This is a genomic window from Bacteroidota bacterium (assembly GCA_016714535.1).
Lineage (GTDB): Bacteria > Bacteroidota > Bacteroidia > AKYH767-A > OLB10 > JADKFV01.
Map to the genome: position 1 here is coordinate 57672 of JADKDR010000015.1, position 53161 is coordinate 110832.

Sequence of the window (53161 nt, forward strand, 5' to 3'; positions counted from 1 at the left end):
ATATTTGCCGGTATATTCATAAAATAATCGATTGAATTACAACTGTATACAAATCAAGACACTCAGAAATAACTTTTCGGTATAATTTTTAGTATTGTTTTTGGCGAATTGTAACGCAATTCATTCTATTGAGTTAATAGGTGCAACTCAATAGTCCCATTTTTAATAACTAAACTTTCTCTTAATGGAAAGACCAAAACTAAACCAATTAATTGGGTTGTTAAGGCATGCCTTGTGCTTTGTAAGCGCAATTTGCCTCTCAACCACGCAAGTAAAAAGTGCTACCATTACCGATCCTATTGGTGCTGCATTAACTACAAATCACATGTGGAACACATGGCAAATGCAGGTGATGTATCCCGCATCCATTCCAACTAGTAATGCTGGCTCATTACCGGGGAATCAATGGTCAGTTTATGCTTCGGGCTGTGTGGCCCCTGGTGCATATACGCCTGCCAATTACCTTCAATATAATAGTGTAAACAACCTATGTACCGGAGGCATTGATACCAGTTGTGCATACATTTCATCTGCCCCACTTGATTTTTCAGGCAGAGGGGGCGCAGCAGCTACCGTAAATTTCTGGCTCTATCATGAAACATTTCAAAATACACGCTTTGGAATTCCGGCAGCATTTCAAAACAGACAGTCAGACACGGTGCAAGTATACGTTAGTAACTCAACATCGGTTGCCGGTGCTACGTTAATAGGAACTACCTGGGTTGATACCATTGGCTGGGGTGCAGGCAATGCATGGAGGCAACATTCTTACTCAATACCACCTCTTGCACAGTTTAATGGTTGCGCGCCTGTTTATATTATTATCATGGCCAAAACGTGGGATTCGCGAAGAAATATATATATGGATCAAATATCATTTGATCATTTTCCTACAAGGATGGCGATTACCAGTGCTAACATACATTCACAAAACACCTTAACGGTGAGCCCTGGCAGTACCAATAATCTGGTAATTGGTGTAAAGGTTACAACCTGTGGTTCGCTTCCTTCTAATTGTGGCGGGATAGCACGACTCGACTCTATGTATTTTCTTGCTACAGGAACCAACATTCCAAATGATGTTGCTAATGCCAAATTATTTTTCACAGGAACAAGTCCCATATTCAGTTCAGCAATGCCAGTGTTTGGAGCTCCTATAACAACGCTTGCTAATGCCGGTCCATACCTTGCTTTTGGCACTACCCCAATTGGTGGCCCGGGTGCAGTAAATCTAGTAATGGGAGACAATTACTTTTGGCTGACTTATGACATAAAAACTAGTCCACCATCTACACCAGGAAATATTGTAGATGCCGATTTTATAAAAATTGTAGGCGATACCTGTGGCACGGTATTTTTTAATAATGGCACTGCAGGAAGTTTGCCGGGTGGTTCTATCATAGGGGTAAGCTATTGTACGGGCTCTTACACTGTAGGAACAGCTTTTGCTAACTATACAGTTAATGACTATATAGGGAGTGTTTATGTCTCCAGTATCGGTGGTGGCGACCCTTTGCTTAGCCAATATCATGACAATACCATTCCTTACAATACCAATGGCAGCAATCCTATTTGTTCGGGTGTAGGTGGTGCCGGAGGTCAATGGTGCGATCGCCATGCTCCTCACAACCCTGATTATACCTTGTTTCCACCAACAAATTCAGGATCAGGTAAAGACAGAACATTAATACTTAAAGCAGGTCAGGGAATACGCACAGGTAGTGCATCCGAAGAGATTTGTGTTGCTCCGGGCACCTGGTTTTCGGCAAATACGATTAAGATGTGGATTGATTGGAATGGCGATGGTGACTTTAATGATAGTATAAACGGTGTAGGAGGATGGATTAGTGAAACCATTGGTTTCACCGGCAATTTATCGGCAAATTCTCAAATGAGCGTAATTGGATATCCTGCTAAAGGTGCAGGACGCCCATTCAACCCTGCGTATCAAGGTGTGCAATGGTATGCCCTACCGCTAAACGTGCCAAACATTGGTGATGTTGTTACAGGTGGTGTTGGCCCATTTGCAAATTTTACTTCCAAAACGGTACGTTTGCGTGTACGTGAAGTATTTGCCGGTTCAAGCGGATTCATAACCCCATGTTCTATTCATACATTTGGTGAAACCGAAGATTATGATGTTACCATTGTAGAAGATTGCCCATTGCCAGGCAGCAAACTGTGTAAATGGTTGGGCGGTACACCCGGTAATCCTGCCGATTGGTTCACTGCAACCAATTGGTGTCCTGGTATTCCTACTGCAAATGATACAGCATTAATTACGCCCGTTACATTAATTAATGGCTTGGCTAATTATCCTATTATTACTACAAATCAAAATCCGGTATGTGCTACGTTGAAAATTTATAATCCGGCAACTGTTACCATTGATGCGCCTCAGCAGTTTGTGGCAGGCAACCCTAATGCTACATCGCCTCAAAGCGGAACATTTCATATGTTTCATAATGTCTTAATTGGTGATCAGCCATTGCAAACCAATCCCAAGTTAATAGTTAATTCTGCATATAATAAGACTGTTGTTTCAGGAGTACCTTCGGCTGTGGGCCAAACACTTATTTCGCCTTTCAGGCCTGATAGAACTGATAATAAATTTCAATACACCTATACTCCATCTGAACTACAGGTGATGGGACTTGAAAGTGGCGATCAATTAATGAATATGGCATTTACGTTAAGAAATTCGGTAGCCATGCTCAGCGCTCCAAATGGTAAAACAACAATCAGAATGTGGCAAACCGATGCAACGTCAGCATTCCCACTAATTGCACCTTTGGGAGTAGAAGTGGCAGTGAATAATACAGCACTCACCAATATTCCTGCAGCTGGAGTTATTAATAATCCAGTTACTGTATTAAACAATACATCGATACAATTGCCTGCGTTACCTGCTAATACGAATGTAAACTTTACCATTAATTTCTCATCACCTTATGTGCTTGATGTTACCAAATTTTTAACCGTAGAAATTACCAAGGACAGTAGTTTTGTTGGGGGAGGTACTCCCGCATTTCCGGTTCTATATGAGGCCACAATCGGGCGTTCATCTGTTTCAATAATTCCAACTGTGAACGCAGCTTCAGCTTTAGCAGCACTTACAATTGGAGGAGCTGCCGGAGGGTTAAATACCAATGGCACACTTGTTACTGGAACAAATGCCCCGGCATTTGGTGGTGGCGTTCTTTCTGCCACAACCTTCTCGTTTAGGCCTACCACCACATTTGGTGTTACAAGATCATTTGATGATTACACCATTGAGGTTAATCATAACTGGATAAATAACGGGCTTCCCGGAGGAACAAATTTTGTTCGTGGTAATTCGCTGGTTAAGTTTTTGAACACTACTGCACCGGGCTTTGGCAATGGTGACAGCATTATGGGTACACAAGTTACTACCTTTAATAAACTTGAAATGAGTGATGCCGTTGGAATTATAATGAATGTTACCGGCAATATAGTAGGTGGCGGTGCTTATCCTTTCAACAATTCAGGAATAATTATCGATTCAAATTTAATATGCACCAATGGATCATTTAATTTAAGTCAGCATTTAATGACTGTAAATAATTCGTTAACCAATGCCATAACGCGTACCGGTGGCCATATACTAAGTGAACGTTCTGATAATTATAATCGTGTTAAGTGGAAGATTGGTACCAATAATCAACTTCACACATTTCCATTTGGAACCCCTACAGGATATATTCCTTTTTCTTTTCAACTTAAGAGCAATACATTTGGCGATGTTGTGGCATCCACTTATGGTACTGCTTCAAACAATCTTCCCTGGCCTTCTACCCCAACGTTCGTAAACAATCTTTATAATCAGAAGTATTGCATTGCAGATAATTCGCCTAGCACTGTTGACCGCTTTTGGCAATTAGATGTTTCTAATCCCGGAGGTGGTGGTGTTGCTAAAATGGAATTTACATACCTGCCCTCAGAACTAACCGGAAATCTAAATATGGCAAGTGTACCTATGTTGCGTGCTTCAAGATACGAGGCTTCTACTCCAAGGGCTGCTTCATGTTTCGGAGTTATTCCGGGTGGTTTTGGAGTTTGGGGTACACCCCAAAACGGCTATTCCATAGCTTCGCTAACAAACCCAAACCAAACAACGGGGCCAGCCTGGTTGGGTAATTCATTCTCAGTACAAGTAGATTCTGTAACTCAGTTTTCGCCATGGACCTTATCAAGTATGCATTCACCGCTTCCACTTAACCTTTTAAGTTTCAATGCTAAAGCCATCGAAGAAAAAGTTAAAGTGTATTGGTCTGCTACCGGTGACGAAAAGTTACAACAATATATAGTTGAAAAATCTACTGATCAGGATGTGTTTAATTTTATGAATGCAAAACCTGCGTTGTTAATTGGCACTATTCATAACTATGAAACGTTTGATATTAGCCCTATTGAAGGCATTAACTATTATCGCTTGAAAATGATTGATTACTCTGGCGACTTTGGTTATAGCGAAGTTATTCCGGTTATGTTCGGCAAATCCGATTTCGCCATTGTTGGTGTTGCCCCTCAGCAAGAGCATGCTTTAATTGTAGCATTTAATTACAATTCCGAATTGCCATATAATTATACAATGATGGATTTGATGGGACGCATTATTAGTAAGGGCGAGCATATGCTAGCTACAAAAGGCAGAAACGAAATCAGATTGCCATTTGATGCAGCCAGGGGAGTTTACCTTATCTCCATTTATAATGAAAAGGAAGCAGACACACGAAAGTTTAATTACTAAAGAAACACCTTATCGTTCTTGTAAAAAGTCACCTGCGGGGGTGACTTTTTCGTTTCTATGAAGTTGGTCATATAAAATTTTTCTTCTTTTTTTAAAAAAACTCTTTCCACCATCTCAAGTTAGTCTTAACAAAGTCTGTATGAAAATGTTTCGGCATTAAGTAAAAAGCAAAATCAACATATATAGGTACAGTTAAGCATTTTTAAGTACCTCTAGCCCAATTGAATTTTATTTGAAAAAAATATTATATGTTTTTTGTGCAGTTTTCAAATCTCAAACTCCCTAAAATTTGCAATACTTGAGTTACATTATGCTTTTGAAGCATGCTGTAAGTTATCAAATTTTATTTTGAGTTTGAATTCCTATTGACGTCTATATCTAAAAGTAAAGCCTTTAACTTTTATGATTTGAACAAGATTCGATGACAATGAAATAATATTTATCACATCAAGAAAACAATTTACCTTTGCACAGGTTATTCTACAGTTACACTAACAAATATAGATAAATGACATTTAAAAGCCTTGCTGATTTTGTTACATTACTCGAAAGCGAAAATCAATTAATCAGAATTAAGGAATATGTAAACCCGCATTTGGAAATTACTGAAATAATTGACCGATTGTCGAAACACGATGGCCCTGCTGTATTATTTGAAAATACAGGAACTGAATTTCCACTACTAATAAATTCGATGGGAACTGAGCAGCGCATGTGCATGGCTCTTGGGGTTAATCACCTAGATGATATAGCCAATGACTTGGAACAAATGTTTAAGACCATTACGGCTCCCAAAAATAGTTTTTTAGACAAACTGAAATTATTACCACAGCTGGGGCAGATAGGTTCGTGGATGCCTAAACAAATAAGTGGTCGTGGTGCATGTCAGGAGGTGGTAATGAGCAATCCTGATATTACTAAACTTCCGGTAATGACTTGCTGGCCCGAAGATGGAGGTCCTTTTATTACTTTGCCTGTTATACAAACGTTAGATCCACATACCGGCATTCGCAATATAGGAATGTATCGTATGCAAGTATTTGAAAAAACCATGACGGGTATGCATTGGCACCGTCACAAAGTAAGTGCACGCCATTTTAATGAGTACAAAAAAATGGGAAAGCGTATGCCGTTGTCGGTCATTCTTGGTGGCGACCCTTGTTATACTTATTGCGCTACCGCTCCCCTACCCGATGGTGTTGACGAGTTCATTCTTGCCGGCTTCTTGCGCAAGCGCAAGGTTGAATTAGTAAAATGCATAACAAATGATTTATATGTCCCATCCGATGCTGATTTTGTAATAGAAGGTTACGTAGATCCTGAAGAAGAATTTATTTTGGAGGGCCCATTTGGAGACCATACCGGCTATTATTCTTTAGCCGATTATTATCCGCGATTTCATATAACCTGCATCACCCATCGCAAAAATGCTATCTATCCATCTACCATTGTTGGTGTGCCTCCGCAAGAAGATGCGTGGATTGGCAAAGCAACCGAACGCATTTTTATTGCACCAATTAAGATGACCATGCTGCCAGAAATAGTTGACATGGTGCTTCCGGTTGAAGGTGTATTTCATAACTTGGTAATAGTAAAAATTAAAAAAGAATATCCGGGTCATGCTTTAAAGGTAATGAATAGCTTGTGGGGTGCCGGACAAATGATGTTTACTAAAATGATGATTGTAACAGATGGTGATGTTAACATACACGATATACCATCCATAGCCAGACATATTGCAGCCAATGTAGCTGTAGCAAATGATTTGTACTTTACACAAGGTCCTACGGATGTGCTCGATCATAGTTGTTCGCGCATGTCGTTTGGTGGCAAACTTGGAATAGATGCTACTATTAAATGGGAAGAAGAGATGCCCCTAAACAGTAGGAATGATAAGAAGGTTACTCGAATTAATACGGAACTCATACAAAAAAAATTTCCCGAAATAAAAGCTATAAATGCATCGCTATGCAATACCGGAATCCCACTCCTATTCATAACAGTGGAGAAAAATCGCAAATCGCATTTACACGAGTTAAGCGCGCAGTTAATAAACGAAGCACTTGTTGGTTCGGCAACGGTCATTTTATTTTTAGAAGGTAATTGCAATATTAGTTTTGTTACCGATGCGGTGTGGCGGTTTACCAACAATGTTGACCCTAAGCGCGATCATTGGTTTGGTGCTGATGGAAACATTGTATTTTTTGATGGTACGCGAAAAACAAAAGAGCTGGATGGATTTGACCGCGACTGGCCAAACATTCTTATCAGTGATGATGCCACCATTGCTAAAATTGATAACCTTTGGAACAGCCTTGGCCTTGGCAAGTTTCTAGAGTCTCCTTCACTTAGGTATAAGAGTCAGGTGTATGAAGGCGGTGCAATAGCACGTTGATGTTGGAAAAAATTTAATTGAACATGTGCGGATTAACTAAGTTCATCTATTTAAAAGGAATGAGAATAAACAGCTTGCTTTGTTCTGTTAAAAAAATAATTTAATATTTTGGACAACTGTAAGTTAATCAGGTTTTATAAAGGCTGTGAAAAAGTAAAGTGCAGAAGAAATTAGAAACGATAAACAAATAGCAATAGAAAGGTGTTAGTAGCATAAAATTAAATTACATATAATTGATGCTTGAATCAAAACTGATAAATATGGAAGACGGAATAGAATTTAACGATGGATACAAAAGAACAGACCATTATAACGAAGAAGCCTTAATAGAAGGAGTTGATGCCTACAAATCGATACTTGATATGGTTGGCGAAGATACCTCACGCGAAGGATTGCTAAAGACTCCCATTCGTGCCAGTAAGGCTATGCAATTTCTTACGCATGGTTACGATATCAATCCTGAAGAAATTTTACGCAGTGCCATGTTCAATGAAGAATATAGTCAAATGGTATTAGTTAAGGACATTGAAATATACTCCCTTTGCGAACATCACTTGCTGCCCTTTTTTGGAAAAGCACATATAGCTTATATACCTAACGGTCGAATTGTTGGATTAAGTAAAATTCCGCGTGTGGTAGATGCCTTTGCACGCAGGCTTCAGGTACAAGAGCGCCTTACTAACGAAATTCGCGATTGTATACAAAACACCCTAAAGCCGCTTGGTGTAGGCATTGTAATTGAAGCACAACATTTGTGCATGCAAATGCGAGGCGTGCAAAAACAAAATTCAATAACAACAACAAGCGCTTTTACTGGTGAATTTGAAAAAGATGCAACCCGAAAAGAGTTTATTACTTTAATAGGACGACATTCGAGATAAGCGCGAACTGAGGGCTTACCTTTGTATCATAACAACCTTGTTATGATTTTAAATGACCATTCGGAAAGCTTGCAAAAGCAACTGTTGATATAGTTGGCAAAGCATTTTTTTAATTATAAGTTTGCGGTCGCTTAAGCAATTAAGTGCAAACAATTTCAAAGAAAAATTTTCACGTATGAACATTGAATTCAATATTAACGAAGATGCGATGAAGAAGCTCATCGAGGAGCTTAACTTTAAAACAGCAAAAACATACGAAGGCGGTGGAGCCAAGGCAATAGCCAAGCATAAAGAAAAAAACAAAATGACTGCTCGCGAGCGCATCGCATACTTGCTCGATGAGGATAAGCCTGTAATTGAAATAGGCACGCACACGGCTGATGGGATGTACGCAGAGTATGGCGGCTGCCCCAGCGCAGGTGTGGTAGTGCAAATGGGTTACATTAAAGGACGATTGGCAATGGTTGTAGCCAATGATGCAACCGTTAAGGCTGGTGCGTGGTTCCCCATGACAGGCAAAAAGAATTTGCGTGCTCAAGAAATAGTAATTGAAAATAAAATACCCATTGTTTACCTGGTTGATAGTGCCGGTGTTTTTTTACCAATGCAGGACGAAATATTTCCCGATAAGGAACACTTCGGACGCATATTCCGTAACAATGCGATTATGTCATCTTCGGGAATAATACAAATAGCTGCTATTATGGGCAGTTGTGTTGCCGGAGGCGCTTATCTTCCCATTATGAGTGACGAGGCAATGATTGTAGACAAAACCGGATCGGTTTTTCTTGCGGGCAGTTATTTAGTAAAAAGTGCCATTGGTGAAGATATCGATAACGAAACATTGGGTGGTGCCATCACACAATGCGAGATAAGCGGTGTTACAGATAATAAATTTGCAGATGATGCTTCGTGCCTTGATTACATAAAAAATATTTTTTCAAAATTAGGTGCTCCTACTTTTGCGGGCTTCAATCGTGATTTGCCGCAATTGCCGGCTAAAGAAATTAAGAACATGTATGGCATATTACCTGCCGACCGCGATAAGTCGTATGATATGCGTGAACTCATTGCCTGTTTAACTGATAATAGCGAGTTTCAGGAATATAAAGAGAAATACGGCCAATCTATCTTATGTGGCTATGCACGTATTGAAGGATGGAGTGTTGGCATAGTTGCCAACCAACGAAAGGTGGTAAAAAGCAAAAAAGGCGAAATGCAATTTGGTGGTGTTATCTATAGCGATTCGGCAGATAAAGCGGCACGCTTTATCATGAATTGTAATCAACGCAAAATTCCGCTTGTCTTTTTACAAGATGTTACTGGCTTTATGGTGGGCAGTCGCAGCGAGCATGGAGGCATTATTAAAGATGGAGCCAAACTAGTGAATGCCATGAGTAATAGTGTGGTGCCTAAATTTACCATCATTGTTGGTAATAGTTATGGAGCTGGCAATTACGCTATGTGCGGTAAGGCATATGATCCACGACTAATTGCAGCGTGGCCAACTGCGCGAATAGCCGTAATGGGAGGTTCGCAAGCAGCAAAAACGTTGTTGCAAATTCAGGTTAGTGCCCTCAAATCAAAAGGTCAGGAAATAACTCCTGAAGATGAAAATGAGCTTCTCAAAAAAATTACTGATAGGTATAATACACAGCTAAGTCCATATTATGCGGCTTCGCGTTTGTGGGTTGATGCTATCATTGATCCTGCAGACACACGCAAATGGATTAGTTTAGGAATCGAAGCTGCTAATCACAGCCCAATTACAAAAGCATATAATGTTGGTGTAATTCAAACCTAGAAAAGGCTTGACTTAAAAAAAATAGCATCAATAAACAACTTCAACGCCATGTGGCGGAATTTCTATTTCATTATTTAATTTACTATCCGATCTAAATAACAACTTCCTTCCATTGGTATCTACTTTCCTTTTCACTAGTTTATCTGATTTATTAAAAAAAGCAATGACCTTTTTTCCAAAGTAATTACGTTCCATTATCAAAACCGAATCGCCAGCTTCTGTAAAATTTAACTCACCATACAGAAGAGCCATTTGTTGATTTCGCAAATGCGAAATCTTGCTAAACTGATCTAATAAAAGTGATTCATTACTGTTTAAGTCATCTCCAAAACGCGCCATGCGCCTGTTGTCTGGATCACCTGCTCCTGCATCACCATATTCATCGCCATAGTAAGTACATGGAACACCGGGAAGCATCATATTCAACACATGCAGTTGCAATAATTTATGATATCCTGTTGTATCAGCCACGGTAATATTTCTTGACCATCCAGCTTCCTTAGCATCTTCGTTACTCTTAAGTGCACCACCTGCAAAACTTACAAAACGAGGCATATCGTGATTGCCACTTATATTACCCATAAGATGATGATGACCAAATGCAGATAAAGAAGAAAGCACGCTGTTCTTAAGATTTGCAAAAGACTCATCTGAAAGTAAAATCCTGCTTGCATCAAAATAAATATTGAAGTCAAATTGCCCATCGAGTTGCCCGCTTGATACATAACTGCGGATGAGTTCGCGCGAACCAAAGGTTTCGCCTATTTGATATATTTCATTTCCACTTTTACTGCTATATGCTTTAATTTTTTGGGTAAGGGTGAGCCAAAAAGGCGATGGAACATGCTTTACAGCATCGTGCCTAAATCCATCAATACCAAATTTTTTAATCCAGTACATGGCACTGTCGCTCATCAAGTTCACCACTTCGGCCTTTTCATAATTGATATCGGGCATAAAAGGTTCGAACCAGGTGGTTAAACGTTGCTCATCCCAAAGTCGCAGATTTTTTCTCCCATCAGCCAATTCGAGTTGAGTAAAATATTCGGGATGCTCCTTAAATAGTAAATTCTCTGCATGCACATGATTGCTTACAAAATCGAGCAATACATTAATGTTTCGTTTATGCGCCTCGTCAACGAGTGTTTTAAAAACTGCATCGTTACCAAATCGGAAGTCAATAATTGTTTCGTGTACAGGCCAATAGCCATGATATCCGCTAAACCATCTATTTGGAGCAGGATACTCCTGATAAGCGCCAAGCGGATTTTGTACGATTGGCGAAATCCAGATGCAGTTAATACCAAGCTTGTCAAAATATCCATCTCGCAATTTTCTAACAATGCCCTGTAAGTCGCCACCATAATAATTGGCCTTTTCCATTATGCGGGCATCATTTGTTTTTAACGTATTGCTAGTATCACCATCAACAAATCTATCCACCAAAACAAAATACATGTTGTTAAGGTGTTTATCCGACCGCTTAAGAAGAGCGGCATCTTCTATCACTTTCCCGTTCTGTAATGGTATCCATATATCATTGCTCGAACCCAACGCATTACAAGCAATTACCCGCAAAAAACTGCGCTCAAGTTTAGTGGCCTCTTGCGGAATCAATATCTCTATGCTTTCAGAAGAAGAACTTGTTGCCACTTCCTGATTTTGCCATAATGCAATTACTGTTGCAGCGTTTGCTGTCTTTCCGATTATCACCTTTCCATCCTTAATAGCCAGAGTGTGTAAACGGGGTAATGCGCTTTCATCAGCTTTGGGAACAATCAACAAATTATTCCATCCGCCCATGCCGTTGCTAACTGAATCAGCATTTCCAACATGAGACGATTCCTTGCCATCAAGCATTAACTTATACTGATAGCTGCCCGGAGGAGCCGTAATGCGAGCTTTGTAAACACCATTACTTAAATCCAAAATAGTTGCATCGGCATTCCAACTATTAAATTCCCCTTTTACTTTAACCTCCTTATAAATGTTGTTGGCAGGATTAAAAGTTAATTCAACGGTTTTAAGTTCTGATTTTTTGCAAAGCAGTGCTCTGCTTGTATACTGCGTTTTTATCTTCAATAAAAATATATAAGGTATACTATCATTGTCATATTTCATAGTAAACCGGTTGCCCACTACTTTAAAGGAACATGGCGCATTACAATCAACGGTAAGTGACTGACCGATTAACGAATCGATGAGAAACTCACCAATATTTATAACAGTGCTGTCGGGCATAAGCGTAATAACGCTATATGGCAAACCGGTATCATTAAGGTCAAGTAAATTTTGTTTTGCATCTTTGTTGCATGCCAAAATGTAGATGGAAATTACAAGCACACTAAGGCTGCGATAAAAAATTTTATTGGATGGAATTGCGAAAATCATTTAACACTAAATTTAGTAAAGAAACACTTAAACAAGTAATACATTGGATTGGCAATGATAAAGAAAAGTTTGACCAACTAATGCAATGTTTTTTTGATAGCAATGTAAATATTGCCTTTCGGGCAGGTTGGACGGCCAGTGATATCATGCTAAAGAATCCGGATATGGCAAAGCCATATCTTGTTAAGCTTATTAATGCATTAAAGCGACCGTTGCCTGACAGCGTTAGACGAAACATTTTGAGGACGCTTCAAAAAGTAAAAACTCCGGAAAACCGAATGAGTTTAGTATATCATCATGCCATGTGTTCTATCACAAATCCAAAAGATGCAATTGCCATTCGTTGCTATGCGCTTACAACCGCTGCGCAGATATGCAAAAAATTTCCTGAACTAATTCCTGAATTACAACAAGCCATAACACTATATATGTTGCCAAATGCGACCCCGGCTATAAAATCGCGAATAAAGAGCATCTTAAAGGAATTAAAGGGAAAACAAATTACCTCTTTTTTGCTATAAGCATGCAATGGTCACTGCCTATACCAGGGACTATGTACGTTAAAACGCTATCGCAATAGACCAGGAAATTAAATAACCACTTTCTTTTTTCGAACCATGCTGAAAGATAAGAAGGTGGAGAAACAATACCAACCGGTTTTGACTTTACGATAAAATATTCCGCTTGCAATAGCTCTTGAACTTTGAATGTGGAGTGGTAATAGATGTATTCTTTGCCAGCAAATTGTTCTTTATGCTTCAATCTTCTGATAGCCTTTTTCCAACGGCCTTTTAGAAGATAATACAGAAATTCGGGAAGATATACCTTGCCAAAAAAAACCAGAATTAAATACCCATTAGTCACTAGGTGTGCTGGTACTCTAGTTAGGAATTTTCTCAACGCCTCTTCATCCAACATATTAATTCCAGAAAAATTAGAAAACACCACATCGAACTTCTGATTTTGTGTTAACTTTATTTCTTCTATTCTGCATTGTTCAAAAATAAGCGTATCAGAATTAACATGCTTTTTTTTACATACCTCAATCATTTCGTTAGATGCATCGGTTGCAAAAACTTTGTGTCCAAGTTGATTAAAAAATGAAGCGTCTTCACCTGTTCCGCAGTTTAATTCAAGAATTTGGAGTGCATTCTTACCACTTAGCAACTGTTTTACTTCTTGCTGTATCAAATTGCGCTGATATTGCCCCACAATCGAATGTGTAAAATCTTTATCGTATTCAGAAGCAACCGTATCAAAATAAGACATGACTAGTATTGTTTTAGCTTCAGCGAATAATACTCCTGAAGCAAGCGGTGATATGGCCATGCTAATGCATTTGCAGCAAAACTGTTATGTTTGCTGTAACCGCCTTGGTTGCTCACAAATGTTTTGCTTTGCAATGCTCTGAATCTGCGGTGCAGATATCGCTGCAGGGTTTTATAAAATTCTTTCGGATAGGTATTGGCAAACATCAAGGCAAGATCATCGCTATCGGTCCAGTTTGCTTTGCTGTTCAATTCCGCTTTTACCCTTTCGTAAAATGGTGTGCCTGGCAATGGATAACTTACAGACACTCCAATATCCGCAGGTTGCAGTTGATGCACCATGTCAATTGTTTTATTTATGTCCTCTCTTGTTTCGCCAGGATATCCAAACTGAATAAAAAAGCAAGGCTTAATACCATGTTTTTTTAGTAGATATGTTGCTTGCGCAATTTGAGCAAGTGTAATCCCCTTGTCCATAGCATCCAGCACCTGTTGCGAACCACTCTCGGCCCCTATCCAAACCTCATCGCAACCGGCACGTGCCAGGTGGGCTATGGTATCTCCCTGCAATAGTAAATCAGCTCGGCATTGAATTTTAAATTTGATTTTCAAATTTGAATCAGTCAACGCATCAGCAAACTGGCTAATCCATCCGGGTTTTAATCCAAATATATCATCACAAAACCAAATATGGGTTACACCAAATTGTTGTGTCACCAACTTAATTTGTTCAATAATAAAATCAACGCTGTGCGAGTTATAACGGTTACCATATATGGGCTTGGCACACCAATTACATTTAAATGGGCACCCGCGTGTAGTGGCCAGATTAATTGAAATATAACCCGCTGATTTTTCCCAGGCTTTTTTATAAAGAGTAAAGTCCAGCAATTGCCATGCAGGAGCAGCAAGTGTATCAAGATTTTTAAGAACCGTACGTGCTGCATTTTTTATGGCTACTTCATTTTTTAAATAGATTATACCTTCTAGTTCACTGGCATCTTTGTTAGCCTTTATATAATCTAACAAAACACAAAGGGTTTGCTCTCCTTCGCCATGCAAGATGTAATCAGCACCTGCCTGCAGGTAATATTCGGGATGATCTGTACTATCGCTACTACTCACTATGATCTTACATCCCGCTCGTTTTGCCATTTTAATCATCTCCATACAGGCTTGTCTCATATTGGTAAGACACATTTTGGTAAGGTAATTAAAGCCATCATCGTATATGACTACCGTGTTGGGGGCAAATGATTTTATGTAACTTCCAATTTCCTGAGGTTGATGGGCAAATTGAATATCTGCAAACTGAATTTCATAATTTTCACGCATCAAGGCAGCTGCTGCATAAAGCGTTGCCAATGGTGGATAAGGCTGCTGCTGTTTCCATTGTTTGGCATCGAGGCGAATAAAATAGGAGTGCGTTATAAGTACGCGCATAGTGTTAGTGTGTGATTACAAAGATAGTTTTTCAAGGCACGATTGTAAAATTTGTTCGTGTGCTTCCATTACTTTTACTTGAAAACCGTTAGGATGATGCTTTGAAACTCCGGCCTTATTTCGCATTTGTGCCTGATGCCATTCTGGTGTACGCTTGCCAAATTTAATGCGCCAAAAGAGTACTGTAACCTTTCTTAATGTGACTTCAAAAATATTGCAAAGCCAGGTGCTGCATATTTTTTCGGCAAAAGTTGAAATCCATGGTTTGGCAATTTGCTTAGCTGACACATCAATTTTTGCTGATGGATAAAAATTAAATATCCACTCATTTGCTTTAAAAAATGAATTCATCGCCTCGGGACCATACATGGTTTTTAAAAAAACTATTTCGGTTGCTGTAAAAATATTTTGATCAGGTATGGCCAAATTGTTTTCATCAACAAAATAATTAAGACAAAAAAATTTACGAGAATTGAGCAGTATGATCTTCTTATAAAGAATAAGTAACGTTCTGCAAATCCATAGTTTGCCGGGGGCGGTAATAATAAAATAATCTACATCAGAATCTGCATCCATATACCCCTTTGATATACTGCCACTAAGTGCCACACCCTTAACAAAAGGAAACTGAGAAATGATTTCGGAAAATTTTTCGGCCTTCTGCATGGCTTGGTGGGCATTCTCCTCACCTATTGTTCTTCGCAAAATTTCACTTTTGTCGCCAAGTATATAATAGCTGCCGCTTTGTTTTATAACATTACTGCCAATTGCAATCTGTAATACCTGATTGAGTTGATTTTTACTAAGCACATCAAAATGGGAATGGCTTTGCAATTCATCATAGCGAAGCGGATGCTTGAACACAGAAAAATAAGCAAGCGTGCTTAGTACAGCCTTTACCGCATACGGTTCAATGGGTGCCATGGGCATCTGCATATTTTGTTTCCGTGCCTCGCTTGTCATTCTGCTAACATAACTTAAAATTGGCATTACCACTACTACAAAAATCTCAATGGTATAATAAACTGCCTGAACGAAAGAAATAAATCATTCAAAAAGAAAAACAATAATACAAAACTAAAAAATTTCATTTGCCTAACTAATTAGCGCATTACTCATCATAAGATACTCCAAAATCAAGAAATTCTATTTAAGTCTTATTAATGGGTGCTTAAGTCCGTTAATTTCATTTTTAATTACCGTGTACTTAGGAATTTTTTCAAAAAGCTGTGTTAATGTATTAAAGCCATACGTTCGTGGATCAAAGCTGGGATCTATTTTTCGTAATGATATTCCTACTTTGCTAATGTATGCTTCCTCATCATCGTTAATTGAAATTTCGAAAGCTTTATCAATTAAACCGAAATCAATTCTTGGAAAAGACTTTTTTACAATCGGTTTCTTTATTTGACTGCCAGCCGTTTTTGGCTTGTGAGTAATTTTGGTTTCTCCCTTAATTACTTCCACTTCTTCCTCTTTAATTATTTCGTTTTTTAGATTTTCGCTAAAAGTAAAAAGCTCGCAGGAATTAACAAAAGCTATCGGTGTGGTTTTACTCCCTATTCCCATTACAAACAATCCCTCTTCGCGAATACGCTTGGCTAGTCCGGTATAATCGCTGTCGCTAGATACAAGGCAAAACCCTTCTACGCTTCCACTATGAAGTATATCCATGGCATCAATGATAAGCGAACTATCGGTTGAATTCTTTCCGGTGGTGTACGAAAATTTTTGAATCGGACTGATCGAAAACTGATTGAGGCTTTCTTTCCAACTATTCATTTGTGGCTTTGTCCAGTCGCCATAAATACGCCTAATGGTAACTTTACCATACTTGGAAACTTCTTCAATTATTTCCTTTATAAACCGGGCTTGCGCATTATCTCCATCGATTAATACGGCAATGTTAAATTTTGATTCTATCATTTTAAACTTTCCTTTTTCAGCTGTAAGTTATTAAGCCTTAGTGTGAGGACAACTATATTCAATACATCAAAGGTATGCTTTACATTTGGTTAATCATATTATTGCATTTGCACGCGGAGTTTTGCAATATCAATCTATTGCAGCTATTAAATCCATTTGTAACTTAATGGATAGAAATAGTCACTTTATTGAGGTTACTAAAACTATCCTGTTACTCAGTTTGAGTTAAATATATTTATAGACGAAAATTTTTAATTAACTCATTTAGCAACAGACCGGAAATATGCATTCAGCTCTTCACCTTCCACAATTATTTCTTGTAAAAATGAAAAGCCGAGTTTTTCTAAAAGCTTTATTGAAGCATCATTATCAATGGTGCATATTGCGCTCAACTTACTTACCCCCTTTTCTCTCTGCAAATAATCAATTACACAGTTTGTTGTTTCAAATGCAAATCCTTTCTGCTGATACTGTGGCAAGAAAGCGAAGCCAATGTCAGGGCTTGACAAATAATCGCGTTTAATTAAAGTAATAAGGCCTATGGCCTCCATGTTTACAAATACAATCCAATAAGCAGCTTGGCTATTAGCCATAACTTTGTAAATGTAATTTTTAGCATCGTCTAATGAATTGATATTACGATTCCCAATGAATCTCAACCATCCATCTGAGTTTAATAGGTTGAAAATAAATTCAGCATCCTTTTCGCAAAGTGGATTTAGCTTAGCATTGGTAGTTTGAAGGGTACACTTACAATCTGCTGGATTCAACTACTTTGCTTTTATAGTTATCGAATCAAACAAATTAAAAAATTGCTTACAAAGGTTTTGCCGCGCAAATTTTTCAACGCCCTTAGGTTCTGAATTAAGCTGCTTATTTTTATATTTTTCGAATAAGGATAAAACAATTTGCTCCATACGTGGCACATCATCATAGCCACAAATATCCGCTGCACCTGATTCACGCATTAATCTTTCTGAGTCGGTGCCTGTAGTGGTAATACAAATAATAGGGCGCTTGGCACCCAGATATTCATATAGTTTGCCTGGTAATACACCTCCTACATTTGGTGTATTATTTATTGGCAGCAACAATACCTGCGATTGGCATAAACGCTGTATCACCTCGCGGTGTGGCATAAAGTGAACCTTGGTTACAAATTTATCAAGGCCATGGGAAGAAATACTTTCATTAACAGAATTATCTAAAGGCCCAAGTAGCTGTATCTGAATATGTTTTTCTAGCTCACTATTTTGTTTCAAAATATTTTGCAACGCCTTCCAAAGTACATGAGGATTGCGGTCAGCATTCATGCTGCCCACATGAGTAATGGTAAACTTACCATCCAATACTACATCGCCACTTTCAAAGTCGGCATGATCGTAGCCATTTGTAACTACTTCAATATCCTTGCGCACGTTAAGGTTTACAAAATCCTGTGCCCAACTCCAACTAACCGTAACTACTTTATCGGCATTGCGCAATACTTCAGCTTGCAGACGATGATGTTTACGTTCAGCCCATGCCGAAAGATTTAATTGACTCCAATAATCTACGTTGGTCCAAGGGTCACGAAAGTCTGCAATCCATGGCAATTGCGGCATGTGTTTTTTAATGCCAAGGGCAATCATGTGGGTACTATGAGGCGGGCCTGTACTTACGATTGCATCAATGTTATGGGTTGCCAGATATTTTTTTAGATAAGTTATTGATGGTGCTATCCAAAATTTTTTTGCATCCGGAATAAATAGGTTGCCACGCACCCAGAGCGAAAATGTTTGCATGAAACTTTTCTTTTTATTCTCCACAAGCACACCTGAGTAAACCTTCTCGTGTTGCTTCTTCCCTATTAAAAATTTATAAATGTGAAATGGCTCCCAAATGGGAGTGCGCATAACTTCGATACCCTCAGGAATTTGTTTAGCTAAACTTTCATCGTGAGCAACAATTTCCGGTTTATCGGGAGTGAATATTACCGGTTCCCATCCATTGCTACGCATATACTTGCTAAACTTTAGCCAACGCTGCACCCCACCACCACCTGCCGGTGGCCAATAGTACGTTATTATTAATGCTTTTTTTAGTGCAGGCTGCATATTTATAAATAATTCAACTTCACACTTAACAGCAAAGCCGGAAAATACTTTCCGGCTTTGTTGTTGTTACGGTTACCATATTTGTTCTATAAGAATTTCAAACGGTTTAAGAATCCCTCCCGATATGACTTTCCGATTGGAATATTTTTTTCGTTTACAATTACCGTATTTTCATCCAGTATGGTTATCTTATCTATTTGTATGATATAAGAACGGTGTACACGCACAAATTTTGATACGGGCAGTTTGGCTTCTATATCTTTCATAGTGCTATGAATAATAAACTGATCGTTGTGGGTTTGAATTATTACATAGTTATCCATCGCTTGTATCCACAAAATATTAGTAAGATAAACCTTTACTAACTGCGAACCTTTCTTTACAAAAAAGCTGTCATTAATTACAGTGTTGTCTAACGAAACCAATTTTTCAGCTAACGGTGTTTCGGCTGCGGCAGTATTCATTTGCAATATGTATGCTTTGCCAAGCAAATTATCCTTTTCAGACTTAATTTGTGAAATAGAAATAACTACATCATGCGACTCACCATTAATTGGAGTAATAACTTTGGCAGGCTTATTATTTACATATCGATCTCCGTTAAACACAAAGTCGTTGCTTGCCGGCAGGAAAAGAATTTTATCGAAAGGCATAGTACGAGCTTCTACAAGCGAAAAACCGGTAAACGATTCAGCACGTGGATTCATAAAGGTAGGATGCTCTTCTTCATCAATTATTATAACGGCCTCTTGTATACGCTCTAGTGTATTAGCAAATTGCGCACGCGCCATACGTATCTCCTTGTCTTTGGCATACTTATATAATGCCATTTCAAGTGTTGTTTGAAGGTCAACTTCATTAAACGGCTTTACTATATAACCATAAGGCTGGGTTAACTTAGCACGGTCGAGCGTAGTTTTGTCTACATAAGATGTTAGAAAAATTACCGGAATATCGTATTGCTGAAAAATCCTGTTAGCAATGTCAATTCCATCTTGCTCACCCTTAAGTTTAATATCACAAAAAACAACATCAGGTTTAAATTCTTCAATTTTTTCGAAAGCCACTGCAGCACTTGGCGCTGTTGCAGGAACTTCGTATCCCAACTTTTGCAGGGTGCGTTGAATGTCTTTGGCTACAATTACTTCATCTTCAACTACAACAATTTTTGTATTACTCATATTTGCAAGAATATTTTACTGGGTGTTAAGGCACAAATAAAGTAATTTGGTAATAACTAAATATTAATAGGCGAATTTATTTATTAACGTAGTAAATGTCAATATCTTAAATATCCTGATGGTTATTTCACACACTTGGCAAATTCAAATCAACAACCACTTTATTTTTTGTATCCAAAATTAGCTGCTTGCAACACATCTATTTCGCTTCGATTGTATCTGCTTTTTGTTCTGTTAATGCTATCCCAGTTGGTATGTACCATAATCGTCACGATTATGTTATCTGTTCGCTACTAATTCTTCAATTGACTCATTTAAAATCTATTCATCAATATTTTATATGCATATTAATGTCTTACTGTCATTACCATTCAAAAAAAAAACGTTTATAACTATTAAAATCAGTGCTTCGTTCAAGTTCATTTTACTTTAAACGCGATGATGGCTATTTTTTTTCGCTATACCATTTTTTGAAAAAAAACCTTGTTTATAACTTTACATCGCATGTTTGATATTCATTTATCAAAATGAACTAATAAATATATGTTTGCTACACCTAAGTCAAATCAAAAAAATATTAAAGATGAAAATTTTAAAAATTATCGGAATTATACTTGCATTGTATCTGGCGTATGCAATTATCATGGGACTAGTAAGAAAGGGCCCATATGAAATTACCGAGTCAAAAAGTATTAAAGGCGATGCAGGGGTAATATGGCAGAATATTAGTCGCCACCACGAGTTTGTAAAATGGAATCCATGGAGCAAAATGGATCCTGACAACAAAGTTACCTACAAAGGAGAAGATGGAGCAGTAGGTAGCAGTTATGCCTGGGTTGGCGAGAAAATGGGACAAGGTGAAATGATTACAACAAGCCTTGAGCCAGGCAAATCGCACAGTTGTGATCTTAATTTTATTAAGCCTTTTGAAAGCAAAACATTTACCACCATGTTGATGGAACCTGAAGCAGACGGTACTTACAAAGTATCATGGGTGTTTAAGGCAGAAAGCGATTTTATGGAAGCCGCCATGACCAGCGCTATGTTTATGGATATGAAAAAGGAGTTGAGCAATTCGTTTAAAGAAGGATTGGCAAATCTTGAGAAAAAAGTAGTAGAGGAAACTGCTGCCTTGCCACCTCCTGCTCCACCAGCAGCAATAGCCGATTCAGTTGCCACTATCTAGTTGAGTTGAATTACTTTCGTTTAAAGTTGGTTGTAGTTCAATAATGACCAACTTTTTTTTTGCTTAAAAAAATGATTAACATGTGTTGAAATCTATGCTGTATCCTATCTATTAGTTTTTATACCTTTGATGCCTTATTATAAAAAGGATAGCTACAGGAATATTAAATAAACAAATGTCACAAGTAGAAATGAAAATGCCCAAGATGGGCGAAAGCGTAGCAGAGGCTACCATTACTAAATGGCTGAAGAACGAAGGCGATAGAATTGAATCTGAAGAAACCGTTCTCGAAATAGCAACAGACAAGGTTGATAGCGAAGTACCATCGCCTGCAGCAGGCATATTAATTAAAAAACTTTTTAACGAAGGCGATGTTGTGCAGGTAGGCAGCGTTATAGCTATTATTTCATCTGGTGTTGAAACCAAAGCTGCACCAGAAGCTCCCAAACAAGCAACTGAAAATGCTAAACCCACTGCTGCAAACGGAGCAGTTGTAGCCGCAGTTACAACTACATTACCAAGCAATGGCATTAAAGCAACAGTTGGTAGCGAAACAAGATTTTACTCACCACTTGTGCGAAATATTGCCAGAGAAGAGAATGTTTCCGTTAGCGAATTAGAATTAATAGAAGGCTCCGGAGAAAATGGCAGAGTTACTAAAAAAGATATACTGAGTTTTATTTCTAACCGTAGCAAAGCTCCAGCGCAAATAGAAACCAAAGCCCCAAGCAGCCCTGCGATTGCCGCGCCTGCCGTATCACAAGCAACCGCTCCGGGTCAACCGGCAATGTCGTTTAGTGGTGATGTTGAAATAATTGAAATGGACCGTATGCGTAAGCTGATTGCCGAACATATGGTAATGAGTAAACATACTTCGCCACATGTTACCTCATTTGTAGAAGTGGACGTTACCAACCTGGTTATGTGGCGCGAACGCATAAAGAAAAGTTTTGAAAAAAGAGAAAATGAAAAAATAACCTTCACTCCTATTTTTATGGAAGCCGTTGTTAAGGCTATAAAAGATTTTCCAATGATAAACTCTAGTATTGATGGAACCAAAATCATTGTAAAGAAGAACATAAACATTGGAATGGCCGCTGCACTTCCTTCGGGGAATCTGATTGTGCCTGTAATTAAAAATGCTGATAGACTTAATCTTTTAGGTATTACCAAAGTTGTAAATGACTTAGCAAACCGTGCCCGCATTAATAAGCTCTTGCCTGATGAAATACAGGGTGGCACTTTCACTTTAACTAATGTCGGTACTTTTGGTAATGTAATGGGCACACCCATTATCAATCAGCCTCAGGTAGCCATTATGGCTGTTGGCGCTATTCGCAAGAAACCTGCGGTTATAGAAACTCTACAAGGCGACTTTATTGGTATAAGGCACATGATGTTCCTATCACATTCCTACGATCATCGAGTGGTGGATGGTATGTTAGGTGGAAGTTTCGTAAGACGAGTAGCTGATTATTTAGAACAATGGGATATTAATCGTGAAATATAATTATCCGCATTTACATTTTCGATTGAACTACTTTAACTTAACACCAATAATTTGCGGCTTATTTTTTTGAAGGCCAAAATCGATTTATTTAAAAAACACGTAACGAATTTTTTAGAATATGAATAAGATACTATTAATACTACTATTTGCGCTAACAGCAGCGGTAACTTACGGCCAACGTAAACCCGTTGAAAAGCCTTTGAGTAAAGAAGACATTTCGCTGGCAAAAAAAGATGCCAATGCATTTTTCCAAATGAAACGCTATGCCGAAGCCCGCGATCTTTATCAGAAGCTCGTAAAATACGAATCTCAAAATACTGACATTAATTACCGACTTGGTTTTTGCATGCTTAATAGTAATTGTGATAAATCGAAAGCCGTGGACTATCTGGAGTTTGCCGCGCAACAAAAAGACTCTCCTAAAGATACCTACCACCAATTAGGACTTGCCAATTTGCATGCCGGTGCATATGATGCAGCGGTAGAAGCATTTGAAAAATATAAAGCAGCCATGAAAGGTAAGCCTGACCCAAAATTGCAAACCGACCTTTGTACCGAATGGGCATATAATGCAAAAACAGTAACAGCAAATCCTATAACTGTAAGTTTTGAAAACCTTGGCAAACTGGTTAATAGTCCGAACAACGATTATCGCCCTGTTGCATCGGTAGATGATTCGGTTGTATTTTTTGCATCCACCCGAAAAGGAAATACAGGCAATGTGCCTGATGAATTTGGAGAAGGTGGATTTACCAGCGATGTATATTTTTTTATACAATACGACACCGCTCGCACCAAACCAAAAAACCCTGGAATGAATATAAATACAGCAGGTTATGAAGAGCCAATGTGTATGAGCAGCGATGGTGACGAGCTATACATATATGTTGAAACTGCTGAAGTACCGGGAGATATAATGCGCAGTACACAGAAAGGAAAAACCTGGCAAAAGGTTGAGTCGCTGGGCGAATTATTTACAACCAAAGATGCTGAAATGGGTGCAGCAATTAGTACTGATGGAAGCACATTGGTTTTTTCGAGCGACCGAAAAGATAAAACAGCAAAAGGCGGTAAAGACTTGTATATATGTAAGCGTCAGGAAAATGGTGCATGGTCAACTCCCGTTAATATGGGTGCGCCTGTTAATACCGCTGCTGATGATGACTTTCCTGTTTTCTTTGCTGATGGCAAAACTTTATTCTATTCTTCAAATTGCAATAAATCAATTGGAGGATATGATATTTTTATGACCTCTCGCCCTGATGATAATTCAGACTGGAGCACACCAGTTAATATTGGATATCCACTAAACACTGTTGACGATAATAAGTACATTAGTTTATTGCCCGATGGAAAAACCGGATACATCAGTGCCGTGCGCGACAGTGGATTCGGAGGACTTGATATTTATAAATTTCGTGCTGAAAAACCATTGGTACAATCAAATCTTGTGGTTGTAAAAGCATACACCATCGTAGCAGCAACAGGAGGCACTACCAAAAATGCACGCATTAGTATTACCAAAAAGGGAACAGGTAAAATGGCAGGTGAATACTTTACCAATGCAAGCACGGGTGGTTTTGTTGCAGTGCTTGCTCCTGGCGAGTATGATGTTGCCATTAGAACAGAAAAGCTTGGTAAGTTTGATGCCATTCTTGAAATTCCCGAAGGTGGTGGTAAAGTATATAAGCTTTTCACCTTACAATAAACAAATATAATTTTAACATCCATTTTTCTTTTGTAAATAATATGTTGCTAAAACTCTCCAAGCCCCTCGCATTTGTTGATTTAGAAACGACAGGTGTAAATATTGGCATCGACCGAATAGTTGAAATTTCCATTTTGAAAATTATGCCAGATGGAACACAATCGGTAAAAACCAAACGTATAAATCCTGAAATGCCAATACCGCCCGCTGCCACCAAGGTGCATGGGATAACCAATGAAGATGTTGCTAATGAGCCAAATTTTAAAACATTGGCTGGCGAGCTGGTTTCATTTATTGATAATGCGGATATAGGAGGTTATAATAGTAATAAGTTTGATGTACCCATGTTGGTAGATGAGTGCCTGCGGTCAGGCATCAATCTGGACATGAAAGGCAGAAGATTGGTAGATGTGCAGAATATATTTCATAAAATGGAACAACGCACATTGTCTGCTGCTTACAAGTTTTATTGTAACAAAGAGATTCAAAATGCTCACAGTGCCGAAGCCGATATTAAAGCTACATTTGAAGTGCTGGTTGCTCAACTTGAAAAATATGACTCCTTGCCAAGAGACTTGGAGGCATTAAGTGATTTTAGCACGGTTGGAAATTTTGTTGATTATGCGGGCCGAGTAGTTTACAATGAAAAAAACGAGGAGGTCTTTAATTTTGGAAAGCATAAAGGAAAATCAGTTGTCGAGGTTTTTAAACAAGAACCAAGCTATTACGACTGGATGATGAAAGGTGAATTTGCCTTGCAAACAAAGCAAGTAATAACTTCTATACGATTACGTGATTTAAACACAAAAAGCAATGGAAATTAAATGTACATTTGCAACCGTTTTTAAAAAATCAAAAACTAATTTAAGTACTAAATAAAAAAAACTATGATGAAAAAATTTACTTTAATGGCGTCTGTTGTTGCAATGTTAGGCTACAACACAGTAAATGCGCAGCAATTAATGCCTAATGCACCGGAAGTTTCTCCTACCATGACCAGTGTTCTTGAAGGCAAAGGTGGCTCAAATAACCAAATGGCTTTGTTTGATGTAGTATTCACCTACCGCCTCGATTCTATTTTAGGTGGTAATGGCAAAGCTGGAGTTGCTTATGTTAATAATCAGCTTTGGATAAGTAATTGGGCAACCGATTCAATGTTCACCATTGACATTCCTGCACTTACGGTAAATGCATTTACCATTCCAGGAGTAATTAATAATGGAAACAACTCAGGAGTGCGTTCATTTACATGGGATGGAACAAACCTTTGGGCCAGTGTTAACAGCACAGAAGCGTTTGGTATTGATCCGGTTACTCAAACAGCTGCATCTTCTATCGATTTTAGTGCAGTAGGATTCAGCATACGCAGTTTGGCTTATAGCCCTACAATTAATGGCGGTGCTGGTGGTTTTTGGGTTAGCAATTTCAATACAGATATAGTTGAAACCGATATGAATGGTAATGTATTAAATACAATAGCTGCTGGAACCCACAGCTTAGCTGGTATGTATGGAACTGCCATTGACTATTTAGCTAATCCACCTGTTGCATGGGTACATGATCAAACTGGTACCGCTCCTAACACAGATTTTATTATTGGCATTGATCTTACTACCGGATCTCAGACTGGTGTAAGTCATGATGTCCTTAATGACATATCTGGCGCAACGAATGCTTTGGCCGGTGGTATTTTTATTTCTAATTTCGACATACTACCTACTGGAGCTATGTTAGCTTTATCACAAGCAACACCTAGCAATACCTTGTTAATTTACGATCTTGCTCATCCGGTAGGCATTGATGAATCAGCAACCGCATTTGATAAGAGCATTTTGGTATATCCAAATCCTGCTACTGATTTTGTAAAAGTTGGTTTTAATGTTGATCCTACTACTTTCGAGAGCATACAAATTATTAATGCTCAAGGTGCTGTTGCCACTGAAATTAAAACAGGTGGTTCACGTTTAGAGACTATTGATATTTCTGAATTAAACTCAGGCATTTATACAGTTAAAGCTATTGGAGCAGGTAAAATTGTTACCCGTGTAATAACTGTTCAGTAATAATTATTACTTGATATAGAGAAGAGGCTGTCCGATTGGACAGCCTTTTTTGTTTTAAGCAAACCGTATTTACATATTTGCACTTTAATTAAAGTAAGCAGCAATTTTAACCTTATGACACAAATAAATTATAAAACTATTGGTTTCTATTTGCTGTGTGTATTACTAAGTGTGTTATTTATTTTTTCGGGCTATACGAAACTATTTCCAATAGAATATTTCGAAATCTCCCTATTGTCGTCCAAAATTAGCAATTGGGCTATGGCACCTTATATGGCCAGGCTCATGATTGGATTAGAGTTTGCCATAGGCCTAATGCTTCTAATACCCGGCAAATGGCAGCAGTATGCATTGAAGGGTAGCATTGCCTTGCTGGTAGTGTTTATTATTTATCTTTCGATTCTGATTGCCATCTATGGCAATTCAGGAAGCTGTGGTTGCTTTGGCGAAACCATCCCGATGAGTCCGTTGCAAGGCATTTTAAAAAATGTTGGTTTAATAGTAATGGCATGGGCGGCACTATTATTAAAGCCAAATTCAAGAATTGCAATACCTAATTTTGTCAACATACTTTTATGTCTTTGCTGCATTATAATAACCTTTATTGTAAATCCCATTTTGCTCAATCCCGAATTACGAAATGACAACACACAGGTTGGCAAGCCTTATAATCTTTCGGTATTATATCAGCATGCTATTTATAAACCCAAAGTTGATGTTACAAAAGGTAAATGGCTGCTCGCTTTTTTTAGCACTGCATGCGCACATTGTAAACTTGCTGCAAAAACACTTGCTATTATTCAACAACAAAACCCACAGGTAAAAACTTTTTTCATTGTAAATGGCGATACTGCTAAGGTGACTAAATTTTTAGATGAAAATAATTGTAAAAACATACCTTGGCAAAATTTTAAAGGACCAAAAGAATGGCTTCAAATAGCGGGGCCTGAGTTACCTAACATATTGCTATTACAAAATGATACGGTGGTAAAAAAACTTGAACAGTATACCTTGAATGGAGATAAAATTTCTAAGTGGTTCGATGAAAAATAGTCTTAGAATTTACTCCTGAAATAATCTCTATCAGTTCTGACTACTATGCATAATGCTTTCGGATATGGCTTTGTAAATTTTACACAGCTCTGGGTATTCTTTAATTAGTTGTAAATGCCGCTGCATGGTGGTTTTGTCCTTGCGCAATGCGGGGCCGGTTTGTAAATTTTCGGCACCATAAACAATGGCATTTTCGGCAGTTGCCCTAATAATTTGATATATAATTTCGGGTTTGATATCGTGTTGCAGTAATACTGCGTTTGCCTTATGATATATATGATTGACAAAATTGTTGACCATTACTGCTGCTAGATGCGATACCTCCCGTTGCACACTACTTTGATAAAAAGGTTTGGCACCTAACGCTTTTGCTAACGCCAATACTTCGCGTTTAGTTTTAGTATTGCTGCCCTCGTAGCTGCAATTAAATTGGGCTCCATATTTTGCATTATCATTTACAGAAACAACCGGCCACAGCACGCCACAGTTGAACGTGTAAGACTCCAGCACCACCAGTGCTTTTGTTCCACTTGTATGGATTATGGTTGTGGAGGTTTTGCCTAACATTTTTATAACCGGTAGTATAGCATCATCACTTACGGCAATAATTGCAATATCAACCTGGTTTATATTAAAATCAGAAATAGAAGATGCTGTGCATTTATATTTTCTCGACATGGATGTTGCCATGGCAACATTGCGGGCAACTATTGCTAGTAAACGATAATTTGTATGTAACCTTTGCGCCAGAAAACGCGCCATACGACCACTTCCTATAATTGCAATCGACTTCATGATATTAAGCGCGCAAGTTGCGGTTTAACCGGATGCGCTGCGCTATTGCCACCCATGTGCCAATAACAAGGAGGAGGCAACCCAGCCATAAAATATTGATGTGCGGAAAAACAATGGCTTTCATAATTATAAACTCTCGCTTGTTCGATTTTTTTTCGGACAGTTGTATATCAATTTTATTCTCCTTGGGTTTTACTCCGGTAAAAGCAAGTTGTAGCCCTAACTCTGCATTCATAACCGGTTCGGAGTATGCCATCAGGTTTTCTATTTTATAAATAGCTTCAATATTATGCCGCTTGTTGTTAATATCAAGTGCAGTAAAATGAGCGGCAATCTCCATCTGACTACCTCCATCTTTTATTGTTTTAGCACGTATGGAATCAAGAATAACAAGCGCAAAACTAGTACTAACCGTATCGCCCATACCCAGTTGAACAGTGCGCGGTTCTGTATAATCGCTCGAATTTTTTTTATCCTCCAAGTCAGCATATTGAACATAGGTATAAATATCTTTATCTATAAAGTGTTTGGTACTTGGTTCGGCCACATTGCCCATGCGCTCATTTAACTGTATAAAGGGCTTAAGCGTAAATTTCTTTTCGAGCGATCCGCTTGCGCGGTTCAATTTAAAATAATCAATATTGTAATAGATATGCTTTCCCTCTTGCTCCTTGTTGGTGTACGATACAAAGTAATCTTTCATTTGTGCTGTATCATTTTTTATAAGCATTACATTTTCATTATTCGGAAAGTCTTTTCCCAAATCTACATTCAGTTTGTTTTCTGAAATTACTGTTTTGCCTGCATTGCTAACTAATGCACCTAATAGAATAAGTGCTATACCTGCATGAGCAATGGACGCCCCTCCAAAATTAATCTTGCCCTTAGTTACCCGAATAAAGTAATCGATATTGGCAGTAAATGCAAACAGGCAGGCAAACATCATAATGCTATGCTGTATGCGCGGAAGTTGCAAATACCATTGATATAAGATGGTAAGCACAAGACTTATTGCAACGCTTAACCATATTTTTTTAAAGACCATCTTAACATCTGTTTGCTTCCATTTAAAAAATTGAGCAAATGCCATAATCAGAAGGATGAAAGAAGAAATTGGTATTTGCCACTTGTTATAGTGATCTATTACATCCACAGGAGGAGCTACATGTGAGCCAGTAATTTTATTATAAACCGGAATAGAGGTAGTGATAAAAATTTGCAAAGCCGAAACTGATAATACCATCACCCCAATAAAAATCCAAAACTCACGTGAGGATGATTTTTCTTCATCGGTATGATAAAATATTCGCTTACGATAAATAATATACATACCCAGACTAAGAACAGTAAAGAATAACATATATAGTAATAGTTGTCCTTGCATACCTAAATCAGTAAAAGCATGTACGCTACTTTCGCCTAAAATACCGCTTCGCGTGAGAAACGTAGAATAAAGAATAAGGAGAAAAGAAATAATAGCTAAGAAAATAGCTGTAGGCAATCCTGCCCCGGTGCGGTTTGTTATCATCATAACATGGCCTGCGGCCACCATGGTAATCCATGGAATAAGTGAGGCATTTTCAACCGGATCCCACGCCCAAAAGCCACCGAAACTTAACGCCTCATATGCCCAGGCAGCTCCCATTAAAATGCCCACACCAAGAATAGCGATTGAGAAATAAGTGTACGGAAGTGAGGGCTTTATCCACTCGCGCACACGACCGGTAATTAATGCGCTTAATGCAAATGCAAATGGTATAACAGTACTTGCAAACCCAAGAAATAAGGTAGGTGGATGAATAGTCATCCAATAATTTTGCAAGAGGGGATTTAAGCCGCGTCCTCCTCTTTCTATTATTCCTTCAAGATAATTGGCATTTTGCAGAAAGGGCATATTGAACATATCAGGATGTTCACGCAGTAATATAAAGGGGCTGCTTCCTATATGCAAATCGCCAATCCATATGCCTACAATCATGCTGCATAAAAAAACCTGTACCAGCATAATCACGCTCATAACATGCGACTCCCACACTTTGCTTTTCCAGATCAATACAACGGATAATACAACATGCCAAAAAATCCAGAGCAAGAAACTTCCCTCCTGCCCTTCCCATATACATGCTAATATGTATTTAGCATCCATATCAATGCTGGAATGGGTCCAAACAAAATGATATTCGAAATAATGATTGTAAATTAAATAGATCAACAATGAAAACACACCAACCACCGAAAGTCCATGTAAAACAAAAAATATACGACCGGCTTGCAACCAACTATGGTCTGTTTCCTTTTTATTAAAGGCCTGCAATAAATAGGAAATAGTGGAAAATAATGCGGCAACAAAAGAAAGGGCTACCATTGCTTTGCCCCATTCGCCTAAATATAAAGATTCGCCAATGTAATCTACTGTGTTCAAATCAATATGTAATTGTATCGGTAGTAACTGTGTTTTCGTTTACCTCGTTATACTTGCTCGGGCATTTCATCAAAATATCGCTGGCAATAAAATCGCCCGATTGCATTTTGCCAATTACTACCACCTGTTGCGACTTTTCAAAATCCTGCGGTTTTGCTTTGTTAAGCAAAACTTTCTTTTCGTTGCCTAGTGTATCATTCATATAAAATGTAAAAAGATTGGCGTTAGTTTGTGGATTATACTCCTGGGGTTTATTAAAATTCACTTTGCCTACTATATGGAATTCACGTCCTTCGTTTTGTGCTGCAGTATCAAAGGTAACATACGTACTCACATCGGCACTTAAGCTTACAATATAGCCTATAGCAACTGCTATAGCCAACAATCCAAAAATCAAATACTTATTCATTTCTGTTTTTCGTCTTCGAGTTTCTTTATTTTCTTATCCAAATTTATCAGGTAAGCAACTATACCTGCAAAGATGATAGCTATGACTCCTACTACCACCAATATTTTTCCATTGCTTCTCATTAAATCCATGTTTTCGTTTTTTATATTGATTTATATCAAGAGATACTTTTTATTTTGTTTCATCTATTTCAATCTGCCTTTTTTCGCATTCTATTATTTGAGCAAATTATCTTCTCTTTTAAATTCCACTATTTTTAACCGGTATCGTAAAGTAAATATCCATACGGACAACAAAATAAAACCTAAAACAGCAGGATAAAAAATGGTACGCATGTGATTGTCGAGATCATACGCATTAAAGCCCGGATTGCCACCATTGCCGGGATGCAGGCTAGCAGTTCTTCGCGGCAATATCATAACAAACAAAATGAGCATTACATAAGCAAAAACATTGTAGACTGCTGATAAACGGGCTCTTTTAAGTTCATCATTTACCGAAGCACGTAGGAGAAAGTATGCAAGATAAAATAACATAGCAACTGCCACTCCGTTAAGTTTGGGGTCGTTGGTCCAAGGTTTGCCCCAGGTATAGGTAGCCCACAACATGCCGGTGGTAATGCCTAATACGGACAACATCATACCTACATGTGCAGACTGACTGCTTGCTATTTCATGTTCGAATTTATTAGTCAAAAGATAGATGATACCGTAAATCATAGATATGGTCATTAGCGAAATCATTGCAAACCATACCGGAACGTGGAAATAAAGATTACGAATTGACTCTTCGAGAATGTCAAGCTTGGGAATATTTGAAAGTAAGCCAAAAAAATAATGGTGTACAACAACAATCCAACCGCCAGCCACTTCCACCAATAATCTTTTAATGTCATCTGAAATTTTTTCTATTTACTCTTTCCAGAGGAATGGGAATAAAATTAATGCGAGCACAAAGGTAATTAAATCCAAGGCACCAAGCGTTAAAATATTTTTCAAAAATACCGAAGCTGCTACGCCATCCATGCTATTTTTAGAAAGCATGACCGTGATCATAAGTACCGGAAACAATAATGGCAATGCCAACACGGTGAGCAACACCGTGCTGCTGCCCGCCCGTGCCGTTAAAGCTGCAGCCAGCGAAAAAACACACGAAAATCCCAGATTGCCAAGTACAATACAAACAACAAACAAACCCGGAGATTGCACCTTGCTGCCTAATAACAAATTAAACAGTAAAAATATGCTGAGCGATAAGGTAAGCATGAGCGCCAGGTTATACAGAATTTTTGAAATAATTACGGCTAAGGGATGATGCAACGTATACTGAAATAGTAATGCGCCTTGCGAATCCACTAAAAAACTTCTGGCAACCGCGTTTAGTGCTATAAACGAATTTAAAATCCAGAAAAGCGCATTCCACACCGGTACTGAAAGTGAATCGCTAAACACCAAGTAACATATATACACATTACTTAAAACGTAAACGATTAATCCACTAAAAGAAAACTTTTGATTTAGTTCAACAGTGAATTCTTTCCAAATTAACCATCTTACCTGTTGCAGAATATTCAAGCTATCGAGAATTTTTGCGCAAATGTATAATTATCTTCTGCTAATTGAGGTAACTCATTCGGATAACTTTATTCCTGCAAATGATTTAGAATAAGATAAACATACTTGGGTATTGCGACCAATTTTAAGTGCCACGATAAATTTAATTTGCTGTTTACTACTTTTGCGCAATAGCTCCATTCATTTAATATTTAAATAATCTCGCCATGCACTTATGATGACAATCGCAGAATTTGCTACCGAGTTTGAAACGGTTCGTTCGCCTTTAAAGTCTTATTTACTTCGAATAACTGCAAGCATTGAAGATGCTGAAGATATTATTCAGGATACTTTTATCAAAGCATCGGAAAAGTTAAACACTTTTCGTGGAGAATCTTCTTTAAAAACCTGGCTTTTCACAATATCAAGCAACATGGCCAAAGACAATCTGCGTGCGCAAAAACGCTGGCCCGAAAATGTAACTGATATATGTAAGACGGAAGCGCTTGCAAGTCCTGACTATTTTCATTCCATGACCCAGATTCAACAATCATCGCCACAAGGCAAGTTTGAATTGCGAGAGAATATTATGTTTTGTTTTACGTGTGTTGCCAAATCATTGCCACTTGAACAACAAATATGTGTGTTGTTAAAAGAAGTTTATGATTTCAAGGTTTCTGAAATATCCATTATAATGGATACCACCGAGGCGATGGTAAAATACTACCTGCATATGGGCCGGGGTAAACTGGTAAAAGTATTTGATAATCGCTGCGCGCTTATTAATAAACAAGGAGCCTGCAATCAATGCAGCGAGCTTAATGGCTTGTTTAATCCACAGCAAAATTTTGAAGTCGAAAAAAATAAAATTGAAATGGCTCGTGTTGCTGAGCGTGGCGACAAAGAGCATTTGCTTGACCTGCGGCTTCGAATTATGAGCGAAATTAATCCGTTTGACTCACCAGGAAGCCAACTGCAACTATTTCATTTACAGTTCAATAAAAAAGTAATGGAAAAAAAATGATTTTTTTTTCAAAAAATCCTATCGTTTCTTTTGCGGCAATCGTCAAAAAGGGTATAAATCAAAAAAAATAAATCAAAATGACACAAGTAAATTCAAATGGCAAGGCCTCAACTGTAAAAAGCACATTTAGCCGCGAAACTGAAGTAAGTATAAACATACATGCAGATAAGAGCATTATTTGGGCATTGTTGACCAATGCAGGCGACTTTAAAAGATGGAACTCTACCATTATTTCGATTGAAGGAGATATTAAACCTAATGGGAAAATTGTTCTTACCTCGACTCTCGATCCAAAACGAAAATTTAAATTGGCGATAAAAGAAATGGAAGTTGGTAAAAAGCTTGTTTGGGGCGATGCAATGGGCAAGAGAACGTATAGCTTGATTCAGTATGGCAAAGACCAAACACAATTTACCATGCATGAGAAAATAGGAGGACCATTTTTTCCTTTATTTGCTAAAATGATTCCATCGTTTGATAATTCGTTTGAACAATTTGCCTTCGATTTAAAAAAGGAAGCCGAAGCAATAGCTCAAACCAAATAATTGATTAATTATAAATTCTAAATCCAAAATAAAATATGAAACATAAAATCGGAACAAAAGAAAAACCAATGGTATTAAAAACACCACCACTTACAAGTGAATATACCATGCATGTAGATCAGAAAGACGGACAAGATGTACTTTGTTTGTACCGTAGGAAAAACAGTGTTGTTGTATAACATTAATTGCCTTGACGATTTGCATGCCATGCTCCAGAAGCATGGCGATTGGATGGAACTTGGCAGTACCGATGAGCAAAAACCTGCCAAAGAGGGCACTGTTGAAGCTCAGCCGTTCAGAAAAAATCCGTAAAAGGTTGGTATGGTATAAAGAAAGGACTACGCGGGCGTTTCGGTATGTATATACCACCCTTAATGGAAGCATTAGGTCTTGCAGAAGTAACTCATGATGCCAAAGGAAATAAGATGCGCGCCAAGTAAACGTTATCGTATTAAAAACAGGATGGGGTGCGGGCTTTAGCCCGCACCTTTTTTATTTTTCAAATTCGGGAGGTCTCTTCAGTTAACCGTGAAAAAAGACCATTTATTAATAGTTACATCGTTCATTACTTGGTTAATAAAATATCCTGTCAATTGGTGTTGAGTGAAATCTTGAGGGTAACTTTCAACCTTCATACTAACTATACATGAACAAGGAATATAAGCAATGGATTCGCAGGTTTTACTACTCCTTCCCTATTCAACTGGTGGTGGTACAGGTTAAAAAAAATCATTTCCAGCTATTCTATTGGCTTCTATTGTTTAGCATCGTTACCGAAATTTTTATGCAACGCAATGGCGTGCCATTTTTGTTTTTTGCTCCTGAATATAAGGGACAAGTAAGTTACCTCTCGTTTTTCATTACCGGCTTTGCTTTTGGATTGTTTGTTATTGCCTATCATATATCCAGTTATTTGCTCAACAGTCACCGCTTTCCTTTCCTTGCAAGTATATCGCGCACATTTTACAAATACTCTCTTAATAACTTTATCATTCCCATTTCTTTTATTTCGCTGTACATCGCTCGTACTTTCCACTTTCAGTTTTATGAAGAAATGCGGACCCTAACTGAAATCTTACTGCTCATCGTTTCATTTGTTGTAGGATTTATGATCATTCTGTTTTTTGCGTTTTGGTATTTTAGCATTACGGATAAAAGTATTTTTAAATTGTATGGAATTACTCCAAGCGAAGAAGAAGATGAACTGACCCCGGTTGCACAATTGTTTACACGCAAAAAAATATTGGAACAACTGCGAAGAAAAAAATATCTTGTACATGTAGATGTATACCTTGCATCTATAAATAAACTCAAGTTAGTGCGCGATACTTCGCATTACGATAAAGATAAGTTGAGAGAAGTATTACGCAAAAACCATTACAACGCAGCTACTTTTCAAATTGCAGTGTTTGTTTTGTTTTTTAGTCTTGGGTTAATGCGCGATTTTGAAATATTCCAGATACCTGCTGCTGCCAGTGTGTTCCTGTTGTTCACCTTGCTCATTATGCTTTCGGGGCTTGTTTCGTTTTGGGTGGGCTCATGGGTAACCACTGCAGTCATAGGCATTTTACTGCTCCTCAACTTTCTGTCTGGTATGGAGTTTATCAATCAGCCTAACCGTCTGTATGGAATCAATTACGATAAACCTGCTATCAACTATAATGTTGCAACCATGGATTCATTGTGCAATAAAGAAACCATAAGCAATGATACAGAACATACCCTGACTATATTAAATAATTGGAAGGCAAAGTTTACTCCCCCTATCGATAGTGTAAAACCAAAATTGGTTTTGTTAAATCTTAGCGGTGGTGGTGTACGAAGTATGGTATTTAGTTTTAAAACCATGCAGTTAATCGACAGTGTGCTTGCCGGTAAGCTGATGAATCAAACATTTATGATAAATGGTTCTTCGGGTGGAATGATTAGTGGAGCATATTATCGCGAATTGTACCGGACTAATAAAAGCACCGATACTAGCACATTACCTTATGCAAAAAATTATGATAATGTGGGTAAGGACCTGCTCAATGCTCCCATGTTTAGCCTGATTGTAAACGATATGTTTTTCACCTTTCAGCAATTTAGTGACGAAGGAAATTACTATCGTAAAGACCGTGCTTACTATTGGGAAAAGTTGGTAAACAAGAACTTTGATCAAATTTTGCAAGGCCGACTTAAAGACTATCAGGCAGAAGAAGCCAAAGCTGCTATTCCCATGCTCCTATTATCTCCAACTATTATAAATGATGGACGTTTTCTGCTGATATCGCCTCAGCCATGCAGCTACTTGCTGCATCAGGGTGATGCCATAGGAAGTAATACACCTATGGTTAGTAATGGTGTAGAATTTTCGCGATTGATGCAAAACCACGATGCCTTAAACATGCGCCTCACCAGTGCTTTACGCATCAATAGTTCATTCCCATATATAATGCCTCCGGGCACCCTTCCTACTTCGCCTCGGTTAGAGTGTATGGATAGCGGCATGCGCGACAATTTTGGACTAAACATGAGTATGCGATTTGTTTACATTTTTCGCGAATGGATTAATGAAAATACATCGGGGGTGGTGATGATACAAATTCGCGATACGAACAAAAAGAATGAGACTGTAGACAACACCTCCAAAACATTTGTACAAAGTGTTTTTGCACCAATACGAAGTATTTCGATGAATATGATTCCATTGCAGGACTATGCCAACGATGGAAATCTTGAAATGCTTAATACTATACTTGATAATAAAATTACAAGCGTTACTTTTCAATTACCTGATACGGTTTCGCGTGTTCCACTAAGCTGGCACTTAACTAACCGCGAAAAGTTGTATATCGCAGAGCAGGCCTATAATGCACAAAATACGATGGCACTGCAATACCTTGAAAGGCTTTTAAAATAAGCGCTACGCTTCGTTTGATTTATATTCTATGAACTTTGCTCTTGCACTGCCCATTGCTTTTATTTTACAATGGAAAATTAAACACTCAAAAAAGCCTCTTCTTAAGCCTCTGTTTTTTTTAAGCTAATTAAAATTATTTTCGCACAGCCTCTAGAATTAATTTCTATGACATTTCTTTTGGAAGATTAAAATGATTTGATTAGCTATTGATGCTATGCATCAGTCTTCCTAAAATTAAAAATAGATATCCCCTGCTTAAAAATTAAAATACGATTATGAAAAAAATATTTCTCATTACACTCATTGTATCGTCATGCATAATAAGTGTAAGTCAACCCTATCAACCTACATGGCAATCACTCGATAGTCGTCCGGTGCCACCGTGGTATAAGGATGCCAAGTTTGGAATATTTATACATTGGGGAGTATATGCAGTTCCGGGCTTTACGGTTAAGGGCAATTATGCCGAATGGTATCAATACAGAATGCACAGCGGTGATAGTGTGCTAGGTGCATATCATAAAACTCGGTTTGGAACTAAAACCTATTATCAACTTGCTGATGAATTTAAAGCAGAATTGTATGATCCAACTAAATGGGCACAAGTGATCGAAAAATCGGGAGCAAAATATGTGGTGCTCACTTCAAAGCATCATGATGGCTTTGCCTTGTGGCCAAGCAAGGAAGCTAGCAGAACATGGGGGTTTCCATGGAATTCCGTTGAAACAGGCCCAAAACGCGATCTGCTTGGTGAGCTATTTGTTGCCCTGCGCAAAACAACTGTACATGCAGGCATGTACTACTCACTTTATGAGTGGTTTAATCCTTTGTGGAAAAGTGATCGCAACGCCTATGTAGAGAAACATTGCTGGCCGCAGATGAAAGAATTAATAAACACTTATAAGCCCGAAGTATTCTGGACCGATGGGGATTGGGATGCAAGCGATGAACTTTGGAAATCGAAACAATTTTTAGCATGGTTGTATAACGAAAGTCCGGTTAAAGACCGTGTGGTAACTGTTGACCGCTGGGGTTCCGGAATCCGCTTTAAGCATGGCGCAGTGTTTACACCCGAGTATCAGCCTGATTTAGAGTTTGAAAACCACTATTGGGAAGAAAGCCGAGGCATGGCTTGGAGCTATGGATATAATCGTGCCGAAGATGCATGGGATTATAATTCAGCGCAAACATTAATTCTTAATTTGATAGATAAGGTTAGTCGTGGGGAATTTTTTACTTGATATTGGCCCCGATGAGCATGGGCTGATTCCACCAATTATGCAAGAGCGCTTGTTGCAAATGGGCAATTGGATGGATATAAATAATGAAGCAATTTATAATACCATTCGATGGCGCAATGCATCGCAATGGAGTGAAGGACGTGTTGATTATAAGCCAAAGTCTGGTCATGGCGATCTGCTATTAAAACTTACTGTTGACCCTGATTCCGGTTACGCTGTGAAAGAGTGTTTTTTACCTACAATCCAACATTAAATAATCTTTATGCCCTGTTACCTATTTATCCTTCTTCTAAAAAATTAGTCATAAAAGATTTTACAATTCCTGCAGAAACAAAAATCGAATTGATGGAAACTAAAGATCGTTTAAAATGGCAACAAAAAGAAAAAGACATTGAGATTCAACTTCCTGATTTTGATCCTAACCGAATTAAGAGCGAATACGCATTTGTTATTAAGCTAACTAACTGTGGAGCGTTTGCCGGTAAACCAAAATTAGAAGTGCACTACGAAGACCAGTCATTAACCCCTTTAATACATATTGACACCAGGAATATGGAGTGTAGATATACGATTGATGGAGGTACTCCTTCAGAACAATCGATGCTATACACCAAGCCATTTAGTGTTGATGGTGCGTGCACCATTAGCGCCAGATGCTTTAAAAACGGAATACTTCCGGGTGCGGTTGTCAACCAAAAAATTGATTCCTATAAATGGCATAATGCCATTGCAACATTCGTGATGCCAAAACAAGGACTCCTTTATAAAGCCTACGAACTCGAATCTGACTCAGTAAATGATCTACAACATTCGAAAGCAATTAAGACTGGAGAATGCAAAATTATTTCGCTCAATGACTCTACCCGAAGTTTAAACTTCGGGCTGGAATTTGAAGGATTTTTTAATGCAACTAAAGATGCCGTGTACACGTTCTACCTTACTTCGGACGATGGCAGTGTGCTTTGGATGGATGGAGAGGTATTGATAGATAATGATGGTTTACATGGCGATGTAGAAAAATCGAACCGCATAGCCCTTCAAAAAGGATTGCACCGCATAAAAGTAGCTTTTGCACAGGCAGGAGGAGCTGCTACATTAAAGTTACTTTACAGCACCGGCAAACAAAGCCCTAAAGAAATTGAAGCTGAAAATTTATTTCACTAGTTAATAAACTTGTTTAGATTCAACTAATTCTTTCTCAGGGATAATTTGCAGTAACACTTACAAATAATTTCTTGGGACCAACATATATGGTTACCGTTGCATATAGCTATCCTTCTTACCAAAGCATATGCTAGCCGATTGATAACGCGTCCTGTCTTACAGTTCGTAAACTTGAAAAATGAAATTATCAGACCTACTTCTTTTCAGGCATAAGTACAAAGCGTGCATAATTATCCATAGATAAATACTTATTTGCCAGTTGCTTCAGCTTTTCGCTGCTAATGCCATTTACAATGTTAGCGTAATTCTCAATTTCGATAATATCTTCTGCATTCAGATAACTTTGACTGATAGCAGCCAGCCAAAAATTATTTTCTTTTAGATCGCTTTCGCGCTCTCTCAATGCAGTTTCTTTAATTTTTTGCAAATCTTTTTCGTCACAACCATTTGCTTTTATTTTCTCTATTTCGTCTATAGCTGCTTTTATAAGTAGCTCCACATTGTCGGGTGCGCAACCAAACGATACAACAATATCATAACCTTGCTTAGGATATTTTTTGGGGCTGCCGTTTACCCCTACTCCATATACGCCACTCTTATCTTCGCGCAGCGACTCACGCAATTTTATACTTACCAACTTAATCAGCATATTAAACTCAGCCCTATTGGTGCGGTTAAATTCCATAGGTCCAAACGTTTTTAGATAAACCTGGCTCTTGGGTTCTACTCCTTTATAAACTGTTCTCTCAACTTTTCCGGTTGGCGTTATCTCATTCACATCTTTAAATTGCGTGGCAGCGCCTTGCGGCAAAGTAGCAATGTATTTTTCGATCAGCGATTTGGTTTAGCAATATCCATATTACCAACAAGTGTAAACACCATTCCATTAACTCCGGCAAAACGACTTTTGTAAAAATTAATGGCATCGTCCATGCTTATTTCTGACAGGCGTTCGGCAGTCATGGGTTGGCTGCGCTTATGATACCCCGACATTACATAGCCTATCGTATCTCTGAAATTACTTTCGGGCGAAGCACTTTTATTTTGCAACGTAGAGCGCTGTTTACTTAACATGGACAGGTACATATTTTCATCTTCGCGTATGCCGGTATAGTACATGTGCAACATTTGAAACATTAATTCGGCATCGTCTGGTGTGCAGTTACCATTAAAGCCTTCGCTTATTTCTCCTACAAACGGGCTTATATTAGCCGTGCGGCCCATCATATACTTTTCAAGTGCGGTAGCATCCATCTTTCCCAGTCCACTGGCATCAACCAAACTTGCAGCTATAAGTGCCGAGCGATGCTCATCATCCTCCTCACAATTAGAATGACCACCAAGGCGCTGCGCATTTATCAACAGTTGATCGTTTTTAAAATCGGTAGGCTTCAGCACTACCGTGGCACCATTGGCTAATTTCCATTCAGTAATATTAAATTTCTCAATTCGCTTTTCACTCACCACTTTTATAGGAGCAGGAATTATTTCCATCAAAGGCGCGTCTGTCACCATATCCATATACGGAGTAATTTCATCCATACCAATACTTTTTATTCTGGCTTCTATATCTTCCGCTACAGGCATAGTTACTTCCGCTTTATCGGGCACCATCATTATAGCTACGGCATTGTAGCCTTCGGTAATATAAACATTGGTCATAGAGTCGAGTTCTTGTTTGGTAATACCGGGCATTAATTTTTTATACAAATTATACTCAGCCGTAATACCCGGCATTGACTCGCCTTCAAGAAAATGCCGCACACACTCACTCACAAGATTCCTACTTTCGCGTTTATCACGCTCATTATAACTTACTTCCATATCCTTCATCATACTCTTTTTGGCACGTTCCAATTCGGAAGGAATAATGCCATGCCTTTTTATGCGGAGTGCTTCGGTAACTAACGCTTCAAGCGCTTTGTCGGTGCCATTGGGCGGTGCTGCAGCCATGAGCATAAATGCATTTTGAGTACGCACCAGTCCGGTATAACCACCACGTGCGAATAAAAATGGCGGTTCAGGTTCTTTGCTGCGTTCGCCAAGCCGCGAGCTTATGATGGACGAAATCAGACTCTGACACATGGAAGTGCGATAGTCTTTTTCAGTTTTCAATGAGGTAGCCGGTTGTTTATAGACTAGTTGCACCATAGAGGTAGTCAACTCCTTATCTTTTGCAATGGCCACTTCAAGCTTTGCATTATCCTGTACTTCCCATTCTTTAATGGGCATCGCGTTGCGCGATGCCTTAATTGCAGCGAACTGTTTTTTTACCAGTTGCTCCATTTTATCTACATCTATATCGCCCACAATGGCAATGGCCATTAAATCGGGCCTGTACCAGGCTTTATAAAAATCGGTGATGGCCTTATGCGAGCAGGTATCGATTACTTCTTTCTTACCAATAGGTAAGCGTTCGGCATAACGCGAATTTTTAAACAGTACAGGCCAATACTGCCTGCGGGCGCGCTCCTGAGCTCCCTGACCAAGGCGCCATTCTTCAACTACCACACCGCGTTCCTTTTCTATTTCAACACTGTCAAAAGCTACATTATGCGCCCAGTCTTCCAATATCTGCAACCCCTTGGTTAGAATTTCTTCCTTATCTGTGGGTAACTGAATCATATAAACGGTTTCGTCAAAACTTGTGTATGCATTAAGGTGCGGGCCAAACTTGGTTCCTATCGACTCCAGGTAATCAACCAATTCGCTTTTCTTAAAATTTTTGGTGCCGTTAAAACAAAGATGTTCGAGCATGTGGGCAAGACCTTGCTGATGATCGCCTTCGGCCGTGCTTCCCGCATTAACAGCTAGACGCAGCTCAACACGGTTTTCCGGTTTCTTGTTTTGCATGATGTAATACGTCATGCCATTTGGCAGTTTACCAAAGCGTACAGCATTATCCATAGGCAACATAACAACCATATTATTTTGCGCTATTGCTGCTGTGTAACATGATATTACTATCAAGGCCAGAATTATTCTGAATTTTCGATTCATATTCAATATTTTTTTAAGGGCGCAAAATAATCACAAAAAAGATGATATGGTTCAAAAGTTGTAGGGCTAGATTTTCAAACGTTATGGTGAGGTTAAGTTGTCATTATACATCAATCGAATTATTTAATTTTGATATCATCAGCAATTTGGTCAAAAAAAAAATTCGTTTTGAGATGAATAATTTTGCAGTTCCTCATTTAGGATCACTATTAAAAAAGAAAGAAAAAAACTGATGATTCGGCTTACCGCACTTTATATAATATTGTTTGCGAGTTGGTGTTTTAACCACAGTATCGGGCAATCCTTGCCTACAGGCTTTAGTCATACGCTTGTTACCAATAACCTTAATGGTCCCACCAATATGGCATTTGCCCCGGACGGCCGTATTTTTATTACCGGCAAGAGTGGTGAAATAAGAATCGTAAAAAACGGATTGCTACTACCAACACCTTTTGCAGTGCTCAATGCAAGTTATACCGGAGAGCGTGGTTTGCTCGGTATTGCCTTCGATCCCAATTTTGCCTCCAACAATTATGTATATGTTCATTATACTATACCCAATGGTAGCAATAACAGGGTGTCGCGCCTAACGGCAAATGGCGATGTGATGGTGCCTAATAGCGAGCTGATTATTTTGAATCTTGATCCGCTAAGTAATGCCACCAACCACAATGGCGGCACCATTAAATTTGGTACTGATGGCAAACTCTACATTGGTGCCGGAGAAAACAACAATGCCGCGGCATCGCAAGACTTAACAAGCTATTTGGGGAAAATACTGCGCATCAATACCGATGGCAGTGCAGCACAAGGAAATCCTTTCTATACTTCGAGCAACAGCAAAAAAAAGCGCATCTGGAGTTATGGGCTCCGCAATCCTTTCAGCTTTTCTTTTCATCCGGGCTTTGGAACCCTGTTTATACAGGATGTTGGAAGCAACCTATTTGAAGAAATAAATAACGGCACACTTGGGGGCTTAAATTTTGGTTGGCCTGCCACCGAAGGTCCCGGAACAAATTCGAGTTACTCCTATCCTCTTTTTAGTTATGCTAATGGAATGGGTGCTACCGAGGGCTGTGCCCTCTCGGGAGGAACATGGTTTGATGCGGCTATTTCAAATTTTCCGAGCACCTATGCTAATAAGTATTTCTTTATTGATTACTGCAATCAATACATCAAATATATAAATGCGAATGGAACGGGAGTAACAACCTTTGCCACCGGTTTGCCTATTGAAAGCATTATACTAGAGCAAGGGCCTGACGGCAATCTCTACTACCTCTCGCGCAGCACCAACGCGCTTTATAAAATTAGTTTTGCTGGTATAAGTGCACCTGTTATTAATGCACAACCGGTAAGCACCACTGCTATTGGCGGGCAATCAGCAACGTTTATGGTAACCGTTACCGGAACAGCACCAATTACCTATCAATGGAAAAAAAATGGTGTTAATATTTCAAACAGCAACAATTCGGTACTTACTTTAAACAATGTTACCGGTGCGAATGCCGGAACGTATACATGCAAGGTGACAAACGCTTACGGAACAGCAACCAGCAATGGCGCGGTCTTAACTGTATTGCCTTACAACGCCCCACCTGTTGCCACCATTATAAGCCCTGCTTCGGCCGCTACCTATACAGGAGGTATGACCCTGACTTTTAGCGGAGATGCAACAGATGCCGAAACAGGTACTTTGCCGGCCACTGTGTTTCAATGGGAAGTTGTTTTTCATCATGCCGCCCATACGCATCCGGGGCCTAGCATTGCGCAACAAGTAAAAACAGGAAGCATTACTATTCCCGATGCAGGCGAAGTGGCTACCGATGTGTTTTACCGCTTATATCTGTATGTTACCGATCCGGCAGGATTATCCGATACCGCATTTGTTGATATACTTCCTCAAATAGTAAACCTAAAATTTAATACCGTACCACAAGGCCTTAAACTGCGCATAGATGGGCAAGAAATAATAACACCTTCTACTATACCCAGTGTGGTGGGGCTTAAGCGACAACTTACTGCCATTACTCCACAATCTGATAATGGTGGCAATACCTTCTCTTTTGTTAACTGGAATACTGCAACTACTCCCACATTAAATATTACCACCCCTACAACCGGCAAAACGTATACAGCTACGTATACTGGCATCTACCGCCCGGCCGACAATCCGTCCAACACCGTGCAGGGTCTCGTAATGGAGCACTATTCAGGCACCTGGACCGACATTCCTGACTTTGCATCCATACTTGCTGATGATGTAGGAACTGTGGCAACCATTTCGGTTGCGACCTATTTAAATACCGACTTCTTTGCCGTTCAGTTTAGCGGCTATATCAATGTACCAAGCGATGGTATTTACACCTTTTATACCGCATCGGATGATGGAAGCAATTTATACATTGGCGATGCATTAATTGTTGATAATGACGGACTGCATGGAATGCTCGAAAAATCGGGCACCATCGGATTGCAGGCCGGATTACATAAAATATCGGTTGGTTTTCTGGAGTACAATGGTGCAGAAAATTTGATAGTAAGCTATGCCGGGCCTGGAATTAATAAACAGGTTGTTGCTGCCTCCTCATTGTTTAGAAATGCTGATGTGGTAGAAATTCCTGTAAACGGTGATGCCTATATACGCAGTGGAACCTACGCTAATACTGCCCTTGGCAACACCGACCCTCTGAAACTAGCCTGCAGGCAGGCAACTGCTGCCAACAGCAATTTTCAACAAACCATTCTAAAGTTTGATATCTCAGGATTGAATAATCCTGTTGATTCCGCTTTATTGGTGATGCATGGAGCACTTAACCAAACCACTACCTCATCCCTTAACATTGGTGCATACAAGCTTAGCTCAAATACCTGGGGACAAAATACGGTCACCTTTAACAATGCCCCAACCTTTGGCGCATTGCTCGATCAAGCAAGAGTAAAAGGAACAAATCAAAAAGACTATATGTGGGATGTAACCGCTTATGTAAACGAATATATATCGAGCGGCTTTAGTAAAATTCCAATTGGCATTAGCTGCCTCAATAAACCCGGAAATGTTACAGCTATTTTCAATTCAAGCGAAAGCAATACTGCTATTCCAAAACTGATTATTATATCCAATCAGGTAGTACCAAACATAAGTCAGAAAAACATTGCTAAGCATACCTCCCAATCGCTTCAGGATATGGTGCAGGTATTTCCAAATCCTGCAACCACAACCTTGCATGTAAAAATTAATGCACCGTACTCACAGTTGCAATTTGAACTAACCGATATGCGCGGCAGCGTGGTTAAAACAGGAAGACTTTACGATCATTCGCTATTTTCGATTGATGTAAGCGATGTAACTAAGGGTATATACTATCTGAAAATTTACAATTCAGCCTTTGTAAAAATAGAAAAGGTAGAAGTGTGTTGCGATTAACCGCACTATTCAATCACGCGCAGGCGCGCGTACTTCATAAGTAATGTTTTCGATCCCGCATCTTTAAAGTTGATGGTGCATTTATTATTGGGCGGTGTGCCCTCTATGGCAACTACGGTTCCGATACCAAATGAATCGTGCATAACCGTATTACCTACGTCAAGCGCTGTGGGCGTTGCCGCACCGGTGGCAGCGGCAGCATTCACCTTCTTAAAACGGGAGGGCAATGCCTGTGTTGCTTGCTTGGGCGCTGGTGGCCGCAGCCTGAAAGCACTTTTACCAGGCTGACTCCACTCATCAGCAGGGGGAGCAAAATCATGAATAGATGCCTTAGAAGTAACTAACTCTAAATGTGCAGGATCAATTTCTTCCAGAAAACGACTAGGCTCGCTATTTTGCAAATTGCCCCATCGGTACCTCGACATCGCATACGATAAACATAACTTGCGCTCGGCACGGGTTATAGCAACATAAAATAACCTTCGCTCTTCCTCCAAATCTTCGCGCGTGTTTAGCGACAACATACTTGGAAACAAATTCTCTTCCATACCGGCAATAAACACATGCTTAAACTCGAGTCCTTTGGCAGCATGCACCGTCATCAAGCTTATTTTATCATCGTTACCATCTTTTTTATCTGCATCCGCATCGGTTAGTAAGGCAATATCCTGCATATACAATTCCAACTTGCGCACTTCAGCAGGCTGCTCATCGGCACGCTCAGGTGCAGGTACCGCATTGCGTCCGGTATCAGTAAACTCCTTTACACCATTAAGCAACTCTTGCAAGTTTTCGTAATGGCTAACTCCTTCGTTTGTTTTATCGCTAAAGTACATTTTTAGCAACCCACTATGCTCAGCTATATAACTTGCAGCTTCGTAGGCATTATGTTGCTTTGCCACTACAGCAAAACTTTTTATCATCGATCCAAAGTCCTGAATTTGCGCACGTGTACTTGCACTTACATCCTGACAATAGTCATGTATACTAAGTACCACATCCCATAGCGAACACTGATTGGCATCCGTGGCAACTATCATCTTATCAATGCTGGTATCCCCTATTCCACGCTTAGGCAAATTAATCACACGTTTGAGCGCTTCCTCATCGTTATGATTTAATGCCAATCTAAAATATGCCAACAAATCCTTCACCACCTTACGTGCATAAAACGATACGCCTCCATAAATGCGATAGGGCAAGTTCATCCTGCGCAGGGCCTCTTCCAATGCTCGCGACTGCGCATTGGTGCGATACAATATGGCAAAGTCCTTATGCACCAACTGCTCATTCATCCTTGCCTGAAATATCTCATTTGCAATCGTGTTCCCCTCCTCATTGTCAGACATGGCACGTAGCACTTTTATCTTATCGCCCTGCGTATTATCCGTCCACACATTCTTCTTCAGCTGACTTTTATTTTTGGCAATCACCCCATTGGCAGCATCCACAATAATTTTGGTGCTACGATAATTTTGCTCCAACTTAAAAGTTTTCAAATCCGGATAGTCCTTTTCAAAATTTAGAATATTCTGAATATTCGCACCGCGAAAAGCATAAATACTTTGTGCATCATCGCCCACCACACAAATGTTTTCGTGTTGTGCAGCCAACTTTTTTACAATTTGATACTGTGCAAAATTCGTATCCTGAAACTCATCCACTAAAACAAACTTGAACTTATTCTGATACTTCAACAACACTTCAGGATACTTGGCAAGCAAGGCATAGGTGAAATACAAAATATCGTCAAAGTCCATCGCCCCCGACTTTAAACAACGCTTGCTGTATAACTCAAACAGCAAACCCATCATGGGTTTGCCCGACACCGTATCATGATTTACCTGATCCACATCCTGCTGATAATGCTGCCAGCTTTTCAAGTTATTCTTAAAACTTGATATGCGGTTAAGCACCGAATTTACAGGGTATGTTTTATCATCCAACCCCTGCTCCTTCAACAAGCTGCGCACAAGGCTTTTGCTATCATCCGTATCGTAAATTGTAAAATTAGATGGAAAACCAATCTTCTCAGCCTCTATGCGCAACACGCGGGCAAACACACTGTGATACGTGCCCATCCATAAATTGCGCGCATCATCACCTGCTATTTTTGCAATACGATCTTTCATCTCACGAGCAGCCTTGTTCGTAAATGTAAGGGCAAGAATATTAAAAGCATCAACCCCACTATTTACCAGGTGTGCTATGCGATAAGTAAGTACACGCGTTTTGCCCGAACCGGCACCCGCTATAATCATTACCGGACCCTCCAACTGCTCCACCGCTTCGCGCTGTACGCTATTCAAATCATTTAAAAAATCAACCGACATGTATGCTTCAAAAAAAAATTATATTCACTAAAAAACAGAAACGCAAAAGTAACCCCACATTCATCTATAACAAGGCTTATTAGCTTTTAGTTATCAACCAGGCAACACGCCAGCTGCTTTGTAGCCCGCAAGCCAATATCCAAAGATGAAACAGCGGGCGGCCTACTGCTAACATACACGAGTCCCGCCATCCGCTATATCTTTTATTTTTTTGTGCGTTTTAAGAATAGAAAAAATAAAAGGATGCCGCTACTGTCGGGGTTAGTGATAAGGCTGATAACTTCGTTTGATTCATTATTCCAAAAAAAAAGCTCTTCGACATGTTCCGAAGGGCTTGTCGAAGATTAGATTTTGAAACATTTTTAATGTTTCACCGCTGGCGCGAGCTTGCAGCTCGTGCCTCTAAATAATTTTTCTTTCGATAACAATTTTTCTTCCATTGCAATACCACTACAACCTAACCACCTTTACACTCCCCTCACCACTCGGCCACCTCATCCTACAAAAATAAACCCCCGCACCAAGCTCACTTATATCCACCGTCTTATACTGGCTCACTTGGCATACTCTCTCTGTACGTTTACACTCACCGTTACAATACACCCCAAACCCCTTTCTGGAGCTTACCTATTCTCGGATGGCTATTTCGTATCATTACGTTACTCGTTCTATTTGATTTATAGTTTTTTCAATTACACACAATACTTTACTTTTTACAAACAAGCAAAATTTAAATAGGAAACCTAAAGCAACTATAAACCAAAATTCCTTGTATTTAAGCCCCTTAAGGGGTTTGGGGTGTATTTTGGCTTACATGACTACTCTGTCTCGTCCTGAAATAGGTTGACTGATTGGATGTTGAAAAGTCAACAAAAATCAGGATTATGAAAAACCAATCAAATCAAAAATTCAGTGAAACCTTCAAACGAAAAGTAGTGATGGAGGTAATGCAGGGCAAATTGAGTAAAGAATCAGCCCGTAGAGTTTATGGTATTAAAGGTAAATCTGCTGTGTTGTATTGGATACGTCAATATAGTGATTGGCCAGAAACAATACCAGAATTATCTTTGGAGTCGATGAACAAAGAAGAGCAAGAGCAGTTTAATGTTTTAAAGCGCAAAATAGCGTTATTGGAGGAGCAACTTCAAAACGAAATGCATCGAACTAATGTGTATAAGACTATGATAGAAATTGCCGAAACTCAATTAAACATTCCTATCAGAAAAAAGTATGGAGCCAATCAGTTCAAACATACAAAGTCAACACCCAAAAAGTAAGCATAACTGGACTTTGTAAACTGCTTGGCTACAGCAAACAAGCTTACTATAAAAGGAATAATGAGTACGAACAAGAGCAATTGGAAAATCAAATAGTGTTAGAAATGATTAGGAAAGAGCGACACCAAATGCCACGCATTGGTGGACGAAAATTATTGCACAAATTGCAAAAGAAGTTAGCGCTTAATTTTGTTTATTCCGAAAAATTGCCCAATAAAAACCTTCAAGGTGTACATCGTTTTTTTCATAATACTATTTATTAAATCGTTTAAAATATAAATCGAAACAGCATACGCTGTATTTTTTTCTAACCCAATAAACTAAGCCTGTACCACAACAAATTATGATGAAAATTAAATCGAAATAAAATGAAACAGCTTTTGAACATTTCAAGTTGCGGTTTATTCGATGTCAAATATATTTATTATTTTGGAATAACATTGGGGTCATAAAAATAAATAATTATAACCAGAACAAAATAATCTTTACACATAGAGTCGAAACGTAATCTATAAATCCATAATTACCAATTGCTAGAAACATTATCGAAATTATTCAGGACAGAAAAACAGTACTTTCTATTTATACAAAGAGTAGTTAGATTTTCGAATGAAAACATAACGTACTCTTAGTATTTCCGAACAACTTCAATAGCTTGTTTTCCAAAACCTAAGTTGTTTCGGTAAACCATAATACAAATGTTTGAAATGTAACATTTCTTCCTTTTTCAAACGGCCGGTCCCGCTTTCCCGCTTTTATGTATGCCATTGCTTTTTTATTTTTTATTGGAATGGCATAAGATAACCGCTACAATCGGGGCTATGGGCATGTGGTTTGCAGCTTTGTGGGTTGGTTATTCAAAATTGCTAAATCACCATCCGATTTAATTTTTTATTTTTGAAAAAAAAAGAAAACTATATCATCATGAAATGGAAAGCACAAATAATTGAACACCGAAACCAATCACGGATAGCTATATATTTCGACAAAACCCTGATGCTATTGCACGGATTAAAAAACTGCCCGATGCAAAATGGAGCCAAACATGCAAGGCCTGGCACCTGCCCAATAACGAAGAAAACAGACTAATATTTAAATTAGCCGATAACCATGCAGCACCCAAACATGTAGAAAAAGAAAACGAAATAAACATGCCCATTGCCATACCACAAACTAATGTAAACCTTAATGCGCATAACTGCGATGCTGTATCACCAATAATGCAAACAGGTGTACACATACAGGTTATGGATAAAAAAATAATAATCAAGCTGCCAAAAAATGATGACGATACTAAATTTATTATTTCGTTGAGATATAGTGTGTGGCACAAAAAGTTATTGCATTGGGTAGTACCCAATTATGGCAACAATCTGCAACGTATCAAAATACATTTTGGTAATCGCATTGCTACGCTGCAAATAATAACCAACACCAATGAAAGTACAAATGATAATGCGGCTGCTACAAAAACAGACTCTAAAAATTTGCAACTGCAGTTTACAAAAGTATCGCTGAGTGAAGCGTGCATACTAAAAGTGGATAAGTACATACTTTGGTTGAAATCGAAAAGATATAGTGACAGCACAATAAAAGTATATACCGAGGCATTAACCACCTTTTTAAAATATTATAGTTATAAAGCTGTGCATGAAATAAATAACCAAGATGTAATTATGTTTAATAACGAATATATTTTGAAATACAACTTATCGGCATCGTACCAAAACCAAGTAGTAAATGCCATAAAATTGTTTTTTCGAACTATTGAAAACAGAAACCTTAACATCGATATTATTCACAGGCCAAAGAAAGCCGACAAGTTGCCCAATGTGCTGAGCAAAGATGAGGTGAAAGCAATATTGGAAGCACCCACCAATATGAAACACAAAATAATGCTCTCGCTCATATATGCATGTGGATTGCGTTGTGGTGAATTGCTCAACTTACTGCCCCAACATATCGATTCGAAACGAAATATTATTTTGATTCAAAATGCCAAAGGAAAAAAAGATAGAATTGTGCCGCTCAGTCCTAAAATTTTAATACTGCTACGCGAATATTTCAATATGTACAAACCTGTAACCTATTTATTTGAAGGCCAAATAACCGGAACTAAATATGATGCACGCAGCTTGCAACAAGTATTAAAACAATCCTTAGTGAAAGCAAATATATCCAAACCCGTTACATTGCATTGGCTGCGCCATAGTTTTGCTACACACTTGCTCGAAGGTGGCACCGACCTACGTTATATACAAGAACTACTAGGCCATAGCAGCAGCCGAACCACAGAAATATATACACATGTAAGTACCAAATCGATACAAAATACTATTTCACCCTTCGATAAATTATGATAGAAAAACATTACTATTGCCATATGAATAAAACACAAAAGTAGCGCATATCCGCAGAATAGTGTTGTATATGCGCTATGATGTAGCGGGTATGCGCAAGTTAGCTGCAACCCAAACAATTATTAGTAGGTAAACTGTTAAACTTAACGGAATTAGATATGATATAAAAACTTAATAAATGGAATAGTGAAGTTGTAATTTTGCATTAGTTTCTGTATGTAACATTATATAAATTTTACGAAAAAGAGAAATTAAAGAATTGTCAAAAATTGGACTTTTCAAAAAGTTTGACAATAGGAATTATTTTAGGTGTTTTACTACAATCATTGGACAATACTTGTTATTTATTTAAAAGGTGGTTATTCACTGGTTTCAATAAACCTCTCCTTTTTTAGTCCCACCATTTGCAATGGCTTTTACTTCTGCAATTTTCAAGAAATTTTAATGAGAGGTATAGTATTTAGAATAACAGAAGAGAAATTAGAAGTTATTTTGCATTATTTATATCCGCAATTTTATTTGGAGCTAATGCACCTTTGAAACCCTAATAGTTCATTAATAGCTGCACTTGGACTTGCAACACAAGCAGGACTTTTATTAGCATCTGCCTATATTTATTCCAGAAATTTATGGTTTCCACTGGTGCAATTCACTTTTTGTTTGGAATTTTTACACAATCTGCAATATTCGATAAAATGTTTCGGGTTTTTCAATTTAAAACATTAATTACTTCTAAAATAGAAGGAGCAGAATGGTTTACAGTGGACAATTTGGGACCAGAAGGTTCAATTCAAGCAACAGTTTTTTGTTTCATTGTGACAATAATTCTATTGATTTTGAGCCACAAAGAAGGAAAATAATAGCACCATATTGGAAAGGAAAATCATGTTCAAAAAACAACGAACCGCTAACATGGGTTTGGCAAAAGTGGGCTGAAGTGCTAAATTGAACATTTGTACTTCTATTAGCTTTTGTGCTAAATTTGGAATTTTGGTACTTTTAATCCCCACCTTCGCCAAGCCCAAAACGTTAT

At 38.6% G+C, this 53161-nt stretch carries 35 protein-coding genes and 3 pseudogenes; 21 read left to right on the top strand and 17 right to left on the bottom strand.

Going from position 1 to position 53161, the window contains the following annotated elements; translation table 11 throughout:
* The first annotated feature begins 184 nt into the window (after positions 1-184).
* From IPO27_17270 to IPO27_17285, 4 genes are all read left to right on the top strand, one after another.
* Positions 185-4771 (top strand): hypothetical protein, encoded by a 4587-nt coding sequence (locus IPO27_17270; protein MBK8848184.1) that lies wholly within the window; start codon positions 185-187, stop codon positions 4769-4771.
* Between the two features lie 508 nt (positions 4772-5279).
* Positions 5280-7166 (top strand): menaquinone biosynthesis decarboxylase, encoded by a 1887-nt coding sequence (locus IPO27_17275; protein ID MBK8848185.1) that lies wholly within the window; start codon positions 5280-5282, stop codon positions 7164-7166.
* Positions 7167-7402: 236 nt separating this feature from the next.
* Entirely contained in the window at positions 7403-8047 is a 645-nt protein-coding gene (folE, locus tag IPO27_17280; protein ID MBK8848186.1) for a GTP cyclohydrolase I FolE, read from the top strand.
* A gap of 175 nt (positions 8048-8222) precedes the next feature.
* Entirely contained in the window at positions 8223-9851 is a 1629-nt protein-coding gene (locus IPO27_17285; GenBank protein ID MBK8848187.1) for an acyl-CoA carboxylase subunit beta, read from the top strand.
* 27 nt (positions 9852-9878) lie between these two features.
* Here the strand turns inward: IPO27_17285 and IPO27_17290 are convergent, their stop codons facing one another.
* Positions 9879-12242 carry an alpha-amylase gene (locus IPO27_17290; GenBank protein MBK8848188.1) on the bottom strand — a complete coding sequence of 788 codons (2364 nt, stop codon included), beginning with the start codon at positions 12240-12242 and terminating at the stop codon, positions 9879-9881.
* Here IPO27_17290 and IPO27_17295 point away from each other — a divergent pair.
* The gene (locus IPO27_17295; protein MBK8848189.1) at positions 12224-12763 is read left to right on the top strand and encodes a hypothetical protein; all 540 of its coding nucleotides are present in this window, start codon (positions 12224-12226) and stop codon (positions 12761-12763) included. The two genes, IPO27_17290 and IPO27_17295, sit on opposite strands and share 19 nt — an antisense overlap.
* Here IPO27_17295 and IPO27_17300 read toward each other — a convergent pair.
* The 7 genes from IPO27_17300 to IPO27_17330 form a co-directional block, all read right to left on the bottom strand.
* Positions 12744-13571: a class I SAM-dependent methyltransferase gene (locus tag IPO27_17300; GenBank protein MBK8848190.1), complete on the bottom strand. Its 828-nt coding sequence runs from the start codon at positions 13569-13571 to the stop codon at positions 12744-12746. The genes IPO27_17295 and IPO27_17300 overlap by 20 nt on opposite strands.
* Positions 13514-14953: a radical SAM protein gene (locus IPO27_17305; GenBank protein ID MBK8848191.1), complete on the bottom strand. Its 1440-nt coding sequence runs from the start codon at positions 14951-14953 to the stop codon at positions 13514-13516. Before IPO27_17305 ends, IPO27_17300 begins: the two co-directional genes overlap by 58 nt.
* A 15-nt stretch (positions 14954-14968) precedes the next feature.
* On the bottom strand, positions 14969-15877 hold the full coding sequence (locus IPO27_17310; protein MBK8848192.1) for a nucleotidyltransferase domain-containing protein: 909 nt from the start codon (positions 15875-15877) through the stop codon (positions 14969-14971).
* Positions 15878-16099: 222 nt separating this feature from the next.
* Positions 16100-16879, bottom strand: coding sequence for an NYN domain-containing protein (locus IPO27_17315; GenBank protein ID MBK8848193.1), 780 nt, complete (start codon positions 16877-16879; stop codon positions 16100-16102).
* Between the two features lie 260 nt (positions 16880-17139).
* Entirely contained in the window at positions 17140-17649 is a 510-nt protein-coding gene (locus IPO27_17320) for a GNAT family N-acetyltransferase (GenBank protein ID MBK8848194.1), read from the bottom strand.
* On the bottom strand, positions 17650-18975 hold the full coding sequence (locus IPO27_17325; protein MBK8848195.1) for a glycosyltransferase family 4 protein: 1326 nt from the start codon (positions 18973-18975) through the stop codon (positions 17650-17652). It abuts the gene before it with no gap.
* A gap of 86 nt (positions 18976-19061) precedes the next feature.
* Positions 19062-20156: a response regulator gene (locus tag IPO27_17330; protein ID MBK8848196.1), complete on the bottom strand. Its 1095-nt coding sequence runs from the start codon at positions 20154-20156 to the stop codon at positions 19062-19064.
* A gap of 583 nt (positions 20157-20739) precedes the next feature.
* Between IPO27_17330 and IPO27_17335 the strand changes: the two genes are divergently transcribed.
* From IPO27_17335 to IPO27_17360, 6 genes are all read left to right on the top strand, one after another.
* Positions 20740-21342, top strand: coding sequence for an SRPBCC family protein (locus IPO27_17335; protein ID MBK8848197.1), 603 nt, complete (start codon positions 20740-20742; stop codon positions 21340-21342).
* A 175-nt stretch (positions 21343-21517) separates the two neighbouring features.
* The gene (locus tag IPO27_17340; GenBank protein ID MBK8848198.1) at positions 21518-22852 is read left to right on the top strand and encodes a 2-oxo acid dehydrogenase subunit E2; all 1335 of its coding nucleotides are present in this window, start codon (positions 21518-21520) and stop codon (positions 22850-22852) included.
* Between the two features lie 118 nt (positions 22853-22970).
* Positions 22971-24560 carry a PD40 domain-containing protein gene (locus IPO27_17345; GenBank protein MBK8848199.1) on the top strand — a complete coding sequence of 530 codons (1590 nt, stop codon included), beginning with the start codon at positions 22971-22973 and terminating at the stop codon, positions 24558-24560.
* A 41-nt stretch (positions 24561-24601) separates the two neighbouring features.
* The gene (locus IPO27_17350; GenBank protein ID MBK8848200.1) at positions 24602-25384 is read left to right on the top strand and encodes a 3'-5' exonuclease; all 783 of its coding nucleotides are present in this window, start codon (positions 24602-24604) and stop codon (positions 25382-25384) included.
* 63 nt (positions 25385-25447) lie between these two features.
* Positions 25448-26623: a T9SS type A sorting domain-containing protein gene (locus IPO27_17355; GenBank protein ID MBK8848201.1), complete on the top strand. Its 1176-nt coding sequence runs from the start codon at positions 25448-25450 to the stop codon at positions 26621-26623.
* A gap of 114 nt (positions 26624-26737) precedes the next feature.
* Positions 26738-27676: a hypothetical protein gene (locus IPO27_17360; GenBank protein MBK8848202.1), complete on the top strand. Its 939-nt coding sequence runs from the start codon at positions 26738-26740 to the stop codon at positions 27674-27676.
* A 30-nt stretch (positions 27677-27706) separates the two neighbouring features.
* Here IPO27_17360 and IPO27_17365 read toward each other — a convergent pair whose 3' ends face one another.
* The 6 genes and pseudogenes from IPO27_17365 to IPO27_17390 all read right to left on the bottom strand — a co-directional run bounded on the left by IPO27_17365 (position 27707) and on the right by IPO27_17390 (position 32876).
* Positions 27707-28471 (bottom strand): DUF2520 domain-containing protein, encoded by a 765-nt coding sequence (locus IPO27_17365; GenBank protein ID MBK8848203.1) that lies wholly within the window; start codon positions 28469-28471, stop codon positions 27707-27709.
* A 4-nt stretch (positions 28472-28475) separates the two neighbouring features.
* Positions 28476-30893, bottom strand: coding sequence for a cytochrome c biogenesis protein CcsA (ccsA, locus tag IPO27_17370; protein ID MBK8848204.1), 2418 nt, complete (start codon positions 30891-30893; stop codon positions 28476-28478).
* A gap of 1 nt (position 30894) precedes the next feature.
* Positions 30895-31302: a cytochrome c maturation protein CcmE gene (locus IPO27_17375; GenBank protein MBK8848205.1), complete on the bottom strand. Its 408-nt coding sequence runs from the start codon at positions 31300-31302 to the stop codon at positions 30895-30897.
* Complete coding sequence (locus IPO27_17380) at positions 31299-31433, bottom strand: CcmD family protein (protein ID MBK8848206.1); 135 nt, start codon at positions 31431-31433, stop codon at positions 31299-31301. The genes IPO27_17375 and IPO27_17380 overlap by 4 nt, the downstream gene beginning before the upstream one ends.
* 84 nt (positions 31434-31517) lie before the next feature.
* Positions 31518-32197: pseudogene (gene ccsA / locus IPO27_17385) on the bottom strand (cytochrome c biogenesis protein CcsA).
* Between the two features lie 16 nt (positions 32198-32213).
* Positions 32214-32876, bottom strand: a complete 663-nt coding sequence (locus tag IPO27_17390) for a heme exporter protein CcmB (GenBank protein MBK8848207.1) — start codon at positions 32874-32876, stop codon at positions 32214-32216.
* 217 nt (positions 32877-33093) lie between these two features.
* Between IPO27_17390 and IPO27_17395 the strand changes: the two genes are divergently transcribed.
* The 6 genes and pseudogenes from IPO27_17395 to IPO27_17420 all read left to right on the top strand — a co-directional run bounded on the left by IPO27_17395 (position 33094) and on the right by IPO27_17420 (position 39731).
* On the top strand, positions 33094-33879 hold the full coding sequence (locus IPO27_17395; protein ID MBK8848208.1) for an RNA polymerase sigma factor: 786 nt from the start codon (positions 33094-33096) through the stop codon (positions 33877-33879).
* Positions 33880-33956: 77 nt separating this feature from the next.
* Positions 33957-34424 (top strand): SRPBCC domain-containing protein, encoded by a 468-nt coding sequence (locus IPO27_17400; protein MBK8848209.1) that lies wholly within the window; start codon positions 33957-33959, stop codon positions 34422-34424.
* A gap of 35 nt (positions 34425-34459) precedes the next feature.
* A pseudogene (locus tag IPO27_17405) lies at positions 34460-34864 on the top strand (hypothetical protein).
* 206 nt (positions 34865-35070) lie between these two features.
* Complete coding sequence (locus IPO27_17410) at positions 35071-37326, top strand: hypothetical protein (GenBank protein MBK8848210.1); 2256 nt, start codon at positions 35071-35073, stop codon at positions 37324-37326.
* A gap of 275 nt (positions 37327-37601) precedes the next feature.
* Positions 37602-39026 (top strand): annotated as a pseudogene (locus tag IPO27_17415) (alpha-L-fucosidase).
* 141 nt (positions 39027-39167) lie between these two features.
* The gene (locus tag IPO27_17420; protein ID MBK8848211.1) at positions 39168-39731 is read left to right on the top strand and encodes a hypothetical protein; all 564 of its coding nucleotides are present in this window, start codon (positions 39168-39170) and stop codon (positions 39729-39731) included.
* 193 nt (positions 39732-39924) lie between these two features.
* Here the strand turns inward: IPO27_17420 and IPO27_17425 are convergent, their stop codons facing one another.
* A complete protein-coding gene (locus IPO27_17425) occupies positions 39925-40542 on the bottom strand; it encodes an insulinase family protein (GenBank protein MBK8848212.1) in 618 nt (205 codons plus the stop codon).
* A 20-nt stretch (positions 40543-40562) separates the two neighbouring features.
* The gene (locus IPO27_17430) at positions 40563-42731 is read right to left on the bottom strand and encodes an insulinase family protein (protein MBK8848213.1); all 2169 of its coding nucleotides are present in this window, start codon (positions 42729-42731) and stop codon (positions 40563-40565) included.
* Positions 42732-42963: 232 nt separating this feature from the next.
* On the opposite strand from IPO27_17430, the gene IPO27_17435 reads away from it, so the two are divergent.
* Positions 42964-46158, top strand: a complete 3195-nt coding sequence (locus IPO27_17435; protein MBK8848214.1) for a PQQ-dependent sugar dehydrogenase — start codon at positions 42964-42966, stop codon at positions 46156-46158.
* Between the two features lie 5 nt (positions 46159-46163).
* Here IPO27_17435 and IPO27_17440 read toward each other — a convergent pair whose 3' ends face one another.
* Positions 46164-48491: a UvrD-helicase domain-containing protein gene (locus tag IPO27_17440; GenBank protein ID MBK8848215.1), complete on the bottom strand. Its 2328-nt coding sequence runs from the start codon at positions 48489-48491 to the stop codon at positions 46164-46166.
* An 884-nt stretch (positions 48492-49375) separates the two neighbouring features.
* Here IPO27_17440 and IPO27_17445 point away from each other — a divergent pair.
* The 3 genes from IPO27_17445 (at position 49376) to IPO27_17455 (ending at position 52988) form a co-directional block, all read left to right on the top strand.
* Positions 49376-49768 carry a transposase gene (locus tag IPO27_17445; GenBank protein ID MBK8848216.1) on the top strand — a complete coding sequence of 131 codons (393 nt, stop codon included), beginning with the start codon at positions 49376-49378 and terminating at the stop codon, positions 49766-49768.
* A gap of 1247 nt (positions 49769-51015) precedes the next feature.
* Positions 51016-52128, top strand: coding sequence for a site-specific integrase (locus IPO27_17450; protein ID MBK8848217.1), 1113 nt, complete (start codon positions 51016-51018; stop codon positions 52126-52128).
* Between the two features lie 629 nt (positions 52129-52757).
* Positions 52758-52988, top strand: a complete 231-nt coding sequence (locus IPO27_17455; protein ID MBK8848218.1) for a hypothetical protein — start codon at positions 52758-52760, stop codon at positions 52986-52988.
* Positions 52989-53161 lie beyond the last annotated feature (173 nt).

Coding starts and splice junctions, on each gene's coding strand:
- IPO27_17300 (MBK8848190.1), bottom strand. CDS start 13,571: ATGGCCATATCACCGCTTGCTTCAGGAGTATTATTCGCTGAAGCTAAA.
- IPO27_17310 (MBK8848192.1), bottom strand. CDS start 15,877: ATGGCACCCATTGAACCGTATGCGGTAAAGGCTGTACTAAGCACGCTT.
- IPO27_17440 (MBK8848215.1), bottom strand. CDS start 48,491: ATGTCGGTTGATTTTTTAAATGATTTGAATAGCGTACAGCGCGAAGCG.
- IPO27_17325 (MBK8848195.1), bottom strand. CDS start 18,975: ATGCAGCCTGCACTAAAAAAAGCATTAATAATAACGTACTATTGGCCA.
- IPO27_17360 (MBK8848202.1), top strand. CDS start 26,738: ATGACACAAATAAATTATAAAACTATTGGTTTCTATTTGCTGTGTGTA.
- IPO27_17395 (MBK8848208.1), top strand. CDS start 33,094: ATGACAATCGCAGAATTTGCTACCGAGTTTGAAACGGTTCGTTCGCCT.
- IPO27_17340 (MBK8848198.1), top strand. CDS start 21,518: ATGTCACAAGTAGAAATGAAAATGCCCAAGATGGGCGAAAGCGTAGCA.
- IPO27_17355 (MBK8848201.1), top strand. CDS start 25,448: ATGATGAAAAAATTTACTTTAATGGCGTCTGTTGTTGCAATGTTAGGC.
- IPO27_17435 (MBK8848214.1), top strand. CDS start 42,964: ATGATTCGGCTTACCGCACTTTATATAATATTGTTTGCGAGTTGGTGT.
- IPO27_17290 (MBK8848188.1), bottom strand. CDS start 12,242: ATGATTTTCGCAATTCCATCCAATAAAATTTTTTATCGCAGCCTTAGT.
- IPO27_17315 (MBK8848193.1), bottom strand. CDS start 16,879: ATGATAGAATCAAAATTTAACATTGCCGTATTAATCGATGGAGATAAT.
- IPO27_17430 (MBK8848213.1), bottom strand. CDS start 42,731: ATGAATCGAAAATTCAGAATAATTCTGGCCTTGATAGTAATATCATGT.
- folE (MBK8848186.1), top strand. CDS start 7,403: ATGCTTGAATCAAAACTGATAAATATGGAAGACGGAATAGAATTTAAC.
- IPO27_17380 (MBK8848206.1), bottom strand. CDS start 31,433: ATGGATTTAATGAGAAGCAATGGAAAAATATTGGTGGTAGTAGGAGTC.
- IPO27_17275 (MBK8848185.1), top strand. CDS start 5,280: ATGACATTTAAAAGCCTTGCTGATTTTGTTACATTACTCGAAAGCGAA.
- IPO27_17445 (MBK8848216.1), top strand. CDS start 49,376: ATGAAAAACCAATCAAATCAAAAATTCAGTGAAACCTTCAAACGAAAA.
- IPO27_17285 (MBK8848187.1), top strand. CDS start 8,223: ATGAACATTGAATTCAATATTAACGAAGATGCGATGAAGAAGCTCATC.
- IPO27_17420 (MBK8848211.1), top strand. CDS start 39,168: ATGCTATACACCAAGCCATTTAGTGTTGATGGTGCGTGCACCATTAGC.
- IPO27_17305 (MBK8848191.1), bottom strand. CDS start 14,953: ATGCGCGTACTTATAACGCACTCCTATTTTATTCGCCTCGATGCCAAA.
- IPO27_17335 (MBK8848197.1), top strand. CDS start 20,740: ATGAAAATTTTAAAAATTATCGGAATTATACTTGCATTGTATCTGGCG.
- IPO27_17270 (MBK8848184.1), top strand. CDS start 185: ATGGAAAGACCAAAACTAAACCAATTAATTGGGTTGTTAAGGCATGCC.
- IPO27_17365 (MBK8848203.1), bottom strand. CDS start 28,471: ATGAAGTCGATTGCAATTATAGGAAGTGGTCGTATGGCGCGTTTTCTG.
- IPO27_17295 (MBK8848189.1), top strand. CDS start 12,224: ATGGAATTGCGAAAATCATTTAACACTAAATTTAGTAAAGAAACACTT.
- IPO27_17345 (MBK8848199.1), top strand. CDS start 22,971: ATGAATAAGATACTATTAATACTACTATTTGCGCTAACAGCAGCGGTA.
- IPO27_17330 (MBK8848196.1), bottom strand. CDS start 20,156: ATGAGTAATACAAAAATTGTTGTAGTTGAAGATGAAGTAATTGTAGCC.
- IPO27_17410 (MBK8848210.1), top strand. CDS start 35,071: ATGAACAAGGAATATAAGCAATGGATTCGCAGGTTTTACTACTCCTTC.
- IPO27_17375 (MBK8848205.1), bottom strand. CDS start 31,302: ATGAATAAGTATTTGATTTTTGGATTGTTGGCTATAGCAGTTGCTATA.
- IPO27_17400 (MBK8848209.1), top strand. CDS start 33,957: ATGACACAAGTAAATTCAAATGGCAAGGCCTCAACTGTAAAAAGCACA.
- IPO27_17350 (MBK8848200.1), top strand. CDS start 24,602: ATGTTGCTAAAACTCTCCAAGCCCCTCGCATTTGTTGATTTAGAAACG.
- IPO27_17450 (MBK8848217.1), top strand. CDS start 51,016: ATGGATAAAAAAATAATAATCAAGCTGCCAAAAAATGATGACGATACT.
- IPO27_17455 (MBK8848218.1), top strand. CDS start 52,758: ATGGTTTCCACTGGTGCAATTCACTTTTTGTTTGGAATTTTTACACAA.